Source organism: Parvibaculum sp., assembly GCF_039973015.1.
Classification (GTDB): domain Bacteria; phylum Pseudomonadota; class Alphaproteobacteria; order Parvibaculales; family Parvibaculaceae; genus Parvibaculum.
This window is the reverse complement of sequence record NZ_JBDWLT010000010.1, coordinates 390,495-447,479: the sequence shown is the minus strand read 5'-3', so window position 1 is coordinate 447,479 and position 56,985 is coordinate 390,495. Positions and strand designations below refer to the sequence as shown.

The window sequence follows — 56,985 nt, the reverse complement described above, 5'->3', positions numbered from 1 at the left end:
TTTCGTCCATCAGGCTTTGTAGCGCGATGGCCTCCAGGGCGGCAAGCCCGAGGGTGTCAGGCGACTTTGCGTTTTTGATCTTCCGTAACCGGATGAACGAGACGGAAGGAAACGGCAAGCCGGTTCCAGACGTTGATCATGCCGATGGCGACGGTGAGATTGACGAGTTCTTCTTCCGTGAAGGCCGCGCGCGCAATCTCGAAAACCTCGCCGGGAACGGCTGTTTCGCTCACCAAAGTGACGGCTTCCGTCCATTCAAGCGCCGCGCATTCACGCTCCGAATAGAGCGGCGATTCACGCCAGGCGCTCAGAAGATAAAGCCGGGCCTCGCTTTCTCCCATCTCGCGGGCCTCGCGGGTATGCATTTCGATGCAATAGGCGCAGCCATTTATCTGCGAGGCACGGGTCTTCACAAGCTCCAGCAGGGAGCGTTCGAGGCCGCATTTTTCGGTATAGGCCTGAAGCTCGATCAGCGGCTTGTAGGCGGCAGGCGCGGCCTTGTGAGGGACGAGGCGGGGGACATGATGCGTGCTCATGGGAGGTCTCCTTCGAGGACAGGAATGGTCGCTTTCAGAGACAAGACGGGAGAGCCCGCGCGGCTGTGACAGGGCCTGTTTATCCCCTGCCCCGCGGATAAACGGGCCTCACCGTCATCGAAACGTCATAAAAACGTCACATAATGCGCTGGCGCGGGAAAGCCGGGGACAAGTTGCCCCATCCCATACAAAAAAGTTGACGCAGGCGTCATTTTTTGGCGTCTTACACTCGGATAGCTGCTGTCCTATAAACGGCGCGCGGCGATCCGCCGCGACCGGGGGATAGAGGCAATTCCCCTCAAAACCGGGTATAAACGGTCTTATTGCGTAGTTTACCTCCGTATATTCTCGGGGAGACTGCGCGGGGCGGCGGAGAGACAGCCTCGGAGCGGGATCACGGGGTGCCGAGAGGCCCATGGACCCCGGTTCGCACCGGGGTGACATCCTTATTTCAGGACAGCTCCAAACTCATCCTTATACGGATGAAAATGCGGCGGAAAGAACGCGGCGGGGCAAGGGAGAAAGATGGCGGACGACATTCTCATCATCGGCGCTGGCCAGGCGGCGGCGCAGGCCGTGCAGAGCCTCAGAAGCGAAGGCTTCGAGGGCGCGATCAGGATATTCGGCGACGAGCCCTATGCGCCCTATCAGCGCCCGCCGCTGAGCAAGAAATTTCTCGCCGGCGAAATCGGCTATGACCGCGTGGAGCTGAAGGCGCAGGATTATTACGAGCAGGCCAATGTGGAAACGCATTGGGGTACGCGCGTGACGGAGATCGACCGGAAGGCAAAGCATGTGCTGACCGGCGACGGGCGCGAATTTGTCTATGACAAGATCATTCTCGCGACGGGCAGCCGCGTGCGCGAACTCAACGTGCCGGGCTTCGAGCTTGAGGGCGTTCACTATCTGCGCAATATCGACGATGTGAAATCGGTCCAGGCGCACTTCAAGGAAGGCGCGAAGATGGTCGTCGTGGGCGGCGGCTATATCGGCCTTGAAGTCGCCGCCGTGGCGGCGAAGCGCGGGATAGACGTGACCGTGCTGGAAACGGCAGACCGCGTGATGGCGCGCGTGGTGGACCCCATCGTCTCGCGCTTCTATGAGCGCGTGCACAAGGAAGAAGGCGTGAAGATCGAGACGGGCGTGACCGTTTCGGGCTTCGAGGGAACGAACAAGATCACTGCCGTCACCTCCGGCGAAGGCAAGAGCTATCCTTGCGACTTCGTGGTCGTGGGCATCGGCATCATTCCGAACACGGAGCTTGCGGCGGAAGCGGGGCTTGAAGTCGAGAACGGCATCGTGGTGGACGAGTTCTGCCGCACCTCCGATCCCGACATCTGCGCGGCGGGCGACTGCACCAGCCATCCGAACGCGGTTTACGGCCACAGGCTTCGGCTTGAAAGCGTGCAGAACGCCATCGAGCAGGGAAAGACGGCGGCAGCAACACTGACGGGCAAGGAAAAGCCTTACAATCAGGTGCCGTGGTTCTGGTCAGACCAATACGACATGAAGCTTCAGATCGTCGGCCTATCGCAGGGCTATACGGAAGCGGTGGTGCGTGGCGACCCGGCGACGGGCCGCAGCTTCGCGGTCTTCTATCTGAAGGACGGCGTGCTTGTCGCGGTCGATGCGGTGAACCGCGCGCCGGAATTCATGATGTCGAAAATGCTGACGCAGAAAAAGGCGAAGCTCGACCCCGCACGTATTCGCGACGAGAGCATCAATGTGAAGGAGATCGCGGGCTGAACCCGCGGCAGACACAACGCAAAGCGCTGGGAGGCGCGTGAGTTCTATGGCTAAAGTCACCTATATCGAAGATAACGGCACCGAACATACGATCGACGTGGCGAATGGCACATCGCTGATGGAAGCCGCCGTGAAGCAGGGCATTCCGGGCATTGACGGCGATTGCGGCGGCGCCTGCGCCTGCGCCACCTGCATGGTCTATGTGCCCGACGAATGGCAGGGAAAGCTCGCCGGGATCGAGGCGATGGAAGAGAGCATGCTCGACTTCTGCGAGCGGCGCGAAGACAACTCGCGTCTCTCCTGCCAGATCATCGCGAGCGACGAACTCGACGGCATCCGCGTCAAGATGCCCGATAGTCAGCACTGAGCTGACGCTTCTTCATCCAGATGAAATGCGAAACGGCGCCCATTGGGCGCCGTTTTTCATTCTGCTGTCATTGCGTTTCGGCACTTTGGGTATGCTTCCCAATCAGCAGTATTCTTAGTCCGCAGTCTTTCTAATCCGCGGCTTGCGCGAACTTGCCGGAGACGGACGACAGGTCGTGCAGTTTGAAGGGCAACTGCCTGACGCGGTTGCCCGTCGCGGCATAGACCGCGTTTGCCACGGCGGCGGAGACGACGGGTGTCGCCGGTTCGCCAAGCCCGCCGATGGGGGCGTCGCTATCGACGAAATGCACTTCGATCTCCGGCGTCTCCGACAAGTGCAGCATTTCGTAGTCGGTGAAGTTCGTCTGCACGATGGCGCCGTCCTCGATGCTGATCTCGCCATAGAGAGCGGCGGTGAGGCCGTAGATGATGCCGCTTTCGACCTGCTGGGCGGCGGTGTCCGGGTGGATCACCTCGCCGCAATCGACGGCAGCGACGACGCGGTGGATGCGGGGACTGCCATCCACGATCGAGATTTCGGCAACTTCAGCGACGACCGAGCCGAAGCTTTGCTGCACGGCGAGCCCATGATAGTGGCCTTGCGGGAGCCTGCCGCCCCAGCCCGCCTTTTCGGCGGCGAGTTTCAGCACGGCGGCGTGGCGCGGCTGATCCTTCAGGAGGGCAAGGCGATAGCCAAGGGGATCGGCGCCCGCGCGATGGGCCAGCTCGTCGATGAAACTTTCGGAAAAGAACGTATGCTGAGTATGCGCGACGGAGCGCCACGGCCCGCGCGGAATTTCGGTGGGAAGCTCGACGACGCGGATCGACTGGTCGGGCACGGCATAGGGAATATGCGCGGCTTCTTCCGGGTCGTCCTTGTAGACGTAGCGGTTTTCCCAGGCGGCGGGGTAGCCGTCCGGGCCGATCACGGCGCGCAGATGGCTCGTGACGGCGGGGCGGTAGGCATCGTGCTGGATGTCGTCCTCGCGGGTGTAGACGAGCTTGACGGGCGCATCGACTTCGCGCGCGATCATCACCGCCCAGTCGATCTCGCTGGGAAATTCCGAACGGCCCGCACGGACGGGAATGCGCCGGCCGAAACCGCCGCCGAGCAGCAGCGAGTGGACCGTGACATTATCGAAGCCGATGCCAGCGACATCGGCGACGCGGGCGCGCGTGCCAAGCGCATCCTGCGAACCCACCCAGACATCGGCCTTGCCGTCGCGCAGCCAGACGGTGCAGTTCATCGGCTCCATGCAGGCATGGGCGAGATAGGGCACGCGGTATTGCGCGGCGACGATTTCGGCGCCGTCCTGGGCGAATGCGGCGGCGGCATCGCCCATCTCGACATCTTCCTCGCTTTCGCCATTGACGATGGCGTCGGCCTGCGCGGCAAAGATCGTATCCGAACTGGTGGCCTCATTGCCCTTCGTGTCGAAGACGACATCGAGCGCGAGGGCGGCTTCCTTGGCGCGCCAGAAATTATCGGCGATGACGGCGACGCCTGCCGGGAACTCGACGACCTGCTTCACGCCGCGGCGCTTCAGCACTTCGCTGGCATCGTAAGAGACGACAGTGGAGCCGAAGACGGGGGCGAGGCGGACGGCGGCATGGAGCATGCCGGGCACCTGCGCGTCGACGCCATATTTCGCGGAACCATCGACCTTGCCGGGAATGTCGAAGCGGGGCTTCGGCGTGCCGACGATGGTGTAGTCCTTGCGGGACTTGAGCTTCGGATTGGCGGAGGGCGAATAATCCGCCGCTTCGGCTGCAAGCTCGCCATAGGTGGCGGACTGGCCGTTCGGGCCGGTGACGGTGCTCATGGCGGCGGTGCAGGCGCTTTCCGCGCAGTTCCAGCGGGCGGCGGCGGCCTTGACCAGCATTTCCTTCGCGGCGGCGCCGGAAACGCGCATGCCGGCCTGGCCGGTATAGCGCACCGAGCTCGACCCGCCGGTGATCTGGAGGCTCATGCCTTCGGCGACCTTGTACCAGGCGTACTGGTTCACGCCTTTCAGCATGCCGGGCACGCTCTTGTCGTCGAGGAAGAAGCCGCGCAGCGCCTCATTGGCGAAGGCGAGATCGGCGGGCGCGCGCTCGGCGCGGACGAGCGACCAGTCGGCTTCCATTTCTTCCGCCGCCATCATGGCAAGCGCGGTGATGACGCCCTGCCCCATATCGGCATGGGGGACATAGACGGTGACGATGTTATCGGGCGATATCTTGAGCCAGGTCGTGACCATGGCCTCGCCATCCTTCGCACCGGCGGCGCTGCCTGCACGCTCGCGGCGGGACGGGCCGGACAGGGCGTAGCCAAGCATGAGGCCGCCGCCGACAAGGCCGGACGCGATGAGGAACTGGCGGCGCGAAGGCTTTTTCATTTCGAATGCCATGATGTTTCCCCTCAGGCCGATGTGACGGTGCGAATGGCGGCGCGGACGCGCGGATAGGTGCCGCAACGGCAGACATTGGTGATGGCGGCGTCGATGTCTTCATCTGTAGGCTGAGGATTTTCCGTCAGCAGCGCGGAGACGGCCATCAGCATGCCGGACTGGCAGTAGCCGCATTGGGGCACCTGCTTTGCGACCCAGGCGGCCTGAAGCGCGGAAAGCTCGCCCTCGCCAGCGCCCGAGGTCTCGGCAAGCGCCTCGATGGTGGTGATGCGCGCGCCGTCCACGGCCTCGACCGGGGTGACGCAACTGCGCATGGCCACGCCATCCACATGGACGGTGCAGGCCCCGCAGGCGGCGATGCCGCAGCCGAACTTCGTGCCGGTGAGGCCGAGTTCATCGCGGATGACCCAGAGAAGGGGCATTTCGGGCTCGACATCGAGCTCGTGGCGCGTGCCATTGACGGTAAGGGAAACGGACATGGGCGACCTCTTCTGGCTGGTCTGGCTGGGGGTCATACACCGGAACTGACCGAAAATAACATTTTGGTCATTCGGTCGCCAGCACGAATCTTCCGTTCACGGGTTCGTGAAGAGGGGCGGCGGGGTTTTCCCGGCCTGCAAATGAGCTAGTTTCTCATGTAATTGCGCCGGATTTTCAAAAAGGAGACCCCCCATGACATTTATCCGCCTCGTTCCGCTCGCCGCCGCCGCAGCGCTGATCGCCGCGCCGGCCCTTGCCGATCATCATGCGCCGCTCGCGACCGCGACCTTCAAGACGCAGGAAAACCCGGAAGCGGGCACGGCGGATCTCGCGGAGGGACCGGAGGGCGTCGTCATCCGCGTGAATGTCGAAGGGCTGACACCGGGCTGGCACGCGATCCATTTTCACGCCGTGGGCGACTGCTCGGACGCGGCCTACAAGAATTCGGGCAGCCATGTGCAGCATGAGGAAAAGGAGCCGCACGGGCTTTTGAACCCCGAAGGACCGGACGATGGCGACCTCGCGAACATCCATGCGCCTGAAGACGGGACGGTGAATGCCGAACTCTTTTCCGAGCGCGTGACGCTCAAGGCCGACGAGGCGGATGACCGCGCTTACCTCCTCGACCAGGACGGCTCAGCACTCGTCATCCATGAGGGCCCGGACGACCATATGAGCCAGCCGATCGGCGGCGCGGGCGCACGGGTTGCCTGCGCGGTGATCGAGAAAGTGGAGTGACCCCCACCCGGGTTACTTATCGAGCTCGGGATAGTGGCGAAAGATGCCGTTTTCGTTGAAGGGCTGGCGGCGGCCGCTTGCGAGATAGGCGGCGATCTTCGGGCGCTTCTTTACCGAGGCGTATAATGACGCGACGAGGGGCCGGTTCTTCATGAGCCGGCCCATTGCTTTTGGGAAGGCGTATTTGAGGCCCTCAACCGTGTGATAGAGCGAGAGGTCGGCATAGGTGAGCGATTTGCCGACGAGGCGGGGCTTTGCCTCCGTCGCGCCGTTGGCGGCAAGGACGGCCTCGAACCAGTCGAGAAATTTCGGGATGCGCTGGCCACGGAAATCATCGGCGCGGCGGGCGGCTTCCTTTTTCTGGTCTTCATAGTAGAGGCCGACACTTATCGGGTGATGCACATCATGGGCTTCGGCCACGAGGTCGGTGATGGTGAGCTCGATCTGATGCGTCCAGAGCGCGCCCGCTTCCGGTTTCGGCGCAAGGCCGAGACGGGGACCGAGATAGAAGAGGATGGCCGCGACCTGGCCGACAAGGATGCGCCCGTCGCGCAGGAAGGGCGGCGCGAAGGAGGGGTGCTTCGTGCCCTCGCCTTCCATCAGCGCCATCATCTCCTCCATGCCGGTGTCACGCTCGCGGGCGACATCGACATAAGGCGCGCCCGCTTCCTCCAGCGCGAGGCGGACATATTCGCCCCGGCCCGGAATGCCCGGCCAGTAGAAGAGTTCGTAGGGCTTCCGTTTCATTCGCGCGGGCATGGGGCACCTCCTTCTCAGAGATCCAGCCTCTCCGCACCGGGCGCAAAGGGCAAGTGGATGGCATAAATCCGCAGACGGATCAGCTCGCTTCGACCTTTGCCGGGCTGGCGGCTGACGGTGTTCCCGCCGCAGGCGGGGCGGCACGGACCGGCAGATGGCAGGTCACGCGGGTGCCGACATCGGGCGCGCTTTCGAGCGTGACCCAACCGCCATGCAGCTCCACGAAGGAGCGTACAAGCGAGAGACCGAGGCCCGCGCCGCGGCGGCGATCCGAACCGCCATGCGCCTCGAAACGGTCGAAGACATTGCCCTGGAATTCCGGCTTGATGCCGACGCCCGTATCCTCGACATAAAGCTCGACCGAGCTTTCATGGCGGCGCGCACCGATGATGATGTTGTCGCCCGGGCTCGTGAAGGCGAGCGAGTTCGACAGCAGGTTGATCATGATCTGCTTGATGCGCTTTTCATCGGCGCGAACGGTGCCGATATCCTTCGGGCATTCGACTTTCAACGTCACCTTGTTCTTTTGCGCGGGACGCTGCGCGAATTCCTCCGTCGCATAAACGACTTCGGAAAGTTCGACATCGGAAAGATCGAGCGTCATGGCGCCCGCCTCGATGACGGCGAGGTCCAGAATGTCGTTCACGACATCGATCAGCGTTTCCGAACTTTCGAGAATGCCCTGCATATATTCGTGCTGGCGCGGATTGAGCCCGCCGAACATTTCCGTTTCGAGAATTTCGCCGAAGCCGAGAATATTCGTGAGCGGCGTACGGAGCTGATAGGAGACGTGGCTGATGAATTCGGACTTCAGGCGGTCCGCCGTTTCGAGCGCGTCGTTGCGGTCACGCAGCGCCTGCTCCATGCGCGTCGAATCCGTGACGTCCACATAGGTCATCAAGGTCGCGCCATCGGGCAGCGGCACCATCGCGTAATCGATCACCGCACCGTCCGGCCTGTCGAGGCGGCCCGTCTGCTGCGTACGCATACCCGACATGCCGGTGACGCCGTTGCGCAAGGTTTCCCATTCGCGCTCATCCGACATGAGCGGGCGGCAGAGCTTGATCAGCTCGTTCACATGGGGCTCGTCTTCGAGCTTCTCCGCCTCCAGCGCCCAGATATTGAGGAAGGCGGGATTGAAGAGTTTCAGGCGGCCGTCGGAGCCGAACACCGCCACACCTTCATAGAGGTGGTCGATGGTTTCGCGCTGCACGCGGGCCAGCGTGTTGTAGGAGCTTTCGAGATTGAGCCGCTCGGTGACGTTTTCGTAGAGATAGATGACGCCGCCAAAGGGATGCGCTTGCGCGAGCAGCTTGATCGTGCGCCCGTCCGGCAGGTGCCAGTATTCCTCGATGGCTTCCGTCGAGGTGTAGATTTCCATGCGGCTCTGCTTCCAGGCCTGGAAGTTCGCCTGTTCGGGGAGGCGGCGCCGCGCGCGCAACTCGTCGAGAATTTCACTGTCGGAGGGGCTGCCATCGAGCCATTGCGGCTCGAGGCCCCAGAGCGTTTCGTAGGCGCGGTTGCGGAAAGTGAGGCGCTTGTCGGGCCCGCAGATCGCGACCGCTGTCGTCACACGGTCGAGCGTGGCGGCATGGCTTTCGATGTGACGGCGAAGCTTGGCTTCCGCCTCGTCGAGCGCGGACACATCGACCGCGATGCCTGCGACACCATCCGAAAGGCGCTGCTCGATGATGTCGAGGGCGCGGCGCTCGCCCGCCATGATGGCGTGACTGCGCTCGCGGGCGCGCGAGCGGTCGAAGAGCATCCGGCGGAGGCGGGCAAGCGTTTCCTCGCCGAGAAGTTCGAGGCTGCGTGTCACTGCATCGTCGGGCGAGGCGGCATCGACGGCGCGCGCATAGGCGGCATTCACCCAGACGAGATTGCCCTGTTCGTCGCGGCGCCAGGCGGCAAAGGGCGCCTGCATGAGATGTTCCTCGAAGCGGCCGCGGCTGAATTCGGCCTGACGCAGACGCTCCTTGAGGCGCGAAACCTCGGCGCGCTCGCCGGTGACATCGCGCAGCCAGAGGACGGCCAGCGCACCCGCCGGGCGGCCTTCGGCCTCGAAAGTGCGGCCATCGGTCGATTGCACATGAAGCGAGAAGCGGGCACCGCGCGTGCGCAGGCGCTGCACCGCCGTGTTGAGGCGGCCCGCATTTTCAGGTTCGAGGCGGGTCAACAGATAGGCGAAATCGAGATCGCCGGAGGACGGGTCCACCAGGGTGGCGGTCGAGCCGACGATCCGGGGGCGGGCCTGAAAGGTGCCGGGCGCGGCGCGGAGCGATTCCGGCGTCCAGATAAAGACGGCATCGGGCTCGGCAGCGAGGATCGATTCCGCCGCATCGAGGCGGGCTTCAAGGGTGGAGAGGCTGGCCTCGCGCTCCAGCGCGACCCGGCGCGCGGAGCGGGCGGCGCGAAGCCCCGTAATGGCGGCAAGAACGCCCGCAAAGGCGAGGCCCGCGGCGATGGCAAAAGAGGTGGCGACGGCGGGCGCGGCGGCGGCCTCCTGCGGAAGACCAAGGACCGCGAGGGTTTCCATCAAGCCCTTGGGCGCGGCTTCCTCGGCAGCAGTCTGAACGGCAGTCTGGGCAGCGGCGGCAAAGGGGAAAGCGGCCGTGAGCAGCGCCGGGACAAAACCCGCACCGCGCCGCAAGACGCCCCGTTTACGGCCTTCTGCCGACTTCAACACCCGCAACAACCCCTTCCGTCCCGCGCCTTGCCCACCATGGCGGGAGAACGCAAATCACCGGCCCCGAACGATACTACACCACGGGGGACTCGGAGGTGAAACAGGGCTTCGAGAAAAAGGGAGGGATGAAAGGGGGGAGGCAAAGAAAAAGCCCGGCGTTTCCGCCGGGCTTTCGATTTTTCCGTCGATCCGACCCGTGCGGGACGGAGAGAGTGCGAACTCAGTAGCGGTAGGTTTCCGGCTTGAAGGGGCCGTTTTCGGGCACGCCAATATAGTCCGACTGCTTCTTGTTCAGCTTTTCGAGCTTCACGCCGATCTTTTCGAGATGGAGACGCGCGACCTTTTCGTCGAGCTCCTTCTTCAGGACGTAGACCTTCTTCTCGTATTCGTCCGGCTTGGTCCAGAGTTCGATCTGGGCCAGCGTCTGGTTCGTGAAGGAGGCCGACATGACAAAGCTCGGATGGCCCGTGCCGCAACCGAGGTTCACGAGACGGCCTTCGGCGAGCATGATGATGCGCTTGCCGTCCTGGAACTCGACTTCATCGACCTGCGGCTTGATGTTGTGCCACTTGAGATTGCGCAGACCGCCGATCTGGATCTCGCTGTCGAAGTGACCGATGTTGCAGACGATGGCGCGATGCTTCATGGCGCGCATGTGGTCGACGGTGATGACGTCCACATTGCCCGTCGTCGTGACGAAGATGTCGCCACGCGGAGCGGCTTCTTCCATCGTCGTGACTTCGTAGCCTTCCATCGCGGCCTGAAGCGCGCAGATGGGGTCGATCTCGGTGACGATGACGCGGCAGCCGGCCTGACGGAGCGAAGCGGCAGAGCCCTTGCCCACATCGCCGAAGCCCGCGACGACGCCGACCTTGCCCGACATCATGACGTCGGTGGCGCGGCGGATACCATCCACCAACGACTCACGGCAGCCATAGAGGTTGTCGAACTTGGACTTCGTGACGCTGTCGTTCACGTTGATCGCAGGCCAGAGCAGCGTGCCCTTCTTCTGCATTTCATAGAGACGGTGGACGCCCGTGGTCGTCTCTTCCGTCACGCCGCGCACGCTCTTGGCGATGGCGCTGTAGAAGCCCGGCTTGTGCTTCAGACGGCGCTTGATGGCCGCGAAAAGGAATTCCTCTTCCTCATTTTCCGGCTTGTCGAGGAAATCGGTGTCGCCCTCTTCGGCGCGCTTGCCGAGATGGATGAGGAGGGTGGCGTCGCCGCCATCGTCGAGGATCATGTTGGGCGCGCCGCCATCCGACCATTCGAAGATGCGGTGGGTGTATTCCCAGTAGTCCTCAAGGCTTTCGCCCTTGATCGCGAAGACGGGGATGCCACGGTCGGCGATGGCCGCCGCTGCGTGGTCCTGCGTCGAATAGATGTTGCACGAGGCCCAGCGAATGTCGGCGCCAAGCTCGGCCAGTGTCTCGATGAGGACCGCCGTCTGGATCGTCATGTGGAGCGAACCGGCAATGCGCGCGCCTTTCAGCGGCTTCGAGGCGCCGTATTCCTCGCGGGTCGCCATGAGGCCGGGCATTTCCGTCTCGGCGATGTCGAGTTCCTTGCGGCCCCACTCGGCGAGGCTGATGTCCTTGATGGCGTAATCGTGGGTTTCGGCTTTTGCGGCTTGGCTCATATGGCTTTCGCGCTCCTCTTCGTGAATTTCGTGAGTTCGGCCACCCGCAAAAAAAGGGGCGGCGCGCCGGCGCGCAGCAAGGCGCTGCGCCAGCCGGCTGGCGTCGTGATGGAGGCCTTATAACAAGGCGGGCCGGGGGGAGCAAGGCCGATATAAAGAAATGTTTATATGTTTTTCCGGCTTTACGGGGCGATCTAGTCGCGCTCGCCAAAGCCGTCGGCCACGAGGGCGGTGAGGGCTTCGAGGGCGGCTTCAGCCTCCGGGCCTTGCGTTTCGATGCGGATACAGCAGCCGGGCGCGGCGGCCAGCATCATGAGGCCCATGATGGAGGTGCCGGGGACGCTCTGCCCATCGCGGGAGACGGAGATGCGGGCATCGAACTTCTCGGCGGTCTGGACGAATTTGGCGGAAGCCCGCGCATGCAGGCCTCTTGTGTTCACGATCTCGACTTCGCGGACATGACTTGCCGCATTGTCATCGCCGGGGGCGTCGCCGGGCTTTTCCTCGGCAGCGCCCATGTGTCAGGCCCCGTCGCCGGCAAGCACGCGGCTCGCGATGGAGATGTATTTGCGGCCCGATTCCTGCGCCTGATCGACGGCATCGCCGAGACTCGCATTTTCGCGGACGGAGGCGAGCTTGATCAGCATGGGCAGGTTCACGCCCGCAATCACCTCGACCTTGGCCTTGTCCATGACGGAGATGGCGAGGTTGGAGGGCGTGCCGCCGAACATGTCGGTCAGGAGGATGACGCCATCGCCGCTATCGGCGGCGGCGACCGCCTTCAGGATATCCTTGCGGCGCTGCTCCATGTCGTCGTCGGGGCCGATGCTGATCGAAGCGACCTGGGCCTGCGGGCCGACGACATGCTCCATCGCCGCGACGAACTGCCCAGCCAACTGGCCATGCGTTACGAGTACCAAACCGATCATCAACAGCCCTCAATGCCGCATTTTGACGGGAGCGCGCCAACCCGGCCGCGCCTCACCGCTTTCGCCCCCGCGAAGGGGCGTATCGTGACCCCAATCGCGCGCATATGACAAGTGTTGCGATGCAACAATCGGCACTTCTGGCGGGCAAACGCACAATATCGAGGCAGCGAGGTCAGATGCGGGGGCCGAAACGGCCTTCTCCGTTGTTCAAAACGGCCGCCAAGGCGGCCTTCTGTTGTTCTAACGGCCGCCAAGGCGGCCGTCGGGGCCCGGGAAACCGCTATCGGGGAGCGTTTCGAGAGCGAGACGGAGCTTGGCCGGGGCAGTGCCGTCAAAGGCATGAAGCGCGAGGACGGGAAGGCGATAGCCCAGTATCTCCTCGTAACGGGCCTCGGGGAGACGCGGCACGTCTGCGCGGGCGACGAGATCGACGATGAGGGAGAGCGGCGCTTCGGGCGCACACGGCACGGTAAGGAGGCCGAGACCGCGAAGCTCCAGCAGACCGGCCAGCACGGCGGGGGCGCGGGCGATGATTCCCTGCCCATCGCCCTGCCCTTCAAGATGCAGCGCCACCTGATCGTCGGCGACGAGGCGCGTTTCGCCGGTCGGGTCTTCGCGGATGAGGCGGAAGGCGAGATCGGACTTGCCCGCACCGGAGGGGCCGCGCAGCAAGACCGCGCGCGCGCCGCTGGAGACGCAGGTGCCATGCATGTAAAGGGGCTCGGCCATGACGCCCCTCTCAGACCGCTTCGGGAAGTTCGACGGTGAAGCGCGCACCCATGACCTTGCCATCCTTCATGCGGTTGTCCGCGCGGATGATGCCACCATGCGCCTCGATGATCTGGCGCGAAATGGCGAGGCCGAGACCCGAATGCTCGCCGAAACTGTCGGGCCGGTCGGTGTGGAAACGGTCGAAGATGCGCTCGAAATTCTCCGGTTCGATACCGGGGCCCTCGTCGTCGATCCGAATGATGATGAGGCCTGGCGCGCGCGCGGCGGTGACATGCACGGTGCCGCCCTTCGGGCTGAAGGAGAGCGCATTGTCGATGAGATTGCGCACGACCTGACCGAGCCTGTTGTCGAAGCCCTTGACCACCATGCCTTCGCGGCCGGGGGCGCCGGGATCGATGTCGAGTTTCACGCGGGCGGACCCGGCAACGCCGGTCTCGTTGAAAAGATCGCAGACGGTTTCCAGCAGCGTTGCGACATTCACATCTTCAAGCTCGCTGCGCGACAGCTCGGCATCGAGGCGCGAGGCATTGGAGATGTCGGAAATCAGGCGGTCGATGCGGCGCACATCGTCCTGAATGATTTCCATGAGGCGGTCCTTCTGCTTTTCATCCTTTGCAAGGCGGAAGGTTTCGATGGCGCTGCGCAGCGAGGTAAGCGGGTTCTTGATTTCATGGGCGACATCGGCGGCGAAACTCTCGATCGCGTCGATGCGGTTGTAGAGCGCATTCGTCATGTCGCGGATCGCACCCGAGAGATCGCCGATCTCGTCGCGCCGCCCGGTGAAATCAGGTATCTGGGCGCGCGCATTCTTGCCGCGCCTGACCGTTTCGGCGGCCTGCGCAAGACGGCGCACGGGCTCTGCGATGGTGCCTGCGAGAAGAACGGAGAGAAGGATCGTCACGCCGAGCGCGACCAGAAAGACCTGCAGGATGGCAATGCGTTCGGCGCGGACAATGCGGTCGATGTCGCCGCCGCGCGTCGAGAGCATGAGCACGCCAAGCACCGCACGATAACGCTGGATCGGCACGGCAACGGAGACAATGAGTTCGCCGCGATCATTGACGCGCTCCTTGCTCGAGGCCATGCCCGAGAGGGCGGCGGCCACTTCGTCATACATGGTGCCGTTCTGGCTGCCCGCCTCGCGGAAGCGTTCGAGGTTGCGCCCTGGCAGCAGGCCGCGACCCCATTGCAGGAAACGGTCGATGAAGCTGCCTTCGTCCGCGCCTTCGGGCGGCGGCAATTCGAAGGCGACGATCTGGCCCGATGCGCTCAACTGGCGCGAGTCGAGAACAAGCCAGCCTTCCTTGCCATAAAGCCTCGCGCGGGTGCGTGTCGGCAGGACAAGGCGGCGCAGGATCGGCGCGGCGGTCTCGGGATTGATCGGTACGTCTTCCTGGATCATGGCATCGGAGGAATCGCCCGGGGGCGGCGCGAGGATATGCCCCGCGGCAAGCGGGTCGATCACCGTGGCGCCGGGGGCCGCGGTCGCGCCCTGACCGATGGCATTGGCAATGATTTCGGCCTGCACGAGCAAGCTCTGGCGGCGCGCGTCGATCAGGCCTTCGCGGAACTGGTTGAGGTAGAGGATACCGGAGAGCAGTACGAAGAGCGCGGCCACGTTGAAGGCGACGATGCGGCGCGTGAGACTGGAGAAGCGGCCGCGCGCGAGAAAGCCGCGGAAATTCGCAAGGAGACGGGACAGAGAGCCGAGCAGGCGCCGGGCAAGACCCGGCGTGCCGGACGCCCCGCGCGAAGGCGCGGATGCATCGGCCGCCCGGTCGCGGATTTCCTCCTCGGTGAGGCTCGCCATGCTTTTCCTACCGGCTCGCGCCAGGATCACTCCTCAAGGTCGGGGAACGGCGGCGCGGATCAGGCGTCGCGATACCTGTAACCGACGCCGTAAAGTGTCTCGATCGCATCGAAACTGTCATCGACTTCCTTGAACTTCTTGCGCAGCCGCTTGATGTGGCTGTCGATGGTGCGGTCGTCGACATAGACCTGATCGTCATAGGCGGCATCCATCAGCGAGTCGCGGCTTTTCACATAGCCGGGCCGCTGGGCGAGCGCCTGAAGGATCAGGAATTCGGTGACGGTGAGGACAACCTGCCTGTCGTCCCATGTGCAGGTGTGGCGCTCGGGATCGAGGACGAGCTTGCCTCGCTCCATCACCTGGTTTGCCGCGCTTTCGGCGGCGGCCCCCTCGACACGCGGGGCGGCACGGCGGAGCACCGCCTTCACACGCTCGACGAGCAGGCGCTGCGAGAAAGGCTTACGGATGTAGTCGTCCGCACCCATCTTGAGACCGAAAAGCTCGTCGATCTCGTCATCCTTGGAGGTAAGGAAGATGACCGGCAGGTCGGACTTCTGGCGGAGGCGGCGAAGCAGCTCCATGCCATCCATACGCGGCATCTTGATGTCGAAAACCGCGACATCCGGCGGATTGGCGGCAAGCCCCGCAAGCGCGGCCGCGCCATCCGTATATGTCTGTACGTGATAGCCCTCGGATTCGAGCGCGATGCTCACCGAGGCCAGAATATTGCGGTCGTCGTCGACCAGCGCAATGGTCGGCATAGGCCCCTGTTCCTTCTGGCCAGCTTGGCCCTTCTGATCTTCGTCGCTCCGGACCTCTTGCATGACATACCCCGCTCACAGACTGCCGCCCAGCACGGCATCGAGGCTTAGGGTCGCTTTTGGCCCAAAATGTGGCGGCAGTATAAGGGGTTGGGAAGGGCGGCGCCACGGGTAGACAACATAATCCGCCGGCAACACAGCCTGCTCCCGAAGCCCGGGGGTTTGACAGGACCGCCCGGGAAAGCCAAGAGAGAAGCCGAATGAAATGCCAAGAGGCAAACATGAAGCGGGGGGACCAGTCATGCTGAAGCGCATTCTGATCGGGGTGGGGGCTGTGCTCCTTGTCCTTGTTGCCGTGGTGATCGGGCGGACCCTGACGGTGCCGGTCCTGGAACTTGAAGGCGCGGGCGCAGCCGACAGCATCGACGCCGAGGGCGCGGCGCAGCGTCTCGCCGAAGCGGTGCGCTTCGAGACGATCTCCTATCAGCGCGGCGCGGACGAGGCGGACCTTGCGCGCTCGGCAAAGGCCTTCGAGGGCTTCCGCAACTGGATGGACGCAACCTATCCCGCCTTCCGGGAGGCGACGTCACGCGAGATCATCGGCGGGGCGACCCTCTTCTATACGTGGCAGGGAACGGACAGCTCTCTCGACCCCGTTCTTCTCATGTCGCATATCGATGTCGTGCCCATCGCTCCGGGCACGGAGGGGAAGTGGGAGCAGCCGCCCTTCGGCGGCGTGATCGCGGATGGCTATGTCTGGGGCCGCGGCACCATCGACGACAAGGGCTCGCTGGTGGCCATCGTGGAAGCCGCCAACATGCTCGCCGCGCAAGGCTTCCAGCCGACGCGCACCATCATGTTCGCCTTCGGTCATGACGAGGAAATAGGCGGCGGCGAAGGCAACAAGGCGCTTTCCGCCCTGTTGCAGGAACGCGGCACCAAGCTCGCCTGGGTGGCGGATGAAGGCGGCGTCCTCGGCGAGGGGCTGCTGCCCGGCGTGAACGCGCCCGTGGCGATGATCGGCGTGGCCGAGAAGGGATCGGTGTCGCTCGATATCGTCGCCTATTCCAAAGGCGGGCATTCCTCCATGCCCTCGCCCGCCGCGCAGACAGCCATCGGACGGCTTGCCCGCGCGCTGGAGCGGATTGGCGACGATCCGTTCGAGGCAAGGGTGGATGGCGCGACACGCGGCATGATCGAAAGCCTCGCACCCGCCGTGCCGTTCATGCAGCGCATGGTCTATGCCAATCTCTGGCTCTTCGAGCCGGTGGTGCGCGGTGTGATGGAGAAGAGCCCGTCCAGCGCGGCGCAGCTTCACACGACGATTGCACCGACGATCATCGAGGGCGGCAACAAGGAGAACGTGCTGCCGCCGGAGGCGCGGGCGGTCGTCAATTTCCGCATTCATCCGCGCGACACCTCCGAAGATGTGATCGCGCATGTGCGCGAAGCGATCGACGATCCCGAGATCACCGTTGAGCCGCTCGACGGCATTCGCGAGGCCTCCAGCGTGTCCAATATCGAGGGGGACGGCTACCGGCTCCTTACCCGCGTGATCGGGGAAAGCTTTCCCGGGGTCATTTCCGCGCCCTATCTCGTCGTTGGCGGCACGGACTCACGCCATTTCCTGCCGATCACCGACAATGTGTTCCGTTTCATCCCCATCCGCATGGGGCCGGGCGACGTTGCGCGGTTCCACGGCACCAATGAGCGCGTCTCAGTGGCCAATATGGGCGAGGCGGTCGCGTTTTACGTGCGGCTGATGCAGGCCATGAATGAAGAAGACGGGAATGAGGAGGACGGCGCGGAATAAGGCGCCGCAGCTTCGGCGTGACGCCCGCCAGACGCATGGTTAACCATGCGGCCGGGCCGGGAATCCGCCCGGAGGAGCAGCGTGCGCGGGCAAGGCGCACAGCGCGGTCTACCGGCGCTCCCCCTCATCGGGAGGGGGAAACCGGCCCTTCTCCCATGCGAGAGAGGCATGGCCCCGCGCGCCTGCGGAGAGGCGCATCGCCGCACCGGTTGCAAGCTGATCGCAAAGCGGTTGCACCGGTCATGGCCGGGAACTATGTTGACGCCGATTTTCCGAGGCACCCGCGCAGGCCCGTCCAGATTGGGCGCGGCCCCGCTTTTGCTTCGTTCAGGCGGAAATTCGCCGCCGGCCAGCGCGATCCTGCGGGTGAGACGCGGCCATGATAGAGTTCTGCCCCGGCTGCGGGAGAGGCGGCATGGCGGCGACATAACTGGATGAAAGGCCCGGGCGGGCCAACAAGCACCACGAGGAGAGAAGCGTGAAACAGACCGGGCCCTACATCAGCAAACATGGCGCCGAGCAAAGCGGCTTCAAGAATCTCGCAGCGGCGCACTGGAATTATCGTCCGGCAGCGCTCTACGAAGAAGGCATCCGCCGCGGCGAAGGCGAAATCGCCGCCAACGGGCCCTTCGTGGTGAAGACCGGCGTCCACACCGGACGCTCCGCAAAAGACAAGTTCATCGTTCGCGACGCCTCCACCGAAAAGACCGTCTGGTGGGACAACAACAAGTCGATGACGCCGGAAGCCTTCGATCTCCTCCATGCCGACATGCTGAAACACGCCGAGGGCAAGGAACTCTTCATCCAGGACCTCTTCGGCGGCGCCGACCAGACCCATCGCCTCGCGACCCGCGTCTACACGGAATACGCCTGGCACTCTCTCTTCATCCAGAACCTCCTCATCGAACCGAAGAGCGAAGAACTCGCCGACTTCAACCCGCAGTTCACGATCATCGACCTGCCGAGCTTCGAAGCCGAGCCCGAGAAATACGGCGTGCGCTCCGGCACCGTCATCGCCTGCAACTTCGCAAAGCGCATCGTGCTCATTGCCGGCACGTCCTATGCCGGTGAAATCAAGAAGTCCGTCTTCTCGATGCTCAACTACGACCTGCCGCCCAAGCGCGTCATGCCGATGCATTGCTCGGCGAATGTGGGCGATGCAGGCGACACGGCGATCTTCTTTGGCCTTTCGGGCACCGGCAAGACGACGCTTTCGGCTGTCGCCACGCGCACGCTGATCGGCGACGACGAGCATGGCTGGTCGGAAAACGGCGTCTTCAATTTCGAAGGCGGCTGCTATGCGAAGATGATCAAGCTCTCGGCCGAAGCCGAGCCTGAAATCTACGCGACGACGCAGCGCTTCGGCACCGTGCTCGAAAACGTGGTGATGGACGAGAAGACGCGCCAGCTCGACCTCGACAGCGCGGCGCTCGCCGAAAATTCGCGCGGCGCCTATCCGCTCTCGTTCATTCCCAATGCAAGCGCGACGGGCCGTGCGCCGCATCCGAAGAACATCATCATGCTGACGGCGGACGCCTTCTCCGTGCTGCCGCCCGTCGCGCGCCTCACGCCGAGCCAGGCGATGTATCACTTCCTTTCCGGCTATACCGCGAAGGTCGCGGGCACGGAAAAGGGTGTGACGGAGCCGGAAGCGACCTTCTCGACCTGCTTCGGTGCTCCCTTCATGTCGCGCCACCCGACCGAATACGGCAACCTGCTGCGCGACCTCATCGCCGAGCACAAGGTATCTTGCTGGCTCGTCAATACGGGCTGGACGGGCGGCGTCTACGGCACGGGCAACCGCATGCCGATCAAGGCGACGCGCGCGCTGCTCGCCGCCGCGCTCGACGGCTCGCTCAACAATGTCGAGTTCCGCACCGATCCGAATTTCGGCTTCGAAGTTCCGGTGGACGTGCCGGGCGTCGACAACTCAATCCTGTCGCCCCGCGACACCTGGGCCGACAAGGCCGCCTATGACGCGCAGGCGCAGAAGCTCGTGAAGATGTTCATCGACAACTTCGCGAAGTTCGAAGCCCATGTGGACCCGGATGTGCGCGCTGCCGCGCCCGCCCTGGCCCAAGCTGCGGAATAAGGCCGCCAACAAGCGAACGCCTTACGAGAACAGGAAGAGCCCCGGCGGAAACGCCGGGGCTTTTTTCATTCGGGGACGCTAACCAGCCGCGACGGCGGGCGCGTCATGCGGACGGGCATAGCCCGCCTCGCCGGGGCGGGCGACGAAATCCTCCATCGTCTTGCCCTTCTCATCCCTGAAGGTTTTATCCGTGACTTTCAGGGAGCGGATGCGCTCGATGCGGAAGGTGCGGAAATCGCCGCGCATCTCGCACCATGCGGCGAGCATCCAGAAGGGGCCGAAGAAGGCGAGGCCGAGGGGACGCAGTTCCCGGTGCGTGCGCTCGCCCGACAATGCCTCGTAATCGACGTCGAGGATGCGCCGTTCGCGGATCGCCCGGCGGACGGGCGTCAGATGCCTGCTATAGCCGTCCTGCGGATTGGTGCGATGAGGCGCGACGGTAAGGCGCGTCGTGCCGGCAATGCGCTCCAGACGGTCGGGGAGGACGGCGCGGATCTTCGCGACGGCGGCGTCCGCCGCGCCGGTGAAGGCCGCATCGCCCCAGGCACGTACCATGCGCGCGCCGAAGACCAGCGCCTCGATCTCGTCTTCCGTGAACATGAGAGGCGGCAGCTCGTAGCCCGAGCGCATCATATAGCCGAGGCCCGCTTCTCCCTCGACCGGCACACGGCTCGCCTGAAGATCGGCAATATCGCGATAGATGGTGCGGACGGAGACTTCCATCTCGGCGGCAAGCTCCTGCGCGGTGACCACACGCTTCGCGCGGCGGAGATATTCGACGATATCGAACAGGCGGTTTGCACGGCGCATTGCGGCTTCTCCCTCAGGCGAGCGGACCATGCCACAACACTGCTGACGGCACGTTGTCAGTAGCATGTCAGTATAAGGGAAAACGATCAACAACGGAGACAAGCCATGATCCGCCTCTACGTCTTCCCTGCGCGCCTGAAGGGCACGCCCAATCCGAGCCTGTTCTGCGTGAAACTCGAGACGGCGCTGCGCCTTGCCGGGGTGCCGCATCAGCTCTGGTACGAGATGGACCCGTCAAAGGGACCGAAGGGCAAGGTGCCCTTCATCGAAATCGAGGGTGAGCGGATCGCGGATTCGGCGCTCATTCTCTACCGGTTGAAGGAGAAGCTGGGTGTCGATCTCGACCGGGGCCTCGACGATGCGGAGAGGGCGATGTCCCACAGCATCGAACGGATGGTGGAGGAACGGCTCTCCTGGACCATCGCCTATAGCCGCTGGATCGACGAGGCCAATTGGCCGACGGTGAAAAAGGCGCTCTTTCAGGGGCTCCCCTTTCCGCTATCCCGCATTGTGCCGGGCAGCGCACGAAAGGCCGTGAAGGCCGCGCTTCACGCGCAAGGGACGGGGCGGCATAACCGGGAAGAGATTTACGACCTTGGCGCGCGCGATCTCGCCGCGCTTTCCGCGCTGCTTGGCGAGAGGCGCTTCTTCTTTGGCGAGGAAGCGAGGCTTGCCGATGTGACGGTCTATGCCGCGCTGATCAGCATTATCGGCCCGGACCTCGAAAGCCCGCTGAAGGCGGCGGCACTCAGCCATGAAAATCTGGTGCGTCATGCAGAGCGGATGGGCGAACTCTATGCGGCGAAGCGGCCTCGCAACCGGATCAATCTGACGCTTGCGGCCTGACGACGAGACCCGGCCGAAAGGAACAAGGCCCGGAAGGTTTTCTGACCTCCGGGCCTCATGTTCTTCGAGGTCGGCAGCGTTACTTCTTCTTCGTGTCGCCCTTTTCATGACCATCTCCGGCATGAGAGCCGGTCCATGAAGGCGGATCAGAAGCAGGGAAACTTTCGTCGAGGGTTTCGTCGACGCATTCCTCTTCATGTTCGCGCTTTTTCTCGGCCTCTTCGGCCTTGCGCTCGGCGCGCTCTGCGTCGGCCTCCGGCGAGGCTTCGCCACTCGTCCAGCCCGGCGGATCGCTGGCGGGGAAGGATTCCTTCTCGGCCTCCGTCACGCGGTTCTTGTTATCGGCCTGTTTGTCTTTTCCGGTGCTGGACAAGGCATATACCTCCAGGTTGTGGGGAAAGAACGGCTCATGCCGTGTTCCGTTCCCTTCATATGGGCAGTGGCCTCCAAGGGCGCAATGCCGGTGGCAGAGCGCAGCGGCGTTAACTAATGCGCCTCATCCCAGTTTTTCGCGGCGCGGGCATCGACATCGAGCGGTACGGAAAGCTCCAGTGCGGGAGATGCGGCAGATGACATGACGCCCGAGACGGTCTCGCAGCTTTTCCCGGCCTCATCTTCCGGCACTTCGAAAATCAGTTCGTCATGTACCTGAAGCAGCATGCGGGCGGAAAGTTTCGCATCGGACAGCGCGCGCGGCATGCGGATCATGGCGCGGCGAATGATATCCGCCGCCGAACCCTGGATCGGGGCATTGATGGCCGCGCGTTCCATGAAGCTTTTTTCCGACGGGTTCTTCGAATTGATCGCAGGCAGATGAATGCGCCGCCCGAAGATCGTTTCGACGTAACCGTTCTTGTGCGCGAACTCCTTGGTCGCATCCATATAGGCGCGGATGCCGGGGAAGCGCTTGAAGTAGCGTTCGATATACTCGCCTGCCTCGCCGCGCGAAATGCCGAGCTGGTTGGCAAGACCGAAGGCTGAAATGCCGTAGATGATGCCGAAGTTGATCGCCTTGGCGCGGCGGCGAACCGCCGGGTCCATGCCTTCGATGGGGGTCGAGAACATTTCCGACGCCGTCATCGCGTGAATGTCGAGGCCTTCCGCAAAGGCCTTTTTCAGTGCTTCGATGTCGGCGATATGGGCAAGCAGGCGCAGTTCGATCTGCGAGTAGTCGGCAGAGAGGAGAAGATTGCCTTTCTCCGCGATGAAGGCCGAGCGGATCTTGCGTCCATCCTCCGTGCGCACGGGAATGTTCTGCAGGTTCGGCTCGGTGGATGCGAGGCGGCCGGTCGAGGTCGCAGCAAGCGAATAGGAGGTGTGGACGCGGCCCGTCTCCGGGTTGATGTATTCGGGAAGAGCGTCCGTGTAAGTGCTTTTCAGTTTCGACAGGCCACGCCAGTCAAGCACGCGCTGCGGCAGTTCATGGCCCTGCGCGGCGAGCATGTCGAGCGTGTCCGCATCGGTCGACCACGCGCCGGTCTTGGTCTTGCGCCCGCCTTCAAGGCCCTGCTTGTCGAAGAGAATTTCGCCGAGCTGCTTCGGCGAACCGATGTTGAAGCGTTCACCCGCCAGCTCGTAAATCTCTTCTTCGTATTGCGCCATCTTCTGCGCAAAACCGGAAGAGAGGCGCGCGAGCACGGATTTGTCGACCTTCACGCCCGCGCGTTCCATTTCCGCAAGCACCGTCACAAGCGGCCGTTCAAGCATCTCGTAGACACCGACACGGCGTTCCGCGACGAGGCGGGGCTTCAGAATGTGCCAGAGGCGGAGCGTCACATCCGCATCTTCCGCCGCATAGGCGGTGGCGCGATCGACGGGCACCTGATCGAAGGTGATCTGCGCCTTGCCTTTGCCGGCGACTTCAGAAAAGGGGATCGGCTTGTGGCCAAGGTGAAGCACCGAAAGTTCATCCATGCCGTGTCCGTGCACGCCCGCATCGAGCGCATAGGACATGAGCATGGTGTCGTCGAGCCCGCGCAGCTCAATCCCGTGCTGGCGGAAGACGATCATGTCGAATTTCAGATTCTGGCCGATCTTGAGGATCGAACGGTCTTCAAGAAGAGGCTTCAATACCTTCAGCGCATCGCCCAGAGGAATCTGCTGCTGACCTTCGGCATCCGCGAAATCGAGGCCGCCGCCCGCGCCGTGCTGGAGCGGAATATAGCAGGCCTCGCCCGGCAGCAGAGACATGGAGACGCCGACAAGGCGCGCCCGCATGGGAAAGAGGCTGTCGGTTTCTGTATCAACCGCGAGGAAACCTTGCTCGTATGCGCGCGCAATCCATTCCTCAAGATCGGGAAGCGCCGTCACCGCGACATAGTTCGCCTTCTCGAAATCCGCGCCGATTCCCTTCGGGATCGCGCCCGGCACCCCGCCGCGTCCGGTGCGGGAGACGGCCTGTTTTTCTTTTTCAGGCGCTTCATCAGGATCGGCCGAGGGGTGTGCACCTGTCGCGGGGATCGCATCCACGTCGATGTTGAAGCGTTCGCCGACGCGGCGTGTCAGCGTAGTGAATTCCATGTCCTTGAAAAACCCGATCAGGGTTTCGGGGTCGGGATCGCAGACACCCATCGAATCCAGTTCATCCTCAACGGGAACGTTCTTGTCGAGTTCGACGAGTTTTCGCGAAACGCGCGCGAGTTCGGCAAATTCGATGAGATTTTCGCGCCGCTTGTTCTGCTTGATCTCGGATGCGCGTGACAGCAGCGTTTCGAGATCGCCATATTCGCCGATCAACTGCGCGGCGGTCTTGATACCGATGCCGGGCACGCCGGGGACGTTATCGGTGGAGTCTCCCGCGAGCGCCTGCACATCCACGACCTTTTCCGGCGGCACACCGAATTTCTCGATAACCTGTTCGCGCGCAATCGTCTTCAGCTTCATCGTATCGAGCATGTCGACGCGATCATTCACGAGCTGCATCAGATCCTTGTCGGAGGAAACGATGGTGACGCGCGCGCCCGCCTCATGCGCGAGGCGCGCATAGGTGGCGATGAGGTCGTCGGCCTCGAAGCCCGGCTTTTCGATGCAGGGAAGACTGAAAGCGCGGGTCGCATCGCGCACCAGCGAAAATTGCGGTACGAGGTCTTCGGGCGGCTCGGTGCGGTTCGCCTTGTATTCGGGATAGATGTCGTTGCGAAAGGTCTTCGATCCTGCGTCGAAAATGACAGCAAGATGGGTGGGTTCGAACTCGTCCTTCGTATCCTCGATGAGCTTGTAGAGCATGTTGCAGAAGCCCGCGACGGCGCCGACGGGCATGCCGTCGGACTTGCGCGTCAGTGGCGGCAACGCATGATAGGCACGAAAAATATATCCCGAGCCATCCACCAGAAAGAGATGGTCACCCTCGCCGATAGCGCGGCTTGCCGCTTCTTTTTTCCCGGATTTCGCAGGCATTTTTCCCGCCGATTCCTTCTTTTGCGCCTTGCCGCTTGCCACGCGCCTCGCCTTTCTTATCTAAGGGGGGTCTTCTATATTGCCGTCCCCCGCGCTTTGCGGGCCGCCACTATAACGCGTCCCGCGCTTCGAGAAAGAACCCCGTCCGCTTTAGCGACCGGTTTCAAAAAATCCGCCCGCTTCAACGATAAAGAGCCCGCTCATGGCCCATACGCTTGCCGAAGAAGAAAATGCCTATGTCTCCCGCGTGCCGGGCGAACCGGCCGGTGACAAGGCACAGGATTTCGCCATCAAGGCGCGGAACCTGCGGAAAGTCTACAAGGCAAGCGGCAACCAGCCCGCGAAAGAAGCGCTGAAGGGGATCGACCTGGCCATTCCCCGCGGTTCCATCTTTGCCCTGCTCGGCCCGAACGGCGCGGGCAAATCGACTTTCATCAATATTCTCGCGGGGCTTGTGCTCAAGACCTCCGGCTCGGCCTCGATCTGGGGTTTCGATATAGACGTCAACCCGCGCCAGGCGCGCGCATCCATCGGCGTGGTGCCGCAGGAACTCAACATCGACCCTTTCTTCACGCCGGCCGAAGTGATGGAGATGCAGGCGGGACTTTACGGTGTACCGAAAAAGGAACGGCGCACCATGGAAATTCTGAAAGCCATGGGTCTCGACGACAAGGCGGATGCCTATGCGCGCACACTTTCGGGCGGCATGAGGCGGCGGCTTCTCGTCGCCAAGGCGATGGTCCACAATCCGCCGGTGCTGATCCTCGACGAGCCGACGGCGGGTGTCGATATCGAGCTTCGCCGCCAGCTCTGGGACTATGTAAAAGGCTTGCATGCGCGCGGCACGACGATCGTGCTGACCACACATTACCTTGAAGAAGCAGAAGCGCTCTGCGACACGATCGCCATTATCGACAAGGGTGAAGTGGTCGCCTGCGAGCCGAAAGATGAACTGCTGGGACGCATCAGCGAGAAGAAGCTGATCGTCAGGCCCACATCGCCCGCAACGATGCTGCCGGCGGCGCTTGACGGCATGAAAGCGGAACTCCGCCCCGACGGCTCGATCACGGTGCAGTACAACCCGGCCGAAACCGGCGTCATGAATATTCTGGGGGCGCTGAGCGCGGAGGGGATGGATATCAGCGACATCTCGACGGAAGAATCCGACCTTGAGGACGTCTTCCTGCAACTGACGTCGCACTAGACCTTCCCGGCGGGCGAACGGCACGGCTCAGGCAGAGGCGCGTTTCACGAGTTCGCCCATCACCATATCGACGGCGCCGCTGCCCGTTGTCAGCGGCATGAGTACAGCTTCGACCGGCGTGAGCGGTTGCGCCTTGGCGAAAACGGCCACGCCATGCAGCCGGAGCGGACGGCGGAGCTGGCAGACGATGCCGAAGAGCTTTGCAACGGCGGCGGCCGATTTTTCCTGCATTTCGCCTTCAAGTGCGCGGCCCGTGAAATCGCGGGCGAAGAGATCGTTGAGCGCGGTGCCCATGAGCCGGACGCGAAAATCCGCGAGGCCGAGAGCGGGCGGCGCTGCATCCACGAGGAATATGGAAGGCAAATGGCTGACGATATCGGCGGGGCTCACATCGGCGCGCGCCGGGAAAGCCCGGCCATCGCGCTTGCCCTCCCAATAGGCAAGCATCTCGCGCAGGCGCGCATCCTGAAAAGCGAGCAGCGGGTCTATATAGAGATCGAAGGGTGCAAGCCGTAAAGGCTCCGACATGGAACTCGAAACTCTCGGGTCTGGCCCTTTAGCGGGCCGCGCGGTTTTCCGGGGCCCCTCTCCTATATGCCAAATTGGAACGGAGGCCAAGGCGCAAGGGAATCGCTGGAACGCCTGTTCCCCGGGTTCGCACGCCAAGGGCGCCGCCTGAACGCTGAGCGGACAGGCACCGATCTGCGGGTGGTCCGATCGGCATTGACCCAAAGGATTTCGCCTCTGTTATTTGGTCGCTAGACCAAAAATAAATTGCACTACCAATTGCCTTCATGCCAGTCTTTGGTCATCAGACCAATTCAGGAGAAAATGATGGGCATCGAGATCATCCGCGCGGACCGGAAACTGGCGGAAACATATGCAACTCATATCCCGGGGCTTGTTCATGCAACGGGACCGAAGTCCTACAATTACATCTTCAGCCACCAGCCGCTTTATGACACTTTCATCGACGCGGCGTGGAAGGCGCCGGCGAACTTCTTTTCCCACGAACAATCGACGCTCGCTTTCGAGAACGGAGCCTTTCTCGGCGTTCTCATCTCACATGACGGTTCCGAGCATTACCGATTGAAAGACGGCGTCTGGCCGATCGCGCAAGAGCTTGCGAAAAAGGGGAGTATCGCGGAGAGCGATATTGCCGCCCTGGCGGAACGGGCTGAGATCGCGAGCTTCATGAACCCGCATGTACCGGAGGATTGCACTTACATCCTCGTCGTTTCGGTGCCGGAGACAGCGCGAGGCCGTGGGGCGGGGCGCGCACTCATCGAGCGTGAGGTCGAACGGGCACGGGAGAGAGGCGTCTCCCGCGTACATCTCGACGTGATGTCGGACAATCCAGCGGTAGGGCTTTACGCCGCAATGGGATTCGAGCCCATGGCGGAAACGGTGACACCCATTCCCTGCCGCAAGCATGGCTTGGCGATGGAGCTGCGAATGATGCTTCGCCTCTAGCCCTTACTCGCCGGATACGAGGCGCATGATCGCACGCGTTGCCTCGCGGGCGCTGAAATCCGTTTCGCCCTTCGGGCCCATATGCGGGCGTGTCATCGACATGCCCTCGACGAGCGCCACGCATTGCCGGGCGCGCCTCGCCCGCGCCCGGGGTGACAGAGACGGATTGAGCGTTTTCACGATGCCGGAGAAAAGCTCGAAGTAAATTTCGTAATAGCGGGCAAGCGCTGCTGCAATCACCTCGTTGCGCGCGGCAAAACCCGCGACCTCGATCATGAAGATGCCACAGTCGCGCCGGTAGGCTTCGTCGTTCAGAAGAAAGTCGAGCGAGCGGTAGAGACGCTCTTCGCCGGAGCCGCCAGCCGAACCGAAACGTATCATGATCTCGTCGCCGTAGCGCCTGACGAAGCGCTCCAGCAGTTCGGCGAGAATCGAGGCGGGGCTTGCGAAGTAATACTGGACGTGGCTCAAGCGCAATCCCGCCCGGGCGGCAACGCCACGCGCGGAAAAGCTCGCATAGCCCTCTTCCAGCAGAAGCGCGGATGCGGCGTCGAGAATTTCTTCACGGCGGTTCGCTCCCTTCTCCGTGGGCGGCGCAGCGGGTGCTGGATCAACATTGCTTTTCATGCGGCAGAGAATAACCCCGCGACGGGATATTGACAAAATTGGTCAATAGACCAATATTTGCCAGATCGAAACCTGACGGAGGAGACAGATATGACAAAGCGCATCCTGCTTGCGGGCGGATATGGTGTCGTCGGGGCGCAGGTCGCGGCGCTTCTCGCGAAACACCACCCGGAGACGGAAATCCTGATCGGCGGGAGGCGCGAGAAGGAGGCTTCGGCACTTGCCGCCTCGCTTGGGCTCGCGGCGGCGGCAATCATGGATGTGACGAAGCCGGAGCCGATGCGCGAACTCGATGGAATCGATGCGGTCGGCTGCTTCATCCACGAAACGGACGACCACCTGCTTCGGGAGGCGGCACGGCGAGGCATTCCCTACATGGATATCACCCGCGGCCAGGAGGCGCAGATGCGAGGCCTTGCGGCCGCTGCCCTTCTCCTCCCCGCCGCGCCGGCGCTCTTCACGTCGCACTGGATGGCGGGCGGACCGGCAATCGTCGCACGGCGCCTCTCGGAAGGGCTCGAACAGGTCCAGCGTATCGACATGTCGATCCTCTATTACACGGGCGACAAGATGGGACCCGACTCTGCCAGCGCGGGCGAAGGCATGGCGCGCGGCTTCACCGCAAAGGTCGGGGGTGCGTGGCAGGCCGTTGGCCCACTGAGCGACGAGCGCCGGGTGCGCTTTCCCAGCGGGGCGCTGCGGCCCGTCTATCGGATGAACATGGGCGATGTAACAACGCTCGCGCTCGCCAATGGCGCGCGGGAGGCCGGCGTCCGGCTCGGCCTCGACAAGGGCACCGCCTTGGGCACGATGCAACGGCTGATCGAGCTCGGCCTGTGGGGCCTCCTGATGAAACTGCCCGGCATGAGCGCCATCGCAGCGACGAAGCCGGGGCCCGGCGCACCGCACGAGATCGTCATTGAGGTCGAGGGAGAGGCCGGAGGACGGAAGAAAAACCGCAGGGCGACGATCCTCGCCCCCCTGGGACAATCGCACCTCACCGCGGTGGGCGCGCTTTATGCGCTGGAGCGGATCGCGGAGCTTGGCCCGGCGCCGCTCGGCGCGGGGGCGGCGCTGCCGGAGACGGGTTTCACGATGGCCGGTTTTGCGCGGCTTTCCGCACTTTACGAAGCCGAAGGCATCGCATTGCGGCTGGAGGGGATATAGGCAAACGGCAGTTGTTTGAGGGGCCGCTTTGTTCTACCTTGCGCCCGCTTCGGCAGGCCGCTTCTCGGTGCGGACCTGCCCCTGGCACCCGTAGCTCAGCTGGATAGAGCGCTGCCCTCCGAAGGCAGAGGTCGCACGTTCGAATCGTGCCGGGTGCACCATTCCTCTACAAAACTGGGTACCATCGACGGCGGGACAGGGCGTTCTTCCTGTACCTGTTGGACCAATACGCTCTTTGGGCCGGATATGCGGATTTCGCCCGGGGTTACTATGACCTTTTCCAGTAGGTGCCGAAGGTAGGCGCGCCGCAGTTTGGGGTTTTCTGCTTCTCCAAGACAGGCACGAAAGCCACCGCAGAATTCTTCCAGACGGTCCCTAGTCACTTCGCCTGTGGGGCGGTCTATTTCTCTTTCCTTGATCGAAATCAGGCGCGTCAGTTCATCGTATTCATCCTGCCTTTTGGCAAAGCGTTCCTGAATTGCCTTCGCTGCTCCAAGCCCGCCTTGCTCCAGTGTATCGACCAGATTGTCGATAATCCCTTTCACCTCCCGGCGCTTTCTGTGAAGTTCGCGTAGCTCTTTCTGAAGTCTGTCCTTGCGCCCTGAATTTCGGGAAACGACGCGGCTAACCAAGTCTCCGACATAGTCGGGGTCCAATATCCGCCCTGATACCGCCTCGATAACGATTTCATCGAGCTTGCGCATGGGAACCGTCATGCCGGGACAGGCCGTCTTTCCCATATCCGCATGCTTGGAGCATGTGTAGTAACGGTACTTCCCGTATTTGCCTGTTCTTAGACGCATGGGCGATCCGCAATGACCGCATTGTGCAACGCCGGTCAAAAGAATGTCGCTATTCGAAATCCGGGGAGGGGTTTTCTTCGGATTGCGCGCGTCAAGTTGCGCTTGAGCGGCATAGAATAGTTCTTCGTCAACGATGCGCGGAACTTCGATTGGCACCCATTCTTCGCGCGGACGCGGCTTCTTGGTGCGGCTATCGCGGCGATTGAAATAGTAGATACCGACATAGGCAGTACGACGAAGGATTTCCTGAACAATCTGGAGGCGGAAAGGCCGCCGCGCGCGTTGCGTCAGCCCCCGTGTTGAGAGATAGGACACAATGTTCTTGATGCCGAGCGGCCCGCTCTTGCCGTCGCCATAGACGTAAAGCTGGAAGATCAGTTTCACTATCTCCGCTTCATGCGGCTCGATTTCCAGTTTCTTCTTTGCTTTCGCGCCGACCGTCTCGGCTATGTAGGTTCGATAGCCGAAAGGCGGCTGTGACCCGTTCCAATATCCGCGCTTGGCATTTTCGAGCATGGAGCGGCTGACATGTTTTGCTGTCTCCGCACTGTGATACTCGTCGAATGAAGACAAGACCTGGCGCATGAGCTCGCCTTGAGCGCCTTCGCCAATTTCCTGCGTCATGGAGACGACTTGGACGCCATGCTTGCCAAGTTCGCGGGTGTAAATCGCAGACCCTACGGCGTCACGAAAAAAGCGGGAGAAGCTGTGAACCAGAATGAGGTCCGCGCTAACCGCTTTGGATTTTACGTCCGCGATCATTCGCTGAAATTCCGGCCGCTTGTCGTCGCGTGCCGATGCGCCGGGGTCGACATAGGTTGCAACAATCTCAATCCTCCGATCCGCGCAATAACGTTCCGCATGCGCGATTTGATCGGGAATGGAAAGATCATTCTCTGCCTGCCGTGTCGTCGAGACGCGCGCATAGATGATTGCTTTTTGGGGCACTGGCTCTTCCTCCGGGCACTACCCGGCTATCGGTTCGTCTATAGCTATAGCTCGAAGCCTTTAGTCATTATCGTTTGCTGCTTCCATTTCCATGATCTTGGCAACAATGTCCCGCATGTAGGTTTCGATGATCCAAACCGCTTCCGAAGTGACTTCGAGCTTTTCGGGCATATCGACAATCACCCTGAATTCCTTGTTGTCGTTTGCCGCTACCATTGGCCGACCTCATACTGCCGGAGGCGGCGTTCAATTTCACTGGCCCAGTGGATATCCGTATGGAACGGCCCGACCGCTTCGGGAAGTTTCGCTATAAGCGTTTCGAGAGACGGCGCGCCCTTGGCGGGATGAAGAAGCGCGGACAGGGCCGCCAGCCCCTTTAGGTGGCCATACAATGCCTGCCCCTGCTTTCTATAGCGATATTCGAGCGCGTTCTTGGGATCGTAGTGACGGCAGAGGCCGAATTGCGGCAATTTCTCTATAGCGGTCTCTAAAGCTGTCCATAGAGGATGCAACGGCCAGCGTGCCCTGTTGCTATCGCCATTCGGGCGCCGGAGCGAGGTATGCCCCGTAGCTAGTTCCCTTAGAAGATCGCCTTGCTGGTCTTCCAAGTCTGCAAGGGTGCGGATACCACCTGCTTTAAGGCGTTCGCTTCTTATCTGGAATTCGACGCGCCACACATTTTCGCGCTGCCCCCACAAATCATAGAACCATGCCTTGTTGCTGGTGTTCTCGATCTCCGCAATCTTGTCGTAAACTCGCAAGACGGTATCGCCGGTGCCCAGCGTAAAAGTCTGGACGTGTCGTCCATCGCGCCATTTGCTGTTTTTCCGAGCGCGGGTGACGAAGTGATCTTCACCGAAATCCACAAACGGCAGATCGAAATCGAATGCCCAATCAGCGCGGATAACTTGTTCAAGCTTAAGCGTCTTTGCGCCTATAGAACGTGCCCACGCCTGCACTCGCTCGTGGAGCGATTTGGCACCGTCCCGCCAAAGCGCCTCGCTATAGAACTGGACCTTGAGCGATGGGTGCATGCGCTCGGCAAGCGCGAACTCGAAGTCCTTGTTGGTGAGAAGGAACCTATAGGGATGCCTGCCCGAAGCGCGCACCTGAAACCGCTCGCCTCCAATCTCTATAGTCGCTTTGCCTTCTTCCCGGTCACGGGCAAGCTGCTTACGATATTCAAGCTCGGCGAAGTCTATAGCCGACGTCGCCAAATCGAGATTGTAACAGACATAGAGGCTGTCTAGCCCGTGAAGCAAAAGACGCGGGTGCGCGCCATTTGTAGTTTCGTGAATTGCCGTGGTCATACTGACTCTGATCCCTCGGCTGGAATGTTTTCAACAAAGGACAAATATTGTCCTCGCTCGATAAATTTCAGACCGTCAACCGCGCGAAGATGCGGTTGAGGCTGAGAACTAGCGCCGCCGTAAATGACGGCTGCGGGATTGCTGGCATTCCTGATTTCAAGCTGCGTGATTTCTGTGAGTGGTGAAGCTGCTTTAGGTTCGGCGCGTCGCGCGCGAGAAGCCATGACTGACTTTCATCATCCGGCGTCCGCAAGAGTTCGAGATAGACGGGCCGCTTGTCCGTGACCGCGTCCTTCCAGGACGGGTCTTTCGCGATCTCATCGAGATACTCGCCCGTTCCCTCAAGCTGGGGGACGGTCATTCCAAAGCGTGTCAGCTCCCAAAGGATCGCCGCCTTGCGCACCTCATCGGGGCCATACTCGCGGCTAATGCCGGTGCCGGTATTCTTCCCGCCCAAGGGCGTCAGCAAATCGGAGTTCGTCCAATGCCGTACCTGCCGGATAAGGCGGCGCTTGGCCTCCTCATCCGCTTCCGGTGCGAGCTTTTCGACAAGCTCCCTGACGCTATAGGCGAATCGTTCCATAGGGAGAAGCCTATAAGACATCATTTGTCCTTACAAGTGCGCTCCGCTTCCCTCCTACCTAGGGGTGAAATTGCGCCTATAGCTTTTCCCTACCTAGGGAAGGGCCGGTGCGTTCGGCCCGCGTCAAGGCCAAGCGCCGCTAACGCGGCGTGGCTTCGCCAGCCTTGACCCAGCCCGGCCGCACCGGCTGGGGCTCGGCATGGCCTTCAGCCCGCTTTGCGGCCTGAAGGCCCGCCTGCGACTGAGAGGGGGGAGTGTGTGGAGAGGCAGGGGCAAACGAGGGGCAAGAGCCCGCCGAAGCGGCGGATGTATTTGAAGCCCCCCGTGTTACCAATCACGGGGGGGCTGACTAAATCAAATGTCCGGGCTAAAAGGAAAATTCACTAAGGGGGATCGATTCAATGGCACTGCACCCGGATTTTCCGCGCTCGCCGTATGAGGTGCTAACGCCAGACGTGCGCTGGATTCCGGCGCCGGAGGAAATGCGGAGCACGGCCTACGAAAAGCTGCTGCCGCCGCTGGTCGCCAAGATTCGCGAAGAGGTCAAGGCGTGGCGCGATACGGGTTACACCGGTGCGTCGAAAACGTCGCGTGACCTGCTGACGTGGTGGTTCGAGACCGACCATCTGGCTGAGAACACGGACGGCACGCAAACGCTGTTCCGCTACTACTTTGCTCAACGCGAAGCCGTCGAGACGGTCATCTGGCTTCACGATGTTCACGGCGCCCGCGACAAGTTCGATCTGATGCGCTTCGATTCATCCGGAGCCGTGTCTGGCAAGATGTTCGAGGAGGACTGGCCTCGCTTCGTCGTCAAGATGGCGACTGGCGCAGGCAAGACCAAGGTCCTCTCCCTGCTGATGGCATGGAGTTATTTCCACAAACTCTACGAGGCCGGGTCCGAACTTTCGCGTAACTTCCTTCTGATCGCGCCCAACATCATCGTTCTGGATCGTCTTCGTACCGATTTCGACGGGCTCAAGATTTTCTTCAATGATCCTGTGTTGCCGGACAACGGCCACGGCGGCCGCAACTGGCGCGACGATTTTCAAGTGACGGTGCATATTCAAGACAAAGTGCATGCCTTGCGTCCAACGGGCAATATCTTCCTCACCAATATTCACCGCGTCTATCTCGGCGAGGTTGTCGAGCCGTCGCTGGAGGATGACGACCTGCGCGACTATTTCCTGTCGCCCTTCGGCGCGAAACCTTCAGGCAAGACGACGGACAGCAATGTCGATCTCGGCGAGATCGTGCGCGAGATCGACGAACTCGCCGTGTTCAACGATGAGGCGCATCACATCCATGATCCCCGCATGGCATGGTTCAAGTCTATTCAGGATATTCACCACAAGCTGCTTCAGAAGGATTTGCGTCTGTCGATCCAGGTCGATGTGACGGCGACGCCACGCCACAATGATGGTGCGATCTTCGCACAGACCATCAGCGACTATCCGCTGGTCGAGGCCATTGCTCAGGACGTCGTGAAACATCCGGTATTGCCCGACGCAGACAGCCGGGCGAAGCTTGCCGAGCAGCAAAGTCCCCTCATCACCGAGAAATATGCCGACTATCTTCAACTCGGCGTCGAGGAATGGCGCAAGAGCTATGCGGAGCATGAGAAGACCGGCAAAAAGGCCGTTCTCTTCGTCATGGTGGACGACACGAAGAACTGCGACGAGGTAGGCGCCTATCTTGAAAAAATCTGCCCCGAGTTGCAGGAGTCCGTGCTGGTCATTCACACCAAGGCCAATGGCGAGATTTCCGAGGCGGCTTCGGGCAAGAAGAAGGACGAGCTGGAGACACTGCGCCGGGAGTCGAACGAGATCGACACATGGCATTCGCCGCACAAGGCCATCGTCTCAGTGCTGATGCTGAAGGAGGGCTGGGACGTACGCAACGTCACGGTCGTCGTCGGATTGCGGGCCTATTCCGCGAAGAGCAACATCCTCCCCGAACAAACGCTCGGTCGCGGGTTGCGCCGCATGTATTTCGGTTCTGACATTCGTGAGACCGTGTCGGTCATGGGGACGCCTGCTTTCATGGATTTCGTGGAGTCGATCCAGAGCGAGGGCGTTACCTTCGAGCGGGTGGCGATGGGTGGTCCCGATGGTCGGGACAGGAAGGATTCGCTGATCGTCGAAGTCGACGGGCCTGAATCAGGCAAGGACATCGAAGCGCTCGACATAGCGCTGCCGCGCATGACACGGCGCTTCAACCGCGAGTTCAAGGACCTCGGCGATCTGGACCCGGCATCTTTCGGGAACCTGCGCCTGCCTCTCAAACCCTTCACGCCGGAAGATACCCGCGAGATCGTCTTCAAGACGATGCTCGACTCCGAAGTCGATCACGTCATGGTGCTCGACGGCAGCACGACAATCGACTACCGGTCCGTCGTCGGTTTCTTTGCGCGCCAGTTGCTCAAGGATCTGAAGCTGGTGGGCGGCTATGACCAGCTTTACCCGAAAGTGAGAGACTTCATGCGCGATCATCTTTTCGATCGCGCGGTCGATCTTGAGGACCCGGTGGTTCTCCGCAACCTATCGGAGCCCGAAGTCGCGAAGACGTTGTTCGATCATTTCCGCAAGGCGATCAACGCACTCACCATTCATGAAAGCGGTGGATCGAGCATCGAAGGCTATATCCGCCTGCGGGACACACGGCCCTTCCGCACCGAGCCGCGCGGCTTCCTGCTGGCCAAGCGGTCGATCTTCAACCGCGTCGTCGGCGAACAAAACGCCGGCGCGCTCGAACTTGCCTTTGCGGGTTTCCTCGAAGCGGCACCCGACGTGCAGGCCTTCGCCAAGAACTATCTGGCCGTCGGTTTCAAGCTCGACTATGTGAAAGCAAATGGCGAACTCTCGACCTATACGCCCGACTTCATCGTGCGGACGGATGACGGGGCGGTATGGATCATCGAGACCAAGGGGCGCGAGGAGATGGATGTGCCGCAGAAGATGAACCGCTTGCGGCAATGGTGCACCGATGCGACGGAGGCGAGCAAGGCGGCCGACGGAACCCGCTACGGTTTCGTCTATGTCGACCAAGCGAGCTTCGACCGGCACAAGCCGAAGTCCTTTTCGGGACTTGCCAGCACGTTCCGTGAATATCAGGGGGGTTGAGAATGGCGCGGCATGACAGGAAAGCCTACGAGCTGAGCGACGCCGAGCAGCGCGATCTCATCACCCTGATCCAGCAGGGCAAGCCGCTGCCGGAGCAGTACCGCTTCATTCTTTTCGAGGACAAGCGTGAGGTCGAGCTGGTCTGGAATGGCAAGACGCGCGACGTCTGCACGACGGTGCTTCCCTTCCAGACCCTGGAGCATATCGACGAGCCGCGCTCCGAAACGCGGGTGCAGGAAGACTTGTTCGACAGCCGGGGCCGCCAGTTACGCGGCTGGACCAACAAGCTGATCTGGGGCGACAACAAGCTGATCCTCTCGTCCCTGAAAGCGGGTCCGTTGCGGCAACAGATCGAGGAAGCAGGAGGGCTGAAGCTGATCTATATCGATCCGCCTTTCGATGTCGGCGCGGATTTCAGCATGGATATCGAGATCGGCGGCGAGACCTTCCACAAGGAAGCAAATCTTCTGGAGCAGATTGCTTACCGCGACACCTGGGGGCGCGGTACCGATAGTTTCACCAGTATGATCTACGAGCGTTTAATTCTGATGCGAGATTTGCTGGCGAATGACGGCGCCATCTTTGTGCATTGTGACTATCGTGTAAGCGCCTACATCCGGCTTGTGTTGGATGAGGTTTTTGGTAAAGAGCAGCTTCGCAATCACATTTTGTGGCTTTACAGCGGGGGCGGTGTTCCACAGACACAAATGCCAAAGAAGCACGACGACATCTTTTGGTACACCAAGGGAGAGACTTGGACGTACAATCCAATCTTTCGTAGTTACACCGAAGGAACTCTTCAGAGAGGACGCACCGCAGTGAAGGGGGAAAACGCAGAGCTTCGGGCCGAAGGAACACCAATCAACAATTGGTGGCCCGACGTAAAGAAAATAACGAGCCCCACGGACCCCGAAAAACTCTACTACCCCACACAGAAATCAGAAGAATTGCTTGAGCGTATAATCACGCTGGCCACCAATCACGGCGATCTGATTGGTGACTTTTTTGTTGGGTCGGGCACCACGGCGGCTGTTGCCGAGAAGATGGGACGCAAGTGGATTGCAACTGACTTGGGAAAGTTCGGCATCCATACGACGCGCAAGCGGTTGATTGGTGTGCAACGTGAATTGAAAGCGTCGGATGAGGATTTTCGTGCCTTCGAGGTTCTTAACCTCGGTCGCTATGAGCGGCAAGCCTATCTGAGTGTCGGTGGACGCTTGAACGGCGAGCAGAAGGAACAGGCCCTGGCGCAGAAGGAACGGGAATTCCGCGAGTTGATACTGCGCGCCTACAAGGCGACTGGCTTCGGCGGGAACGAGGGCGCGGAGGCGCAGGACGGCTTCTTTCACGGTGCGCGCAGCGGGCGGCTTGTCGTGATCGGGCCGATCAACCTGCCGGTGGGACGGCTGTTCGTCGAAGAGGTCATCACCGAATGCCGTAAGCGCGGCGCGACGCGGGCGGATATTCTCGCATTCGAATTCGAAATGGGACTGTTTCCGGCGGTGCTGGAAGAAGCGCGCGTAAAAGGCATCGACCTCGCGCCGAAATACATCCCGGCGGAAGTTTTCGACAAACGCGCAGTGGACAAAGGGCAGGTCGTCTTTCACGACATCAGCTTTGTCGAGGCGACGCCGCGCTACGACAAGAAGAACAAGCTGGCCATCGAGATCGAACTGACAGACTTCTCCGTCTATTACAGTCAGGGCGCGGCGGAGGCGGCCATTGCCGCGATGAAGGACGGCAAGAGCGACGTGTTGTGCGATCAGGGTCAGCTCTACAAGGTGACGAAGGACAAGAACGGCGTAGTAACCCGCGAGCGGCTGACCAAGCACTGGACGGACTGGGTCGACTATTGGGCCGTCGATTTCGACTATATGAGCCGCAAGGAGATCATCAAGGTGCCTGTGGGCACGGGGCTGAGCGGCGTGGCGACGCTGCCGGGCTTCGAGCCGGATCAGGGCGTGCTGGCCGTGCCCGACTTCGAAGAACGCTGGACCGGCAGTTACATCTTCGAAAACGAGTGGCAGAGTTTCCGCACGCGCAAGGACCGCGATCTGGAACTGACGACGGCGCGCCATACCTATGAGAAGCCGGGTCGCTACACCGTGGCCGTGAAGGTGATCGACATTTTCGGCAATGATACGATGACGCTTGTGCCGGTGAATGTTGGGTAACTGCAAATGAAATTCGATCCGGAGATGACACTCCGCAGATTACTCGAGACGGAACCGGCGAAACTTGACGCCGTTCCCGATGGACCGGGCATCTACGCGCTTTACGACCATGAGGGACTCGCCCGGTACATAGGCATAGCTGCGACGTGCCTCAGGAATCGTATTTTCAATCGTCATGTTACCGGCGACGAAAACAGCCACAAATTTTCTTCAATCTACAACGCGGGTCGCATGTTCCACTCAGACAAGCATCCGTCTACCTGTCCAAAAGACGGTAAGATTTCCAAAAAACTGAGGAGCCTTTTTGTCAGGGAAAACTGCCGGGCGGTGGCGATGCCGATGCCAGATATGCCGAAGAGCGACTTGAGGGCGTTGGAATCTGCGGTGATCGCCCTGGCTCCCACCGGGGCCACAAGCTGGAACAATCGTCGTTGGCTCGATGCACATGAGCCCACTGAAGCGCTCAACAACGTTCTGGAAAAGCTAAGTTGGACGCAGAAGAACCTTGATGCCATTGAGAGACAGGCTCAACGGTGGGAAAATTTCGTTGCTTCACCCCAAATCAGGTAACTTCCAGCGTTACGAACCAGTACTCATCCTCGCCTTCCCCGGTGCGCCATTCTCCTGGAATGGGCACCCTCTTCATGGATAAAAGAAGTTTGAACTTCGTTCGAGCGGTTGTGCCAGTTCGCCTCGGAAATGAGCGCCACTGCATTAAGAAGAATTTCGAACTGTGTTTTAATACCCGGAGGAGCAGCCCCCGCGACCAAGTCGCCTGCGCCACCGCGAACGCGGTATGAACCGCCCTTTTTCCAGCCGGACATTAATGTGAACTTCCCTCACACAGCGCGCTGCCCCGCTTGCAGGTAGCCGGGAAGCCTCTAGAGTGAGTTTCTGCTTTTCTCGCAGTACGGCAGTCCGCAACGCCCGGATGGGTTGTGATGCAAGGGGATCCGCAATGGCGCGAGCAAGCGACATAGCATTCAACGGTGGTGGCGGCGCTTCTTCTCATACCGGCAATCCGATGCCGAAAGAACTGGAAGCGCCTGACTTTCCGGCGGAGAGTTCGGCTTCGGTCGAGAGCGACTATCGCGCGCTCATCGATGCGATGGATCAGGGCGCGTGCATCATCGAAATGATATTCGACGAGATGGAAGAGCCTGCCGACTACCGTTTCCTGCGCGTGAACCAAGCCTTTGAAAGGCAAACGGGGTTGCGGGATGCAGTAGGGCGTACCATGCGTTCGTTCCGTCCCGATCACGAAGAACACTGGTTTCATCTCTACGGGCGAGTGGCGCTGACGGGCATACCTGCTCGCTTCGACAATCCCGCAGCGTCGCTTGGACGGTGGTACCAGGTCTCCGCATTTCGCGTCGGCGCGCCCGACCAGCGGCGTGTCGGCATCGTTTTCAACGACATCACCAAACGCAAGAACAGCGAAGAACAGCTTGAACTCTACGCTTCGGAGATGGGACATCGCGCAAAGAACATGCTGGCCGTTTCCACAAGCCTCGTACAGATGACGAAGGGCGCCACGGTCGAGGAATACAAGACAAACCTGCTCGGCCGCCTCAACGCGCTCTCCCATTCGCAACGCCTTCTCATGCAGGACGGAGGGGATCGCGTCGATCTTGACCGGCTGCTTGCCGACGAAGCCAGCGCACATCAAGCCGACGGCGAGACACGGCTGAGCTGGAAGGGGCCGACGCTGCTGCTGGAGACCAGGATCGCGCAGTCCGTCGTCCTGGCGGTGCATGAACTCGCAACCAATGCCGCAAAATATGGCGCGCTTTCGGTACCAGACGGGCGGGTCACCCTAGAATGGGCGAGAGCGGAGAAATATCTCACCCTGCTCTGGCGGGAAAGCGGCGGGCCCTCCGTGAGCGGAGAGCCAACGATACGCGGGCTCGGAACGGGCATCATCATGAAATGCGCTCAGAATATTTTCGGCCAGGGTAGCGTCAATTTCGACTGGCGGACGGAGGGGCTCGCCTGCGAACTCGTCATCCCGCTGGAAAGCCTGTCCAGCGAAACCTCCTGATCCGGGACCCGAAAAAGACTGTGCCGCCTGCTCCCGTTCAGGAGAGGCGGCACATGATCAGCCGAAGCGCAGGACCTGATTACTTCGCCATATTGATGATCTTGAGCTGAGTAAACTCGGCGAGACCTTCTTCACCGAGCTCCGTTCCAAGGCCCGAAAAGCGCGAACCGCCGAAGGGAATGTTCGGCGCGAGATCCGCATGCTTGTTGATCCAGACGCTGCCGGATTCCATTTTTGTCGCAAGCTCGTAAGCCTTCGCCTGGTCGTTCGACCAGATGGACCCGCCAAGACCATAAGGCGAGGCATTGGCACGAGCGATCGCGTCGTCGGGATCGGAATATTTGATAACGGGGAGGACGGGCCCGAACTGCTCCTCATCGACGAGGCGCGTACCATCCGCAATGTCGCGAACGATAGTCGGGCGGATGAAATAGCCCTTCTCATCCGGGACGTCGCCTCCAGCGATGACATTGCCTGTCTTTTTCGCGTCCTCGATCAGTTCCTTCACCTTGTCGAACTGCATCTTATTTTGAAGCGGCCCGAGCTGCGTGCCCTGTTTCAGTCCGTCGCCGATGATGGTGTTGTTTGCGATGTTCGCAAGTTCATCGCACATCTCGTCGTAAATTTTCTCGTGCACATAGAGCCGCTTCATGGCGATGCAGACCTGGCCCGAATTCTGGAAGGCGCTCTGGAAAAGTTTGGGTGCGGCCTCTTTCGGGTTCACGTCGTCAAGCACGATACCCGCATCGTTGCCGCCGAGTTCAAGCGTGATGCGCTTCAGGAGTCCGGCTGCACCCGCCATGACCTTCTGACCGGTTGCCGTCGAACCGGTGAAGGAAATCTTGCGCACATCGGGATGCGCGGTCAGCGCCGCACCGAGATCATTATCGTCGGCGACAATGTTGACGACGCCCGCAGGCACGATGTCCTTGATGAGTTCGCCTAGTTTCAGCGATGTGAGCGGCGTGGTCGGTGCGGGCTTCAGCACGACCGTATTGCCCGCAAGGAGCGCGGGGGGAAGCTTGAAAGCCATCAGGATCATCGGGAAGTTCCAGGGAACGATGGCACCGATCACGCCGAGCGGACGGCGATGCGCCTCGACTTTCTTGCCTTCGCTGTCCTCAATGATCTTCACCGGGAGATCGAGCATGGTGAAATAGCGAAAGAAGGCCGCCGTGCCGTAAACCTCGCCTGTGGCATCACCGATGGGCTTACCCTGTTCCTGCGTCAGCAGGCGCGCGAGATCGGCTGCATTTGCCTCGATTGCATCCGCAATCGCACTCAGCACTTTCTTGCGCTCGCCGATGGGTGTTGCCGACCATGCAGGAAATGCCGTTTTGGCGGCGGCTACGGCTTCGTTCAACTGCGCTTCCGATGCACGGGGGCAGGAGGCGACGATTTCTTCCGTTGCCGGATTGATCACATCGGACGACTTCGCTCCCGCGACCAGCTTTCCGTTGATGAGAAGCTTGTATTCACTCATCCTTCTGTTTCTCCCTTTGGGCTCCGTTGGCCGGAGCGTCTCACAAATAAACAAGGCCGGGCGCAGCTTATCCGCACCCGGCCCATTTGACGATTCGGCACCAATAGCTCAATGCGTACCGGTGCGGAGCGCCTGTTCCTCGTGACGCGGACGCGATGCGACGATGGCATCGCCACTAAACCGTTCGCATGCCTCTTCCAGCCGGCCGATCTGGTGATCGACCTGAGCGCGCTGGGCCTTGGCGGCGTCAAGGCGCTTCTGAAAAAAGGAAACCGCAAGACGGTTCTGCTCTTCGCAGCTTCCACCGCTCTGGTAGAGGTCGAGAATCTGACGGATTTCATAAAGTGTCAGCCCCACTTCGCGGCCGCGAAGAATGAGCTTCAGGCGAGCACGGTCGCGCTTCGAATAAAACCGCGTCTGTCCCTTGCGTTCGGGCTCGATCAGCCCCTTTTCCTCGTAGAAACGGAGCGTACGATGCGTAATGTCGAATTCGTTGGCAAGGTCGGTGATCGTATAGGTCATTTGAGAGCAAACCTCCGACGGATGGAGCGAAGGCCGCGGCGATCCGCGACCCTCGCCGGTTCGTTGTTACTGCATGCGTTCGATGATGACGGCCGGCGCCATGCCGCCAGCGGCGCACATGGTCACGAGACCGTAGCGCTTGTCCTGGCGCTCAAGTTCGTCGAGCACCGTGCCGATGAGGATGGAGCCGGTGGCTCCGATCGGGTGACCGAGGGCGCAGGCGCCGCCGTTCACGTTCACCTTGTCGCGATCGAGCTTTAGATCGCGGATGAACTTTTCGGCAACGACGGCAAACGCCTCGTTGATTTCCCAAAGATCGATGTCATCGACCTTGAGACCGGCCCTCTCCAGCACCTTCCTGGCGGCAGGCACCGGCGCGTTGAGCATCAGGGTCGGGCAATCGCCCATATTGGCCGTCGCCACAATGCGCGCACGCGGCTTCAGGCCGTTCTTGTCGGCATACTGCTTCGAGGCAAGCAGGATCGCCGCGGCACCGTCCACGACGCCCGACGAGTTGCCGGCGTGGTGGATGTGGTTGAACTTCTCGAGCTGCGGATACTTCTGGCGGATAAGATCGCCATAGGTCGTGCCCTGCTCGTCGACCGGGATACCGGCCCAGGCTTCGAAGGTCGCCTTCAGGTTGCTCAAGCCTTCCATCGTCGTGGTCGGACGGGGGAATTCTTCGCGATCGAGTGCGACGGAGCCATCGTCGTTGTAGACGGTGACGAGCGACTTGCTGAAACGGCCTTCCTCGATGGCCTTCGCCGCACGTTGCTGCGAGGTAAGCGCGAGTTCGTCCACCGCCTTGCGGTCGATGCCTTCGAGGGTCGCAATCGCATCGGCGCAGACACCCTGCTGAGACTGCGGATGCTGCTTGCGCAGATGCAGATTGCCTGCATCCATCATCGGCGGTGTCTTCACATCGGCGGTGGCGGAGGTGTAGCTCATCATCTCCGTGCCACCTGCAATCACGAGATCTTCCATGCCGGACATGATCTGCGCTGCCGCCAGGTTGACGGTTGTGATGCCCGAACCGCAGAAGCGATCGAGGGTCACGCCCGAGGCCTTGATATCATAGCCCGCGTCGAGCGCGGCCATGCGGCCCATATCGCCGCCCTGTGCGCCGCGCTGGGACGAAGTGCCCCAGATGACATCTTCAACGTCGGCGGTCTTGACGTCGTTGCGTTCAGCAAGCGCGCCGAGCACCGTGCGCGCAAGGTGCTGGGGGTGAAGATGTGCGAGCGCGCCCTTGCCCACCTTGCCGATGCCGCGAGGTGTGCGGCAGGCGTCGATGATATATGCGTCAGACATTGATATTTCTCCCTGGATCGATGTTCTGTTTGTCCAAATCTGATTTTATTGCTGGCCCGTGAGCAGCACGACCTTGACGCATTTGCCTTCATGCTGATCGGCAATGGCGCTGTTGATCTCACTCAGCGGATAGGTTTTGACGAGCCGGTCGAAGGGGAGTTTTCCCTGATTGTGCAGCTCTATCAATTTCGGAATGAACGTGTCGGGATCGCTGTCGCCCTCAATGATGCCCTTGACCGTATGGCCGAAGGTGACGAGCGACATGAGATCGCCGGGGACCGGGGTGCCGGGCGGCGCTATGCCGACGATGCCAAAAGTACCATGAGGCGCAAGGCAGCCCATGACCGCCTGCAGCAAATCCGGGATGCCGGTCGTGTCGAAGGCATAGTCGATACCGACAGGCAGGATCGCGCGCACCGCAGCGGCGAGATCCTTCGCTTCGGCCGGGTCGAGCGTATGCGTCGCGCCGAGTTCGCGAGCAAGTTCGCGGCGCCCCCGATGCGGCTCGAGTACGATGATCGTCTCGCAGCCCTGCACGACCGCGCCCATGACAGCGGAAAGACCGACGGCGCCGCCGCCGAGAATGAGGACGGAGGAGCCCTTTTGGCAGGCGAGCGAATTCATGATACCGCCCGCGCCCGTCTGGATACCACAACCTAGGGGGCCGGCCAGTTCGAGCGGAAAGCCTTCTGGCGCCTTCACAACATTGCGCTCATAGGTGATGCAATGAGTCGCGAAGGAGGATTGGCCGAAGAAATGGCTCGCGACGTCTTCACCTGCTCCATGCAGCGCCTTAGTGCCGTCAGGGCGCATGCCTGCATAGTTCAGCATGGGCATGGTGTAGCAATAAGCGGGAAGACCCTGGTTGCAGCGGGCGCACTCGCCGCAGGAACGGAAGGTGATCGCCACGCGGTCGCCAGGCGCGACCTTGCTGACCGCGCTTCCGGTCTTTTCAACAATGCCGGAGCCCTCATGACCGAAGACAGCAGGGGGCGCTATGGTCGAGGTCGCCTTGAAGACGAGATCGGTATGGCAAAGACCGACACCCACCACGCGAACGAGAATTTCGTCTTCGCGGGGCTCGTCGATCTCAAGCTCCTCAATCGTGAAATCCGCATCGGGTGCCCGTGCGACCGCCGCCGTAACCTTCATCCTCCGCCTCCCTGATCCCGCTGTTCACGGGTTATTTTTGATGGCGCATTTAAAAATTTAAATCTACATTTAAATCGAAAAAGCGACGGAAGCAAGGAGACCTTTGTGAAGGCTCAGGAGAAGGGGAAGGCGCGCGCCGCCCCACCAAGGCCTGCGGTGCGGGATCTGCTGCTGGAGGCAGCCAGCGCGGTGATGAGCGAACGGCAGTCCATCGATGTGCCGCTCACCGACATTGCGGCACGCGCCGAAGTGAACGTGGCGCTGGTGAGCTATTATTTCGGCGGCAAGGAGGGGCTCTTGCTGGCGCTTGCCAAGCGCGACGCCACCATGGCGCTGGGAGAACTCGACCGGCTTCTGTCCCTCAACATCAGCCCGGCGGAAAAGCTCCGGCGGCATATCAGCGGCGTTATCAGGACTTTTTTTCTGCGCCCCTATCTCTACCGGCTGCTGGCGGCGCTCATGCGCGACAGCTCCGAGGAGAATGCCCGGGAAATCACAACCTTCTTTGCCGAACCGCTGGCGCGGACGGCAAAGGAGCTCATGGAGGCCGGTATCGCCGACGGCACAATCCGCCCTATCGACCCGGAACTCTTCTATATGGCGGCACTCGGTGCCTGCGAACAGATATTCGCCAACCGGTCGATACTCAAATTCGTGCATGGCGTAGAGGAACTCGACGAGACCTTGCAGCGGCGCTATGCGGATGTCGTGCTCGAAGTGCTGATGCATGGCTATCTCGCGCCGCGCGAGACCTGACCACCCCGAACGATACGACCCGCCCCCGGTTTCCCAGGGACGGGCCGCGACGCGAGGCCAGGCTTGTGGCCTCAGGCAGAGAGTGGCCTCTCTCTTGGTCCGGTCGTATTTTCTCCGGTCAAACGGCAGCCATCCAGCCGGAGAAAATTCCTAGAACGTGTAGGACGCCGTCATGCTGACGAAATCCTTGTCGTAGGATCCGTTGCGATATTCGGCACCGAAGTTGTTCGTGTAGTCGAGCGACACGCGGTACTGGTCGAGATAACTCCCCGTCACACCGACTGTCACCGCCTTCTTACCTTCCACGAAACCCGGACCGATCGGGCCCGCGGAATAACCGTTCACGTCATGGCTCCAGATGAGCATGGGGCTCAGCGTGTAAGGCGTACCAAAGGCGTTGGGATATTCCATCTGAGCCAGCAGGCGGTAGCCCCAGGAGAAGGACGTCGCATATTGCGGCGTGATCGTGCAGGAACCGAGACGGATGCAATTGTCACCATAGGTTGCCGCCGACCCCGGATTGACGTGCGTTTCACCCGAGCGCGGGATAGCCAGACGGCTTCCCTCCGCATCCGGCAGATACTGGAAGCCCACATTCGCGACCAGGATCAAGAGATTGCCTTGCAGCGCGCTGACGATCGGGTCGGAGGGCGTCAGCGTGCTCAGCGTATAGAGCTGACCATGCAGCGCTTCCATTCGACGGGAGCCGGGGATTACGGAGCCAGGCGTGACGGGTGCACCCTGATAGTAGTCGGGCTCGCCCGGTCCCGGCGTATAGCCGAAGTTTTCAATGTCGGCACCGACGATTTCCGACGAGTCGACCTGGAAGGGCATATCCGGGAAATAGGCAAGTTCGCCGGACAAAGCCGTCGCATCACCGATGACGGGGATCGTCGTGTTGAAGCTGGCACCGAACATCTTGATGTCTTCGGGGTACTGCACAACGAGCCGCTTATTGTCGCCCGCGGCCTGGGCGAAGATGCCCTGTCCAAAGGAAACCGGGCGGCCCGCATCGTCGGTGAGACCCGGAACGGCGCTGGTGCAGCTCGGGCCGGAGAGAGATCCGGGCACAGCCGGATTACAGAAAACCTGCAGAACAGCCGTTGTGCCTGTCGGTACGGTCGCCGTGGTCGTGCCGAAAGGCAGCTTCGAATGGAAGTTCACGAAATAGCTCGAAAGCTCCGTGCCATGATTAAGCCAGTCGGCGTAATAACGCAGCGCAAAGCCATACTGGCCCTGGTCACGGGCCTCCTCGTCGCGCGCACGCGGCACGAAGGCCGTCGGCGTACCACTCAAACCGCCGCCGACATTATAGACTTCACCGCCCGAGAGAGCGTAGCGGCAACCAGCAGCGGCCGCGTCGCTTGGCGAGAAGAAGCTGCCGCAGGCAGGAAGAACGGATTCCTCCCACTGGAAAACATATTGCGCTTCGAAAGTGAGGTTTGCGGGAAGGCCGATACTCGCAAAGATCGAACTCTGCGGCAGGAAGACTTCCTTCAACTCCACGCCGGGCCGCACAAGAGCCGAAACGTCGAGCGGAAGGTAAGCTGAAACACCGCCGGGAATGAAGAGGCTCTCACCCCAGTTTACCGCCTGGCGGCCGATGCGCACGGAAGCCGGCATGTCGGCCACAAGGAAATTGCCGTAAGCGAAAGCATCGAGCAGGTCGACGGAGCGTGCCTGAAGGTTCAGCGCGTCGTCACCCCGGAACTGGTCGTCCAGTTCACGCCGCTGGTCGTAAGGCGCTGCGACGGGTCCGTATTTGCCGCCCCCATGACCAAGTACCTGATCGCCGATATAATCGTAGAAAGCCTTGGCGCGGACGAAGAAACCAAACCTGTCATATTTGATATCCGCTTCCGAGATGATTTTCACCGGCGCCGCGATGAACTCGCCCCGCTCGACGTTCACGTTGCCGTCGTCGGAATTCACATCGTAGTCGGTGCCGCCCGGCGCATAGCAACCGCCGTTGAACACGGAGATGTATTCGCAGCTCTGTTCCGAGGTACGAACACTCGCACCGGCAGACACCGTCGTCGAAATCGAAATATCGACAGGCCCGGCTTCGATCTGCACCGCCTGGGCTGCGGTTGCCGCACCCGCAAGAACGGCCAACGGCATCCACAGTTGCAAGATGCGTTTCTTCATAAGCACTTCCTCCCTCTTCGCAGCGACAGGCACTCCCCTCGTGCCCGCTACGGCATTACCGTGATCAGAACGTCACTCACCGTCTCAAGCGGCAGCGTCGCGTCGGCGATGCCGGCCACTGGTCCCAAAACAAGCGGCATAGCGATATCCATGCCGGTCGTTCCATCCGGCAGCAACGGCACCGAGAGAACCTGCGTTGCAAGGCTCCCAACAGGCTCGAGAACGGGGCTGAGTTGTTCGAGCGGCAAGTCCGGCAGCGGAACGCCCCCAACAGGGCTGCCACCGCCTGCGCCCAGAAGGCCCAGCAGAACCGGGCTGATGACCGGCTCCAGAGCGTTCAGATTACCGTTGCTTGAATCTGCCTGTGCTCCCTCGATTATGCCTCGCGCGAGGTCACCCACCGGCGCAAGCGGCGCGCTGTCTTCGGGCGCTATATTGCCAAGCTGAGCTTCACCGCCGCCGGAAAGAAGACTGGGAACAAGCCCGCCTTCCATCCCGACAAGCGCGCCCGTGAGGTCGTAACCCAGAAGATCTTCGCCAAGGCCGCCTTCGCCCGAAACGCCAAGGGGCGGAACCTGCGATCCGATCTGATCGAGGCCGTCGATGAGCGCGGCCTGAGCCTCAGCTGGTAAAAGGCCGTCTTCGATAGGAAGCTGTCCCACCACGTCGCCGAGTATGGGAACGGAGGTCAATGCCTCGGTCGAAAGAGCGCCTGCGAGGAGCCCCTCGTCGCCTCCACCTGCTGTCGACCCGGCCAGGCCGCCATCGCCAAGCAGCGGCGACAGAACGTCAACTCCGAGTACCGAATCGGAGACGCCGCCTTCACCGGACAGACCAAGCTGTGTACCGCCAAGAGCGGAACTCGAAGGAGAAGATCCTGCCGAAATCGAGGACGGATCTCCGCTTCCACCTGAACAACCCGCAAGCGCGCCGGCGACGAACAACGCAATGAATGATGATCTCATGACTACTTCCTCCCGTGTGAACTTGCGTAGCAAATTCATCGGGAGAGACGATGTAGAGAAATGTGGCGATATGTCCGGCGGCCGAGACAGGCTGAATGTTTGTCCGTATACGAATGTCCGGAACACGAGAGTCCTTGCCGTGCAACCGGTTCTGAGTTCTCGTGTGAGTGTAATTCTTTGTAATGCCGATGGACTCAGGCAGAGCGCCGCTGCAACGATCAGAACATCGTACTTCCGTTGCGGGAGCTTCAAATCCCCGCCGGTTTCCCGGCTGTCATTTCGGTCATGAAGGTTCTTCTCGATCTCGATGCAGCATCCCTCACCCAGGGAAACCGCCGACCGGGCCGAACGCCTCTGCAAGGGAAGAAGGCGCCCGTCTTCGACATGAAGGCGGGCGCCGCTTTCGGCCTTACAGCAAAACGAAGAGAGTTCCTCCGCCGGAACCCAGGAGGAAACCGTGAAGAAGAAACCGGTCGTTTCAGCTTCCCTGAGCGACATCAGAGAAGACACCATCGTCCTTACGGGCTCAATGTCGCTTGTTGCAACGGCGCTCTTCGGTGATTCCGGCCAACTCATGAAATTTCTTCAGTCGAACATTCCCGCGAGTGCCGTGGCCGCCGACCAGCGCTACCGCAAATGGGTCTTCGCACTCAGCAAGACCGGGCCAATGCGCCTGGCTCAGCACGTCGCCAGCCAATATGCCGACCGTGAGGAAGAGGCAGCGGCTTTCGTCTTCCCGCGTCGAATACCTTCCTGGCGAGCGCATTGGCGCGGCGACAGAGCTTATCTCATTCACCTCGACCTGGTGCCCCGTGTACTGGATGCGCTCAAGGGACCGGGAACGATGCGCCTCATCAAGGATCCATCCCTCCGTTTCGATCCGGACATACCGTGGGAGGTGTCGGTCGAAAGCGGGAAGGAAATGAATGCGGTCTGGCGAGACACGAATGCAAGGCCTGCGCGAGCGGTCAGGATGGTTCGTGACGGAGAGGCATGGCGCCTGGCAGAAGACAGGAAAATGGAAGATGGGCCTGAAGACTGCGCCCATGACGGCCCCGAGACGTGGCTCGGTCATTTTCTGGCCGGCAGGGGATAGCTGTCGCCCCCTTCGAGGCAGTCCCGGACAAGCAGCAGACAAATGAAAGAGGCGGGACCGAAATCCCGCCTCCTTGTCTGTAGTACCTGCTGGCAAGAGCCTGCCCTTACGGAGTCGGCAGACCGCCCGTAACGGTGTCGAGCAGACCGGTCACGGGGGCAAGCGGGTCGTCGCCGCCACCGCCGCCGGGCAGACCACCACCGAGCAGATCGGTGACGGGCGCAAGCGGATTGCCGCCATCGCCGCCGGGCAGACCACCGCCGAGCAAATCGGTGACAGGAGCGAGCGGATTATCGCCGCCGCCAGCGAGGCCGCCGAGCAGATCGGTCACCGGGGCGAGCGGATCGCCGCCGCCGTCTCCTCCAGGCAAACCGGGAAGCGCGCCTGCGGGAGCAAGGCCGCCAAGCGCGCCGTCTTCGCCGCCACCGACAAGCGCGGGAATTGTCCCGGTGTCGCCCAGCAGCATACCTGTCACGTCCTGCCCGATGAGATCAGCCACCAGGCCATCTTCACCGCCGACGCCAAGCGCCGGCACCTGGCCGAGAACCATGTCGAGAGGGATCTGGCCGAGAGCGTCGTTCACAGGCGCAAGGCCATCCGCGACGGGCGCCAGAGCGCTCGTCAGTTCGGCCGGAAGCTGGCCACCGATGAGGCCTTCGTCACCGCCACCGAGCACACCTTCGGTGCCGAGAAGGGGGTCCGTCAGCGATGCAAGGCCAAGCGTATCCGTTACGCCGCCTTCGCCAGTGACACCGAGTGCCGATACCGTGGAGGTCGATCCTCCGCCCCCGCTACCTCCGCCGCCACCAATCGTGGACGATCCGTCGGAAGAACATGCAGCAGCGAGCAGCATAGCGCCCGTCGCCAAAGTCATCTTCGCTACGTTCCTAATCATCAGCCTAACCTCTCCTCGCGTCGTTGAACTGGAGGAGAGCCTAAGTCACACGAGCGTTTTATGGTGTGGAAGCATGTATAATTGCGTGGCCGTTTGTTGGCACCGTCCGGATTGGTCAGCAGTCTGACTGTCTGTCCCATTTTGGGTCTGTTCACGGGCGCGGAAAACCTGGGGCGAGCAGTCATTCCACTTGCGAAATGCCCTTCGGAAGTTAGCGGCATCGTCAAAGCCGAGAAGCGATGCGACGTCCCCAACCGTCAGGGGCGTTTCTCTTAAATATTCACGCGCCAAATAGTTTCGGACATCGTCGACAATTGTGCGGTAGGAAGCGTTCTCTGCCTCCAGACGCCTGCGCAGCGTTCGCTCGCTCATGTTGAGGCGTCTGGCCGCTTCTGTCATGCCCGGAAAGCGGCCACGCGCGCCCAGGATCATGCGGCGAACTTCTGCCCCCAGACCGCTTGCAGCATCCATATCCCGCAAGAGGCGCTCGCACTGGCGCCGGTACATATCCGCAACCGGAATTTCCGCGGCAGACAAGGGTTGATCCACACGCTCATTTGGCCCGACAAATCGATTGACGCGATGGCCGAAGGAAACACGCGTGCCGAAGTAGCGGCAATAGACATCCTCGGGCATTGCAGGCTGGTATGACAGCTCAACCCTGCATTCATCCGGTAGAGGGCCGATCAACTGGCGCAGTGCGGCAAGTACGCCCGCAAAAAAGAGCTCGATTATAAAATGCGGTGCGCCTTCCACGTGAAATGGCGGTTCAAATGTCAGGACCGCGTTTTCTCCGGTGAATGCGAGCTGGATATTTCCCTGGCCGCCTCGCAGCGGGCTGTACTGGATGAGGAGACCTGCAGCCTGGCGTAGGCTACGACTACTCAGAATGGCGTGTCCGAGAAGACCGTGTGTCCCAAGATGCATGCTTGATCCAAGCCGCAACGCGATCGACGGTTCCTGCGTCAGCGCGACGATGTTTTCCGACATGATGCGGAACTCGTCTTCCGTGACCGTTCCCGTTCGAGGGACAGGGAATGCCGCCGGATCGTGACCGAGATCACGCAGGACAGCAGAAACGATTTCGACGTAACCGGGTTCAATACGCATGGCGTGTCCGCTTTTAACCCCCAGCTTGGCCGATCATGACCTCCCGTAGATCCGGGAACTCCCTATGTAAGGCATCAATGGACGCGACGGAGCGTTTCCCCCGGAAGGAGATAGCAAGATGCACCAATCCCCCCTATCCCGTACGCCGCAAAATGTCGAAATTGTGCCGCGGAACCGGCAATTCAATATCGAAGAAGTGCTGGAAACAAATTGGCACGGCGGCGACGCCTTCAAGACCGCGTTTTTCGATGCGATGTCGATCCTCTTTCCACTCGGCGAACAGTTCTTCATCGACAGCGTAAAAGAGTTCCGCGACCGGATCGAAGACCCCGAACTGCAGCGCCGCGTGCGCGGCTTCGTTGCGCAGGAATCGATTCATCGGCGCGAGCACCAGAGCTACAATGAAGCCCTGTGCCGGGCACGCGGCATACCGCTCGAAAAAATGGAAGAACGCGTCGAGAAGAAGCAGGCATTTGCACGACGCTACCTTCGTCCAATCCAGCGGTTGAGCGGAACGGTCGCCCTCGAACACCTGACTGCCATTCTTGCCGATGCGACCTTCCGCAACCCGGAAGGCCTCGAAGGCGCCCACCCCGAAATGCAAGCCCTCTGGCACTGGCATGCGCTTGAAGAAACCGAGCACAAATCGGTCGCCTTCGATGTTTTTGTCGCCGTTGGCGGCACATATTGGCGCCGGCGCATATCCATGCTGCTGGTCACGCTCGACTTCACCCAGCACGTGATCCGCAACATGCGGCTTCTGCTGCGCGACTACAAAGGCTCTCGCTTCAAGCTCTGGTGGGGCGGGATGAAATTCCTGTTTGGCGAGAAGGGCGCGCTCCGTGGACTGAAGGAGCCCTATCTCGATTTTTACAAAAAAGACTTCCATCCCTGGGACCATGACAATCGTGAGCTTGTTTCCTCGGTGATGTCGGAGTTTGGCGGCGGGGCCGTCAACCCGATCTGAAAAGTCCACCTGTTGATCCCGCCTGACCGGCCCTGTCGAGGGAAGAGACACAAGATGGCAATGAGAGTCGAGACAGCGGAAGCTGTAGAATATACAGACATCATCCCGGCACGGCCCTTACCGCCGAAGGAAGCCCCGGGAATTCTCACGACGCTCATGAAGCCCCAGCTGCTTGCGAATCTCGTCGCCTCTTATCCCGGCTACTGGTACGAAGTTCGACGTTGCGAATTTCGCGTCGGCATTTCGCGAAGCGGCCGGGGCCTTCTCGTGAACGACCCGGAAGCGCTCAAATGCATTCTTGTGACGGATGCAGAAAACTTTCCCAAAGAGGAAAATCAGCTAGCGATCCTGAAGCCTCTTCTCGGTAAGGGATTGCTGACGGCAGAAGGAAATGCGTGGCGGCGCAACCGGAAGCTTGCCGCCCCTATCTTCCAACATTCGAGTGTGCGCGATTTTGCGCCTCTCTTCGTGCGCGCAGCAGAACGATCGGTTGCGCGTATGCTCGAACAGCAGAGCACCTACCGGATCGACCAGGAGATGACGAAGCTGACGCTGGAGATCATCGGCGAAGCAATTCTGAGCGCCGACCTTGACGACAGCATTGACGACATCTCCCATACGGTGACCGGCATTCTGGACAAGTTTCCGGCGATGTTTCTCGCCTCTGCCTATCTCCCGGCCGGCCTGCGCAACAAATTCATCGAGTCGATTGTCCAGCCAGGACGCAGGAAGCTCGATCTGTTTGCCCGCGGCATCATCGAGGAAGCCAAGAAGGAGGGCGGCGAAACCACTCTCATGCACCGTCTGATGACTGCCTCGCGGAATGAGGACGGTCATGAGATGAGCCTCGAACAGGTACGGGATGAGGTCTCGACCTTTCTGCTCGCGGGCCACGAGACAACAGCTACGACACTTTCCTGGGCGTGGTATCTGTTGACGTTGCATCCCGAATGGCAGGACCGGCTCCATGAAGAAGTTCACGACGTGACGAACGGCCGGCCGCTCACGGCCGAAGATGTGTCTTCACTTCCGCTCACGCGCGCCGTCATCGACGAGACGCTGCGGCTCTACCCGGTGGTGGCCAACCTACTGCGGCGTGCAGCCAAAACCGTGGAGGTGGCCCCGGGCCTTACAATCCCCAAGGGCGATACCGTGCTCATTTCCCCCTGGGTATTGCATCGTCACAAACGGTTCTGGCGGGAGCCCGAGCGGTTCGACCCAATGCGTTTTATCGGGGAGGAGGCAGCGGAACGACCCCGGCATATATACATGCCCTTCGGTGGAGGCCCGCGCATCTGTATCGGCATGAGCTTCGCTATCATGGAGGCTGTGCTTATCCTCGGCACATATGTACAGCGTGCCCGGATCAAAATCCTCAATGCAGACAAGGTGATGCCGCAAGCCCGCATCGTCCTCAGACCGAATGTTCCACTCGAAGCGAGTGTTTCTCCGCGGGAAATCGGCGCCTAGCCAGGAGAAACGATCGAGCGCGTACAGTCATCGACAAAACACGACAACACTAGATCAAGTTGTTTGACTCAGCTTGCTAACTTTCTCCCGAAGATCTTGCGGGACGCGACCTGCGCCCGGTGCAAACAAAGGGAGAAACAGCATGAGACAATTCCTGCGGCATTTCGCTTTGGCTGGAGTTCTCGCGACGGCTTTCGTCGGCATAAACCCGGCAAGAGCAGCTGGAACCTACTCACTGCAAACCGGCGCCGACCTCGCCGCCGTTTGCGGCAATCCTGTGGACGCCCAGTCGCTTACTGGCGAAGAACGCCAGCGCCTGGCGATTTGCGGTGCCTATATCCAGGGATTTCTTGCGCATTACGCGATCGCTCGACCCTCGATGAACGAAGCGACGTTCTGCCTGCCCGCGACGGGTGTCAGCGCCGAGCAGGTCCGCCAGCTGTTCCTTGCTCTTCTGGAGCAGCGCCCGCAGATTCGCGACCTCCCGGCCAGCCTTGATCTGGCGACGAGCCTCACCTGGGGCTATTCATGCCAGAAGCAGAAGGCCCAGTGATCGCGCGACGGATCGTCGGCGCGCAATCTAGTTGTGGAAACCTTCATTGACATCGCAACGTTTGCGCCATTCGGAAAGCAGCGCAACCAGTAGATCCCGGAGCTCATCGTCGCTCAGGCTTTCAACGGCGCCGGCAAGGTCCGTCGTGCGATCGTCGATGGGGTTCTGGCTGGTGTCCATGATGTCGCATTCATAATTCATGGCCTGATCCTCAAGTGTGACGCCACTCAGCCGCAGCCGTGGTCTGCATTACATGCTCGACCTTGCCGGGAAAAACAGGCTGCAAGGTGTAGAAAACTGTACGGATTGGTGAATGCGAGCGGGGGGACGCCGCTCCTCCCGTCCTCTGTTCTGAAATGGGAGCGCGGATACGCACTTCGAAGAAATCATGTGTTCTGTGTGCGTGAATTTAAGAAGAAAAGACGGGCTCGGAAAGTCTAGAAGGAAAGCTGCTTCTGTCGAATTTGGTATAGGATTCTTAAACCACAAAGAGCTAAACTTACCGAGGCCGTGAATTGAGTGTGAGGGTGTTTGAATTCACGATTGGCCGAGTTGTTGTTAAGTCCGGTGGGAGGGAAAACGATGACAGTGACAGCAGAACAGGACGGGGTGGCACACGCGGCCGGCGCGCATGCGGCGTCGCTTCTGCTTGTCGATGACGATCCCGACATCAGAGAGGAAATGAAGTCTTATCTAAGCGCAAATGGCATGATCGTGACGGAAGCGTCCGATGCCAAGTCAGCGCTCAAGGCTTTCAGTGAGAACCAGTTCGATCTCATCGTCCTTGATCTTCTTCTCGGTTCCGACAACGGCTTCGACATCCTTCGCGAAATTCGCCAAACCCATACGACACCCTGCATCATGGTCACGGGGCAAGGTGAGGCTACCGACAAAGTCGTAGGCTTGGAGCTTGGCGCCGACGATTATGTTGTGAAGCCCGTCAATCTACGCGAGTTGCTGGCGCGCATTCGCGCACTTCTCCGCCGTAGCGGAAGTTCGGGCGGCTCGAATGTGCGCAAGAACGCAGCCACCTCCGCCGAACTGGAGGATGTTGGTGCACGCTGGAAATTCGACCCGCATCGCCGCCGGCTCTCAACACCGGACGGTTCGCTCGTCCCTCTCACCACGGCTGAATGCGACCTGCTGATCGAGCTCGTCGCACATGAGGGTAACCCCCAAACGCGTGAAGAACTTTGCCGTCGTGTCTTCAACCGGCAGTGGCAACCTTATGACCGTAGCCTCGACAGCATCGTCGTGAAGCTTCGCCGCAAACTCGAACCGAATCCCGATCATCCGATGGTCATCAAGACAATCCGCGGCAAAGGATACCTGTTCACAGGCTTTCCGAGTACCGAGTAATTGGCTGGGTACGGAGTAGCGGGTCAAGCAATGTCGCGCGGCAGGATCAGCGCTACATATCCACCATCTTCGTGATTGCCCGGTTCGATACGCCCGCCGCCTTCGCGAATGATTGTATCGCAAATGGCGAGTCCCAGCCCCGTCCCGTGCTCAGCGGATTTCGTTGTAAAGAAGGGCTCCATTACACGATCAAGGATTTCCTGACGGAAGCCCGGTCCGTTGTCCTCCACCCGGACGATCGCCATTCCCTTTTCATCCGGGGACACAGTGGCACGAAGGCAGATCAACCCTTCTTCGCGTTCATGCTTCGCACCAATGCCGGAGATCGCATCGACAGCATTCTGCATGAGGTTTCCGAGGACCTGTTCGAGTTGCAGCTGATCGCCGACGACCGCGAGATCTTCGGGCACATCGACCTCAAGGCGAACGCCCGCCCGCAAGAAGACATGGTGCATGATGGTCTCAACATTCTCGATGAGCTCGTGAAGAAGGACTTTTGACTGCTCGCCCGTGCTTTTGCGGCCGAAACGGCGCATCCTGTCTATCACCTCGCTTGCACGCTCAACCTGGGCGAGAACCCGTTTCGTTTTGGCAGCGACCGCCACGCTATTCACTTCAGGTGCCTCAAGAAGAATTTCCAGGTTCTGCACCGCAAGCGAGATGGTATTGAGCGGCTGGCGTAACTCGTGCGCTATGCTCGCCGACATTTGTCCCAGCGCGGCCATCTTCGCCGTTTGCGCAAGTTGCGTCTGCTCCTCGCGAAGGAGAAGGGCTTGCCGCAAGAGGAGCGTCAGCCTGTCGGCAAAGGCGAGGTCCGCCGAAGCAAAACCATGGGCACCGCGTGCCGTGCAGATCAGGAATGCAGCATCACCTCGCAGCGGCAAGGGCAGCACCGCAAAATTTCGGCCCTCCAGACCAAAAGCATTCGCGAGCAAGCGGCCATCGTTCGTCTCAGCATCAAAGACCGGCGCAGACCCGCTGTCGCTTTTTGCCGCCACCATATCAAGGGCGAGATCGACGCTCCGGCCTGTCTTCCCATCACGGGGCAGAAGAAACCGGACATTGCCGTCGAGGCCACGCTGCACCACGCAAGCCGATTCCGCGCCGATACACTCGCAGACAAGCGAAACGAGTTGGCCCAGTTTTTCACGAGTTGAATCCTGGGCAAGCAGCAAGCGCAGTCCCTGCAACATTGCTTCTGCTTCGCGCCGCTGCTG

50 protein-coding genes and 1 tRNA gene (2 of these 51 running past the window's edge) are annotated in these 56,985 nt (G+C 61.1%); 20 read left to right on the top strand and 31 right to left on the bottom strand.

Annotated elements, in window-relative coordinates:
- Nucleotides 1-10 carry the 5' end (the start) of a tRNA (adenosine(37)-N6)-threonylcarbamoyltransferase complex ATPase subunit type 1 TsaE gene (tsaE, locus tag ABJO61_RS13390; protein ID WP_348328618.1) on the bottom strand. 485 nt of this gene lie to the left of the window's left edge, so 10 of the gene's 495 nt are visible here — the first part of the coding sequence; the start codon lies at nt 8-10; its stop codon lies off the left edge, out of view.
- Nucleotides 11-56: 46 nt separating this feature from the next.
- Nucleotides 57-536 carry a carboxymuconolactone decarboxylase family protein gene (locus ABJO61_RS13385; RefSeq protein WP_348328621.1) on the bottom strand — a complete coding sequence of 160 codons (480 nt, stop codon included), beginning with the start codon at nt 534-536 and terminating at the stop codon, nt 57-59.
- 525 nt (nt 537-1,061) lie between these two features.
- On the opposite strand from ABJO61_RS13385, the gene ABJO61_RS13380 reads away from it, so the two are divergent.
- Both ABJO61_RS13380 and ABJO61_RS13375 read left to right on the top strand, forming a co-directional pair.
- Complete coding sequence (locus ABJO61_RS13380) at nt 1,062-2,282, top strand: FAD-dependent oxidoreductase (protein ID WP_348328624.1); 1,221 nt, start codon at nt 1,062-1,064, stop codon at nt 2,280-2,282.
- A gap of 46 nt (nt 2,283-2,328) precedes the next feature.
- Complete coding sequence (locus ABJO61_RS13375) at nt 2,329-2,649, top strand: 2Fe-2S iron-sulfur cluster-binding protein (protein ID WP_348328959.1); 321 nt, start codon at nt 2,329-2,331, stop codon at nt 2,647-2,649.
- Nucleotides 2,650-2,779: 130 nt separating this feature from the next.
- Here the strand turns inward: ABJO61_RS13375 and ABJO61_RS13370 are convergent, their stop codons facing one another.
- On the bottom strand, nt 2,780-5,038 hold the full coding sequence (locus ABJO61_RS13370; RefSeq protein WP_348328627.1) for a molybdopterin cofactor-binding domain-containing protein: 2,259 nt from the start codon (nt 5,036-5,038) through the stop codon (nt 2,780-2,782).
- Between the two features lie 11 nt (nt 5,039-5,049).
- Nucleotides 5,050-5,517, bottom strand: coding sequence for a (2Fe-2S)-binding protein (locus tag ABJO61_RS13365; protein ID WP_348328630.1), 468 nt, complete (start codon nt 5,515-5,517; stop codon nt 5,050-5,052).
- Nucleotides 5,518-5,710: 193 nt separating this feature from the next.
- Between ABJO61_RS13365 and ABJO61_RS13360 the strand changes: the two genes are divergently transcribed.
- Nucleotides 5,711-6,256 (top strand): superoxide dismutase family protein, encoded by a 546-nt coding sequence (locus tag ABJO61_RS13360; protein ID WP_348328632.1) that lies wholly within the window; start codon nt 5,711-5,713, stop codon nt 6,254-6,256.
- 12 nt (nt 6,257-6,268) lie between these two features.
- Here the strand turns inward: ABJO61_RS13360 and ABJO61_RS13355 are convergent, their stop codons facing one another.
- From ABJO61_RS13355 to ABJO61_RS13320, 8 genes are all read right to left on the bottom strand, one after another.
- Complete coding sequence (locus ABJO61_RS13355; protein WP_348328635.1) at nt 6,269-7,015, bottom strand: glutathione S-transferase; 747 nt, start codon at nt 7,013-7,015, stop codon at nt 6,269-6,271.
- A 79-nt stretch (nt 7,016-7,094) separates the two neighbouring features.
- Nucleotides 7,095-9,701: a PAS-domain containing protein gene (locus ABJO61_RS13350; protein WP_348328638.1), complete on the bottom strand. Its 2,607-nt coding sequence runs from the start codon at nt 9,699-9,701 to the stop codon at nt 7,095-7,097.
- A 220-nt stretch (nt 9,702-9,921) separates the two neighbouring features.
- A complete protein-coding gene (ahcY, locus tag ABJO61_RS13345; RefSeq protein WP_348328641.1) occupies nt 9,922-11,340 on the bottom strand; it encodes an adenosylhomocysteinase in 1,419 nt (472 codons plus the stop codon).
- A 194-nt stretch (nt 11,341-11,534) separates the two neighbouring features.
- Entirely contained in the window at nt 11,535-11,858 is a 324-nt protein-coding gene (locus ABJO61_RS13340) for an HPr family phosphocarrier protein (RefSeq protein ID WP_348328647.1), read from the bottom strand.
- A gap of 3 nt (nt 11,859-11,861) precedes the next feature.
- Nucleotides 11,862-12,269 carry a PTS sugar transporter subunit IIA gene (locus ABJO61_RS13335; RefSeq protein WP_348328650.1) on the bottom strand — a complete coding sequence of 136 codons (408 nt, stop codon included), beginning with the start codon at nt 12,267-12,269 and terminating at the stop codon, nt 11,862-11,864.
- Nucleotides 12,270-12,509: 240 nt separating this feature from the next.
- Entirely contained in the window at nt 12,510-12,998 is a 489-nt protein-coding gene (locus ABJO61_RS13330; protein ID WP_348328653.1) for an aldolase, read from the bottom strand.
- Between the two features lie 10 nt (nt 12,999-13,008).
- Nucleotides 13,009-14,811, bottom strand: a complete 1,803-nt coding sequence (locus ABJO61_RS13325) for a sensor histidine kinase (RefSeq protein ID WP_348328656.1) — start codon at nt 14,809-14,811, stop codon at nt 13,009-13,011.
- A 59-nt stretch (nt 14,812-14,870) separates the two neighbouring features.
- On the bottom strand, nt 14,871-15,572 hold the full coding sequence (locus ABJO61_RS13320; RefSeq protein WP_348328962.1) for a response regulator transcription factor: 702 nt from the start codon (nt 15,570-15,572) through the stop codon (nt 14,871-14,873).
- A gap of 301 nt (nt 15,573-15,873) precedes the next feature.
- On the opposite strand from ABJO61_RS13320, the gene ABJO61_RS13315 reads away from it, so the two are divergent.
- The gene (locus ABJO61_RS13315) at nt 15,874-17,385 is read left to right on the top strand and encodes a M20 family peptidase (protein ID WP_348328659.1); all 1,512 of its coding nucleotides are present in this window, start codon (nt 15,874-15,876) and stop codon (nt 17,383-17,385) included.
- 478 nt (nt 17,386-17,863) lie between these two features.
- A complete protein-coding gene (locus tag ABJO61_RS13310; RefSeq protein WP_348328662.1) occupies nt 17,864-19,477 on the top strand; it encodes a phosphoenolpyruvate carboxykinase in 1,614 nt (537 codons plus the stop codon).
- Nucleotides 19,478-19,555: 78 nt separating this feature from the next.
- Here the strand turns inward: ABJO61_RS13310 and ABJO61_RS13305 are convergent, their stop codons facing one another.
- On the bottom strand, nt 19,556-20,287 hold the full coding sequence (locus ABJO61_RS13305) for a YafY family protein (RefSeq protein WP_348328665.1): 732 nt from the start codon (nt 20,285-20,287) through the stop codon (nt 19,556-19,558).
- 105 nt (nt 20,288-20,392) lie between these two features.
- Between ABJO61_RS13305 and ABJO61_RS13300 the strand changes: the two genes are divergently transcribed.
- A complete protein-coding gene (locus tag ABJO61_RS13300) occupies nt 20,393-21,133 on the top strand; it encodes a glutathione S-transferase family protein (RefSeq protein ID WP_348328668.1) in 741 nt (246 codons plus the stop codon).
- A 79-nt stretch (nt 21,134-21,212) separates the two neighbouring features.
- Here the strand turns inward: ABJO61_RS13300 and ABJO61_RS13295 are convergent, their stop codons facing one another.
- Together ABJO61_RS13295 and polA are read right to left on the bottom strand one after the other, a co-directional pair.
- Nucleotides 21,213-21,506, bottom strand: coding sequence for a hypothetical protein (locus ABJO61_RS13295; RefSeq protein ID WP_348328671.1), 294 nt, complete (start codon nt 21,504-21,506; stop codon nt 21,213-21,215).
- 113 nt (nt 21,507-21,619) lie between these two features.
- Nucleotides 21,620-24,529 carry a DNA polymerase I gene (polA, locus tag ABJO61_RS13290; RefSeq protein ID WP_348330580.1) on the bottom strand — a complete coding sequence of 970 codons (2,910 nt, stop codon included), beginning with the start codon at nt 24,527-24,529 and terminating at the stop codon, nt 21,620-21,622.
- Nucleotides 24,530-24,731: 202 nt separating this feature from the next.
- On the opposite strand from polA, the gene ABJO61_RS13285 reads away from it, so the two are divergent.
- Nucleotides 24,732-25,733, top strand: coding sequence for an ABC transporter ATP-binding protein (locus ABJO61_RS13285; protein WP_348328674.1), 1,002 nt, complete (start codon nt 24,732-24,734; stop codon nt 25,731-25,733).
- Nucleotides 25,734-25,760: 27 nt separating this feature from the next.
- Here ABJO61_RS13285 and ABJO61_RS13280 read toward each other — a convergent pair whose 3' ends face one another.
- Complete coding sequence (locus ABJO61_RS13280; protein WP_348328677.1) at nt 25,761-26,261, bottom strand: PAS domain-containing protein; 501 nt, start codon at nt 26,259-26,261, stop codon at nt 25,761-25,763.
- Nucleotides 26,262-26,567: 306 nt separating this feature from the next.
- On the opposite strand from ABJO61_RS13280, the gene ABJO61_RS13275 reads away from it, so the two are divergent.
- Nucleotides 26,568-27,206 (top strand): GNAT family N-acetyltransferase, encoded by a 639-nt coding sequence (locus ABJO61_RS13275; protein WP_348348371.1) that lies wholly within the window; start codon nt 26,568-26,570, stop codon nt 27,204-27,206.
- Between the two features lie 3 nt (nt 27,207-27,209).
- Here ABJO61_RS13275 and ABJO61_RS13270 read toward each other — a convergent pair whose 3' ends face one another.
- Complete coding sequence (locus tag ABJO61_RS13270; RefSeq protein ID WP_348328683.1) at nt 27,210-27,833, bottom strand: TetR/AcrR family transcriptional regulator; 624 nt, start codon at nt 27,831-27,833, stop codon at nt 27,210-27,212.
- Between the two features lie 90 nt (nt 27,834-27,923).
- Here ABJO61_RS13270 and ABJO61_RS13265 point away from each other — a divergent pair, with 90 nt between their 5' ends.
- Entirely contained in the window at nt 27,924-29,000 is a 1,077-nt protein-coding gene (locus ABJO61_RS13265; RefSeq protein ID WP_348328686.1) for a hypothetical protein, read from the top strand.
- A gap of 84 nt (nt 29,001-29,084) precedes the next feature.
- Nucleotides 29,085-29,161, top strand: a tRNA-Arg gene (locus ABJO61_RS13260).
- Between the two features lie 1,650 nt (nt 29,162-30,811).
- On the opposite strand, the gene ABJO61_RS13255 is transcribed toward ABJO61_RS13260, so the two are convergent.
- The 3 genes from ABJO61_RS13255 to ABJO61_RS13245 form a co-directional block, all read right to left on the bottom strand.
- Nucleotides 30,812-30,967 (bottom strand): hypothetical protein, encoded by a 156-nt coding sequence (locus tag ABJO61_RS13255; protein ID WP_348328689.1) that lies wholly within the window; start codon nt 30,965-30,967, stop codon nt 30,812-30,814.
- Nucleotides 30,961-32,061: a hypothetical protein gene (locus ABJO61_RS13250; protein ID WP_348328692.1), complete on the bottom strand. Its 1,101-nt coding sequence runs from the start codon at nt 32,059-32,061 to the stop codon at nt 30,961-30,963. Before ABJO61_RS13250 ends, ABJO61_RS13255 begins: the two co-directional genes overlap by 7 nt.
- A gap of 67 nt (nt 32,062-32,128) precedes the next feature.
- On the bottom strand, nt 32,129-32,644 hold the full coding sequence (locus ABJO61_RS13245) for a hypothetical protein (protein WP_348328695.1): 516 nt from the start codon (nt 32,642-32,644) through the stop codon (nt 32,129-32,131).
- 401 nt (nt 32,645-33,045) lie between these two features.
- On the opposite strand from ABJO61_RS13245, the gene ABJO61_RS13240 reads away from it, so the two are divergent.
- Genes ABJO61_RS13240 through ABJO61_RS13230 form a run of 3 tightly spaced genes read left to right on the top strand, consistent with a single transcriptional unit; the run spans nt 33,046 to nt 38,510 of the window.
- Entirely contained in the window at nt 33,046-35,766 is a 2,721-nt protein-coding gene (locus tag ABJO61_RS13240; RefSeq protein ID WP_348328698.1) for a DEAD/DEAH box helicase family protein, read from the top strand.
- Nucleotides 35,767-35,768: 2 nt separating this feature from the next.
- Nucleotides 35,769-37,940 carry a DNA methyltransferase gene (locus ABJO61_RS13235; protein ID WP_348328701.1) on the top strand — a complete coding sequence of 724 codons (2,172 nt, stop codon included), beginning with the start codon at nt 35,769-35,771 and terminating at the stop codon, nt 37,938-37,940.
- Between the two features lie 6 nt (nt 37,941-37,946).
- Nucleotides 37,947-38,510 carry a hypothetical protein gene (locus ABJO61_RS13230; RefSeq protein ID WP_348328704.1) on the top strand — a complete coding sequence of 188 codons (564 nt, stop codon included), beginning with the start codon at nt 37,947-37,949 and terminating at the stop codon, nt 38,508-38,510.
- A gap of 23 nt (nt 38,511-38,533) precedes the next feature.
- Here the strand turns inward: ABJO61_RS13230 and ABJO61_RS13225 are convergent, their stop codons facing one another.
- Nucleotides 38,534-38,764, bottom strand: a complete 231-nt coding sequence (locus ABJO61_RS13225) for a hypothetical protein (protein ID WP_348328707.1) — start codon at nt 38,762-38,764, stop codon at nt 38,534-38,536.
- A gap of 134 nt (nt 38,765-38,898) precedes the next feature.
- Here ABJO61_RS13225 and ABJO61_RS13220 point away from each other — a divergent pair, with 134 nt between their 5' ends.
- Nucleotides 38,899-39,981 (top strand): HWE histidine kinase domain-containing protein, encoded by a 1,083-nt coding sequence (locus tag ABJO61_RS13220; RefSeq protein ID WP_348328710.1) that lies wholly within the window; start codon nt 38,899-38,901, stop codon nt 39,979-39,981.
- Nucleotides 39,982-40,060: 79 nt separating this feature from the next.
- On the opposite strand, the gene ABJO61_RS13215 is transcribed toward ABJO61_RS13220, so the two are convergent.
- The 4 genes from ABJO61_RS13215 to ABJO61_RS13200 all read right to left on the bottom strand — a co-directional run bounded on the left by ABJO61_RS13215 (nt 40,061) and on the right by ABJO61_RS13200 (nt 44,449).
- Nucleotides 40,061-41,464, bottom strand: a complete 1,404-nt coding sequence (locus ABJO61_RS13215) for an aldehyde dehydrogenase family protein (RefSeq protein ID WP_348328713.1) — start codon at nt 41,462-41,464, stop codon at nt 40,061-40,063.
- A gap of 108 nt (nt 41,465-41,572) precedes the next feature.
- Nucleotides 41,573-41,986 carry a MerR family DNA-binding transcriptional regulator gene (locus ABJO61_RS13210; protein WP_348328716.1) on the bottom strand — a complete coding sequence of 138 codons (414 nt, stop codon included), beginning with the start codon at nt 41,984-41,986 and terminating at the stop codon, nt 41,573-41,575.
- A 66-nt stretch (nt 41,987-42,052) separates the two neighbouring features.
- A complete protein-coding gene (locus ABJO61_RS13205; protein ID WP_348328719.1) occupies nt 42,053-43,297 on the bottom strand; it encodes an acetyl-CoA C-acetyltransferase in 1,245 nt (414 codons plus the stop codon).
- A gap of 45 nt (nt 43,298-43,342) precedes the next feature.
- On the bottom strand, nt 43,343-44,449 hold the full coding sequence (locus ABJO61_RS13200) for an NAD(P)-dependent alcohol dehydrogenase (protein ID WP_348328722.1): 1,107 nt from the start codon (nt 44,447-44,449) through the stop codon (nt 43,343-43,345).
- 105 nt (nt 44,450-44,554) lie between these two features.
- Here ABJO61_RS13200 and ABJO61_RS13195 point away from each other — a divergent pair, with 105 nt between their 5' ends.
- The gene (locus ABJO61_RS13195; protein ID WP_348328725.1) at nt 44,555-45,205 is read left to right on the top strand and encodes a TetR family transcriptional regulator; all 651 of its coding nucleotides are present in this window, start codon (nt 44,555-44,557) and stop codon (nt 45,203-45,205) included.
- A 150-nt stretch (nt 45,206-45,355) separates the two neighbouring features.
- Here the strand turns inward: ABJO61_RS13195 and ABJO61_RS13190 are convergent, their stop codons facing one another.
- Both ABJO61_RS13190 and ABJO61_RS13185 read right to left on the bottom strand, forming a co-directional pair.
- Entirely contained in the window at nt 45,356-47,353 is a 1,998-nt protein-coding gene (locus ABJO61_RS13190) for a DUF1302 domain-containing protein (RefSeq protein WP_348328728.1), read from the bottom strand.
- 47 nt (nt 47,354-47,400) lie between these two features.
- A complete protein-coding gene (locus ABJO61_RS13185; protein ID WP_348328731.1) occupies nt 47,401-48,318 on the bottom strand; it encodes a hypothetical protein in 918 nt (305 codons plus the stop codon).
- A gap of 457 nt (nt 48,319-48,775) precedes the next feature.
- On the opposite strand from ABJO61_RS13185, the gene ABJO61_RS13180 reads away from it, so the two are divergent.
- On the top strand, nt 48,776-49,414 hold the full coding sequence (locus tag ABJO61_RS13180) for a hypothetical protein (RefSeq protein WP_348328734.1): 639 nt from the start codon (nt 48,776-48,778) through the stop codon (nt 49,412-49,414).
- A 106-nt stretch (nt 49,415-49,520) separates the two neighbouring features.
- Here the strand turns inward: ABJO61_RS13180 and ABJO61_RS13175 are convergent, their stop codons facing one another.
- Together ABJO61_RS13175 and ABJO61_RS13170 are read right to left on the bottom strand one after the other, a co-directional pair.
- Entirely contained in the window at nt 49,521-50,309 is a 789-nt protein-coding gene (locus ABJO61_RS13175) for a hypothetical protein (RefSeq protein ID WP_348328737.1), read from the bottom strand.
- A gap of 45 nt (nt 50,310-50,354) precedes the next feature.
- Entirely contained in the window at nt 50,355-51,419 is a 1,065-nt protein-coding gene (locus tag ABJO61_RS13170) for an AraC family transcriptional regulator ligand-binding domain-containing protein (protein WP_348328740.1), read from the bottom strand.
- A gap of 118 nt (nt 51,420-51,537) precedes the next feature.
- Between ABJO61_RS13170 and ABJO61_RS13165 the strand changes: the two genes are divergently transcribed.
- The 3 genes from ABJO61_RS13165 to ABJO61_RS13155 all read left to right on the top strand — a co-directional run bounded on the left by ABJO61_RS13165 (nt 51,538) and on the right by ABJO61_RS13155 (nt 54,409).
- The gene (locus tag ABJO61_RS13165; protein WP_348328743.1) at nt 51,538-52,386 is read left to right on the top strand and encodes a metal-dependent hydrolase; all 849 of its coding nucleotides are present in this window, start codon (nt 51,538-51,540) and stop codon (nt 52,384-52,386) included.
- Between the two features lie 267 nt (nt 52,387-52,653).
- Entirely contained in the window at nt 52,654-53,856 is a 1,203-nt protein-coding gene (locus ABJO61_RS13160) for a cytochrome P450 (RefSeq protein ID WP_348348370.1), read from the top strand.
- Nucleotides 53,857-53,998: 142 nt separating this feature from the next.
- The gene (locus ABJO61_RS13155; RefSeq protein WP_348328750.1) at nt 53,999-54,409 is read left to right on the top strand and encodes a Rap1a/Tai family immunity protein; all 411 of its coding nucleotides are present in this window, start codon (nt 53,999-54,001) and stop codon (nt 54,407-54,409) included.
- A 27-nt stretch (nt 54,410-54,436) separates the two neighbouring features.
- On the opposite strand, the gene ABJO61_RS13150 is transcribed toward ABJO61_RS13155, so the two are convergent.
- Nucleotides 54,437-54,610, bottom strand: coding sequence for a hypothetical protein (locus ABJO61_RS13150; RefSeq protein ID WP_348328753.1), 174 nt, complete (start codon nt 54,608-54,610; stop codon nt 54,437-54,439).
- Nucleotides 54,611-54,991: 381 nt separating this feature from the next.
- Between ABJO61_RS13150 and ABJO61_RS13145 the strand changes: the two genes are divergently transcribed.
- Nucleotides 54,992-55,768 carry a response regulator transcription factor gene (locus tag ABJO61_RS13145; protein ID WP_348328756.1) on the top strand — a complete coding sequence of 259 codons (777 nt, stop codon included), beginning with the start codon at nt 54,992-54,994 and terminating at the stop codon, nt 55,766-55,768.
- A gap of 23 nt (nt 55,769-55,791) precedes the next feature.
- Here the strand turns inward: ABJO61_RS13145 and ABJO61_RS13140 are convergent, their stop codons facing one another.
- Nucleotides 55,792-56,985 carry the 3' portion of an ATP-binding protein gene (locus ABJO61_RS13140; protein WP_348328759.1) on the bottom strand. 915 nt of this gene lie beyond the right edge of the window, so 1,194 of the gene's 2,109 nt are visible here — the last part of the coding sequence; its start codon lies off the right edge, out of view — the gene reads right to left on this strand; its stop codon occupies nt 55,792-55,794.

Coding starts and splice junctions, on each gene's coding strand:
- ABJO61_RS13385 (WP_348328621.1), bottom strand. CDS start 536: ATGAGCACGCATCATGTCCCCCGCCTCGTCCCTCACAAGGCCGCGCCT.
- ABJO61_RS13380 (WP_348328624.1), top strand. CDS start 1,062: ATGGCGGACGACATTCTCATCATCGGCGCTGGCCAGGCGGCGGCGCAG.
- ABJO61_RS13375 (WP_348328959.1), top strand. CDS start 2,329: ATGGCTAAAGTCACCTATATCGAAGATAACGGCACCGAACATACGATC.
- ABJO61_RS13370 (WP_348328627.1), bottom strand. CDS start 5,038: ATGGCATTCGAAATGAAAAAGCCTTCGCGCCGCCAGTTCCTCATCGCG.
- ABJO61_RS13365 (WP_348328630.1), bottom strand. CDS start 5,517: ATGTCCGTTTCCCTTACCGTCAATGGCACGCGCCACGAGCTCGATGTC.
- ABJO61_RS13360 (WP_348328632.1), top strand. CDS start 5,711: ATGACATTTATCCGCCTCGTTCCGCTCGCCGCCGCCGCAGCGCTGATC.
- ABJO61_RS13355 (WP_348328635.1), bottom strand. CDS start 7,015: ATGCCCGCGCGAATGAAACGGAAGCCCTACGAACTCTTCTACTGGCCG.
- ahcY (WP_348328641.1), bottom strand. CDS start 11,340: ATGAGCCAAGCCGCAAAAGCCGAAACCCACGATTACGCCATCAAGGAC.
- ABJO61_RS13340 (WP_348328647.1), bottom strand. CDS start 11,858: ATGGGCGCTGCCGAGGAAAAGCCCGGCGACGCCCCCGGCGATGACAAT.
- ABJO61_RS13335 (WP_348328650.1), bottom strand. CDS start 12,269: ATGATCGGTTTGGTACTCGTAACGCATGGCCAGTTGGCTGGGCAGTTC.
- ABJO61_RS13330 (WP_348328653.1), bottom strand. CDS start 12,998: ATGGCCGAGCCCCTTTACATGCATGGCACCTGCGTCTCCAGCGGCGCG.
- ABJO61_RS13325 (WP_348328656.1), bottom strand. CDS start 14,811: ATGGCGAGCCTCACCGAGGAGGAAATCCGCGACCGGGCGGCCGATGCA.
- ABJO61_RS13320 (WP_348328962.1), bottom strand. CDS start 15,572: ATGCCGACCATTGCGCTGGTCGACGACGACCGCAATATTCTGGCCTCG.
- ABJO61_RS13315 (WP_348328659.1), top strand. CDS start 15,874: ATGCTGAAGCGCATTCTGATCGGGGTGGGGGCTGTGCTCCTTGTCCTT.
- ABJO61_RS13305 (WP_348328665.1), bottom strand. CDS start 20,287: ATGCGCCGTGCAAACCGCCTGTTCGATATCGTCGAATATCTCCGCCGC.
- ABJO61_RS13300 (WP_348328668.1), top strand. CDS start 20,393: ATGATCCGCCTCTACGTCTTCCCTGCGCGCCTGAAGGGCACGCCCAAT.
- polA (WP_348330580.1), bottom strand. CDS start 24,529: ATGCCTGCGAAATCCGGGAAAAAAGAAGCGGCAAGCCGCGCTATCGGC.
- ABJO61_RS13285 (WP_348328674.1), top strand. CDS start 24,732: ATGGCCCATACGCTTGCCGAAGAAGAAAATGCCTATGTCTCCCGCGTG.
- ABJO61_RS13280 (WP_348328677.1), bottom strand. CDS start 26,261: ATGTCGGAGCCTTTACGGCTTGCACCCTTCGATCTCTATATAGACCCG.
- ABJO61_RS13275 (WP_348348371.1), top strand. CDS start 26,568: ATGGGCATCGAGATCATCCGCGCGGACCGGAAACTGGCGGAAACATAT.
- ABJO61_RS13270 (WP_348328683.1), bottom strand. CDS start 27,833: ATGAAAAGCAATGTTGATCCAGCACCCGCTGCGCCGCCCACGGAGAAG.
- ABJO61_RS13265 (WP_348328686.1), top strand. CDS start 27,924: ATGACAAAGCGCATCCTGCTTGCGGGCGGATATGGTGTCGTCGGGGCG.
- ABJO61_RS13255 (WP_348328689.1), bottom strand. CDS start 30,967: ATGGTAGCGGCAAACGACAACAAGGAATTCAGGGTGATTGTCGATATG.
- ABJO61_RS13250 (WP_348328692.1), bottom strand. CDS start 32,061: ATGACCACGGCAATTCACGAAACTACAAATGGCGCGCACCCGCGTCTT.
- ABJO61_RS13245 (WP_348328695.1), bottom strand. CDS start 32,644: ATGGAACGATTCGCCTATAGCGTCAGGGAGCTTGTCGAAAAGCTCGCA.
- ABJO61_RS13240 (WP_348328698.1), top strand. CDS start 33,046: ATGGCACTGCACCCGGATTTTCCGCGCTCGCCGTATGAGGTGCTAACG.
- ABJO61_RS13235 (WP_348328701.1), top strand. CDS start 35,769: ATGGCGCGGCATGACAGGAAAGCCTACGAGCTGAGCGACGCCGAGCAG.
- ABJO61_RS13230 (WP_348328704.1), top strand. CDS start 37,947: ATGAAATTCGATCCGGAGATGACACTCCGCAGATTACTCGAGACGGAA.
- ABJO61_RS13225 (WP_348328707.1), bottom strand. CDS start 38,764: ATGTCCGGCTGGAAAAAGGGCGGTTCATACCGCGTTCGCGGTGGCGCA.
- ABJO61_RS13220 (WP_348328710.1), top strand. CDS start 38,899: ATGGCGCGAGCAAGCGACATAGCATTCAACGGTGGTGGCGGCGCTTCT.
- ABJO61_RS13215 (WP_348328713.1), bottom strand. CDS start 41,464: ATGAGTGAATACAAGCTTCTCATCAACGGAAAGCTGGTCGCGGGAGCG.
- ABJO61_RS13210 (WP_348328716.1), bottom strand. CDS start 41,986: ATGACCTATACGATCACCGACCTTGCCAACGAATTCGACATTACGCAT.
- ABJO61_RS13205 (WP_348328719.1), bottom strand. CDS start 43,297: ATGTCTGACGCATATATCATCGACGCCTGCCGCACACCTCGCGGCATC.
- ABJO61_RS13200 (WP_348328722.1), bottom strand. CDS start 44,449: ATGAAGGTTACGGCGGCGGTCGCACGGGCACCCGATGCGGATTTCACG.
- ABJO61_RS13190 (WP_348328728.1), bottom strand. CDS start 47,353: ATGAAGAAACGCATCTTGCAACTGTGGATGCCGTTGGCCGTTCTTGCG.
- ABJO61_RS13185 (WP_348328731.1), bottom strand. CDS start 48,318: ATGAGATCATCATTCATTGCGTTGTTCGTCGCCGGCGCGCTTGCGGGT.
- ABJO61_RS13175 (WP_348328737.1), bottom strand. CDS start 50,309: ATGATTAGGAACGTAGCGAAGATGACTTTGGCGACGGGCGCTATGCTG.
- ABJO61_RS13170 (WP_348328740.1), bottom strand. CDS start 51,419: ATGCGTATTGAACCCGGTTACGTCGAAATCGTTTCTGCTGTCCTGCGT.
- ABJO61_RS13165 (WP_348328743.1), top strand. CDS start 51,538: ATGCACCAATCCCCCCTATCCCGTACGCCGCAAAATGTCGAAATTGTG.
- ABJO61_RS13155 (WP_348328750.1), top strand. CDS start 53,999: ATGAGACAATTCCTGCGGCATTTCGCTTTGGCTGGAGTTCTCGCGACG.
- ABJO61_RS13150 (WP_348328753.1), bottom strand. CDS start 54,610: ATGAATTATGAATGCGACATCATGGACACCAGCCAGAACCCCATCGAC.
- ABJO61_RS13145 (WP_348328756.1), top strand. CDS start 54,992: ATGACAGTGACAGCAGAACAGGACGGGGTGGCACACGCGGCCGGCGCG.